The sequence below is a fragment of the Sporofaciens musculi genome (assembly GCF_009830285.1).
Lineage (GTDB): Bacteria > Bacillota > Clostridia > Lachnospirales > Lachnospiraceae > Sporofaciens > Sporofaciens musculi.
Genome location: NZ_WUQX01000001.1, coordinates 545359 through 603029 on the forward strand (window position 1 = coordinate 545359; position 57671 = coordinate 603029).

Genomic DNA, 57671 nt, shown 5'->3' on the forward strand with positions numbered 1-57671 from the left:
CAACAGGTACACGATTGCCTTTGCCACGTCAGCGGCGCTTCCCATTTTTATATCGTCCTGCCCGACGGAATGATTATACACCCGTTGTCCCGGCGTGTCTACGATTCCGGGAGACACAGCGTTTACCTGGATGCCATATTCCTGTGTCTGGATAGCGGCAGTCTTGGTCATGGTGATGATGGCCCCTTTAGCTACGGCGTATGCGCCCATCTGGGAGGCAATCCTTCCCATACGTGAGGAAACGCTAACAACCTTTCCGCCCTTCTGCTGAATCATGACCGGAAGAACCTTGTTCATACACAGGAAGGGAATGCGCAGATTTGTCTTGATAATCTGCTCCCATTGTTCTTCGGACCACTCCCAGAGCTTAATCGCCTGATGTTCAATATTTTTATAAATCTCTGACGGGTATCCGCCGGCATTGTTGACAAGAATGTCTATTTTTCCATATTTTTCCATGACTTCATCCACCATTGCCTGTACTTCTGCTCCTACGGTGAGGTCGTGAGAAAGGGAGATGGCGAAGCCGCCCTTGTCTTTAATCATTGTTACGGTTTCGTCCAAATCTGACAGGGTTCTGGCGACGGCCACAACGACTGCGCCTTCGGCTGCGATTGCTAATGCCGCCTCGCGCCCAATTCCTTTTCCGGCGCCGGTTATAATTGCGATTTTTCCTTCTAATCTCATGATAAATACCTCCTGATTCATAGCCAAACTGGTATAGGGACTAGATGATATAGTTACTTTCTCGGCTAAAAAATGCTGATGTCGTTGGATGGATATAGCTGGAGCCAATGTTATGCAGCAGAATCACATTCAGTCTATTATTCAGATTCTTCTTATCAACTGCGATTGCATGAAGCAATTCTTGAATTGGAAGTCCACATTCATATGGAAGACCGTAAGCCTCTAATAGTTTTCGGATACGTAGGGAGGTCTTGCCGGCGGTTATTCCAAGGTCCTCCGAAAGCCTTGTAATCTGATACATGCCAATAGCAACGGCTTCTCCGTGGCTTTCCCGTTCGTAATGGTAATATTGCTCAATCGTATGTCCAAGGGTATGCCCGAAATTCAAAAGCATCCTTTCTCCTGTGTCGAACTGGTCATGCTCCACCACAACCCGCTTAATATCAACACACCTATGGATGATGGAGGGGAGTTCTTCTTTTAGCTCTGTGAATGAGCTGTGGGCTTCCAGTGTGCAAAACAGTTCAGAGTCCTTGATACAGCCATACTTGATTACTTCTCCCATGCCGTCATTGATAAATCGGGGATTCAGCGTGTCCAGAACCAAGGGGTCAATGAGCACCAGTTTGGGCTGGTAAAATGCACCTACCAGATTTTTCCCTTCCGGCAGGTCTACCGCCACCTTGCCGCCTACAGATGAGTCTACCTGGGCGAGAAGGGAGGTGGGGATCTGGACAAATTTTACGCCTCTTAAGAAGCTTGACGCTGCAAACCCTGCCAAATCTCCGATTACCCCTCCGCCAAGGGCAATAATCAAGTCGCTTCTGGAAATCCTTGCTTTAAGTAATGCGCCATAAATGACAGGAAGTGTCTGGAAGCTTTTGGTTCCTTCCCCGTGGGGTAGTACAAGATGGCTTAAGTCATAGTCTGCGGATAATTGTTCTGTAAGCATTTGTCCGTAAAGGGGATAAACATTATCGTCCGAAATAATCATAATCCGTCTGCCGGAAAATATTTCCCCGATTAAGGAATTGGCATGTTTTAACAGATTATTTTCAATATAAATGGGATAGCTGTCTTTTCCTAAATTTACCGTTAATTTCATAGGCTTCTCCTAGAGAGTTTTTCCGATTACTTTTGCAATCTGGGTAATTTCCTGAATCATAGAGCCGTATTTATCCGGTTTGAGGGATTGGGCGCCGTCGCATAGGGCGCACTCAGGATTATTGTGTACTTCTATCATAAGTCCGTCTGCGCCGGCAGCGATGGAGGCCTTTGCCATGGACTCTACCAGCCACCATTTGCCTCCTGCGTGACTTGGATCCACGATAATCGGCAGGTGGGTGAGCTTGCGCACAACAGGGATGCTTTGAAGATCCAGGGTATTCCGTGTGTAGGACTCAAAGGTACGTACTCCGCGTTCGCAAAGGATGACATTCTCATTGCCGGAGGCCATGATGTATTCTGCGGACATGACCCATTCCTCATAAGTTGCGTTCAGCCCTCTTTTTAGCAGGATGGGGCGGTCTAACTGCCCTAACTGCTTCAATAGGTCAAAATTCTGCATGTTGCGCGCGCCAATTTGAATCAGGTCAACCTTTTCATTGAAGACATCCAGATAGTCGGGAGACATTAGCTCTGTCACAATAGGAAGACCGGTTTCTTTTTTCACCGCACATAAGATATCAAGCCCTTCTAAACCCAGGCCCTGGAACGAATAGGGGCTGGTCCGCGGCTTGAATGCACCGCCTCTTAGCATATTGGCGCCGCTTGCCTTGACTGATTCTGCAATCTCAAGCACCTGTTCAAAAGATTCTACAGAGCAGGGGCCGGCAATCATAGCAAGGCTGTTGCCTCCCACCTTCACGCCGGAGACGTTGACGATGGAATCTTCAGGGTGAAATGCTCGATTCACCAGTTTGTAAGGCTCCTGGACATGCATGACTTTTTCAACGGCAGAGTCCACCTCAAAAAGTTTAGAGTCAATCCGTGTGGTGTCTCCGATACATCCGATAATCGTCATGTCAGAGCCTTCTACGATGTGGGTGTCCAGTCCCCTTCTTTTTACCATCTGCTCTACACGAATGAGGTCGTCGTGGGTAGAACGGGGTTTTAGCACAATAATCATAATCAGTAATCCTCCATATGTAGAATAATAAATAAAATATTTATACTGTAAAATTTTAGCTGTTTAAAGTGTGAAACTAGAATTTATACTACCGCATTGAAATGTGGTTGTCAACACTTTTTCGATATTTTTATGGGATTCTATGTTATAATAAATAAATAGAGAGGATGGATGTACAATGGTAAAAGTATGGCTTGCGGATATTACGCCTTTATTGGAGGAGAGCGTATATCGGCAGTATTATCAGGAATTACCTGACTGGCGCAGGAAAAAGGCAGACAAGTATTGCTTTGCGAAGGGCAAAGCGGAGAGCGCGGGGGTATGGAGTCTCTGGAGAAGGGTGAGAGCACAGTATGCATTAGGGGAAGACGCTGTGTTTAATCTATCTCATTCAGGAGGCTATGCGCTCTGTGCGTTTAGCGACCAGCCTGGGGTTAAGGTGGGGTGTGACCTGGAAGAGATTAAGGAATTCCGGCAGCCAGTGGCGAAGAGATTCTTCTGCCAGAGTGAGTATGAACATATTATGAGGAAGGAGGGAGAGGAACGGGTACGAATGTTCTATCGGTACTGGGTTTTGAAGGAGAGCTTTATGAAGGCGACGCGGCAGGGGATGGCGATGGATATGCGTTCGTTTGAGATTGGATGGAACGAGGCGGATACGCCAGTCCTTTTGCGAAAGCCTAAGGAGTATCCTGAGGAGTATGTTTACCAGGAGTATGGGGAGAAGGCGGTCAATGCCCGAATTGCGGTCTGTACGACAGACCATGAGATTGACGGGCAGCTTCATGTACTGCGGTTGTAGATTGGAGGCACTATATGAGAGCAAGGCAGTTAAAAACAAAGTGGGCGGAGAGGATTGACAGCGAGCATGTTCTTGCGGAATATCCACGCCCTCTCCTTCAAAGAGAGAGTTATGTGAATCTGAACGGTTATTGGGATTATGGGATTACAAGGGAAGGGGAGAAGCTTAAATCCTATGACGGGCGAATTCTGGTGCCGTTTTCGCCGGAGGCTTGGCTTTCTGGAGTAAGAAGGCAGTTAAAGCCTCGTGAAAGCCTATGGTATCACAGGACATTGCCTGAGGAGATATTTGCCGTGACAGAAGGAAGGTGGCTTTTACATTTTGGGGCGGTGGATCAATATGCCGTCGTGTCTGTCAATGGAAAAGTGGTAAAGCGCCATCTTGGCGGTTATCTGCCCTTTTCTGTGGATGTAACGGATTTCTTGCAGGTGGGGAAGAACGAACTTACAGTGCAGGTACGAGATTACAGTGATACGTTCTACTATAGCAGGGGGAAGCAGAAGCTGAAACGGGGCGGTATGTTCTATACGGCACAGAGCGGTATCTGGCAGACGGTATGGATGGAGAAGGTGCCGGATACATATATTAAGGAGCTTACGGTGACGCCGCTGTATGATGAGTCGGCGTTTCTTGTGAAAGTGAAGATGGTCGAAACCCGTCTGCCTTCTGGCTCTTTGGTGAACCAGGGGGCTTGGGAGTCTGGGAGTAAAGTTGCAGTTACGATATCCTCCAAAGATACACAGCCATTCCAGATAGAAGGGCATGCTGGCCAGGATATTCGGATTCCAATTTCGGATATGCGCAGTTGGAGTCCGGAAAACCCATTTCTATATGATATTGAGGTTACGGCAGGCAGGGACCACGCCAAAAGTTATGCTGCTATGCGCAAGATCAGCGTGGAGAAGGATGGAGGAGGTATTCCAAGAATATTTCTAAATAACCAGCCATATTTTCAGTGTGGAGTGCTGGATCAGGGATACTGGCCGGAGGGACTGTATACGCCGCCCTGTGATGAGGCGATGGTTTATGATATCCGAGCTATGAAGGAGCTTGGCTTCAATATGATAAGGAAGCATGTCAAGCTTGAGCCCCAGCGGTGGTATTATCACTGTGACCGAATCGGAATGTTGGTGTGGCAGGATATGGTGAATGGCGGCAGGAGATATCAGTCCTGGTATGTGACGTATCTGGCAACAGCCATGGAGTATTTTCACCTTCGGATGCAGGATTCCATGCTTGGGCTTCTTGGGAGGAGGGATGAGAGAGGAAGGCGCCAGTTTGTTTCAGAGCTGCGTGAGACGATACACATCCTTTATAACCATCCGTCCGTGGTGACATGGGTAATTTTTAATGAAGGATGGGGACAGTTTCATGGAGAAGCCGTGACGCAGATTGCCAGGGAGGCGGACAAAAGCAGGCTGATTGACCAGGCAAGCGGCTGGTTTGACCAGGGCGGCGGAGATGTGAGAAGTATCCATGATTATTTCTTTCCGCTGCATATAAAGGCGGAGAAGCGAGTAACGGCGCTAACCGAGTTCGGGGGATATTCCCTAAGTATACAGGGGCATCATATGTACAGGAAGGTTTATGGATACCGGATTTATCGGAAGAAATCGGAGTTGACCAGGGGATATCGACAGTGGATTGAGAGGGAGATACTTCCGAATATCGAAAAAGGGTTATCAGCGATTGTGTATACGCAGTTGTCGGATGTAGAGGAGGAAACCAACGGAATCTTAACGTATGACCGAGAGGTGCTTAAGCTTAAGGCGGGGACAGTGCGGGGATTGAATGAGAAGATGAAACAACGGATGCTTTTTTAGAGAGGGTGTAAAGTTATGAAAAGGGCAAGGTTTGAGGCTGTCTATAAAGACGTTTTTCCTTTTTGGGGCAGTATTTTGGAGGCAGACAGAGAATATTTATGTCAGAATTCCGATATTTTTACTTACCCCAAGGGGAAAAATATACATGACGGCAGTGAATGCTCTGGTGTAATTCTGGTTCATTCAGGAAGCCTTCGACTATATATGTTGTCGGATGAGGGAAAGGATATTACGCTTTACCGTCTGCACAAAGGGGATATGTGTATGCTGTCTGCCTCCTGTGTGCTTGATGCTATTACCTTTGATGTGTTTGTAGATGCGGAAGAAGACAGTAAGTGCTGCGTTATCAGCGGGCCGGCCTTTGCGCTGGTGGCAGAGCGTAATCCGGCAGTTAAAATATTTGCCCTTGAGACTGCGGTTGGCCGATTTTCAGATGTTATGTGGGTGATGCAGCAGATTTTATTTATGAGCATGGATAAACGACTTGCTATTTTTCTTTCAGACGAATCGGCAAGAACCGGTTCAGATATTATTACATTGACCCACGGGCAGATTGCCAGATATATGGGCTCTGCCCGTGAGGTTGTATCAAGAATGTTGAAATATTTTGCCAGCGAAGGTATTGTGGAGGTATTAAGGGGAGGCGTTAAAATCCTGGATAAGAAACGCCTCCGTAAATTAACCCTCTAGTTTTTTACTTTGCATATAAGCTGCGTCATTGTTCCCATGGGGCAGTATACACACCAGGAACGGGGCTTGAATAAGAGCATGGTAAGGAATCCAAGCACGGTGGAGGTAAGCATCACGCTATAGAAACCGAAGGCAAACTGTGCGGCGCCGTCAGAAAACAGAGTGCCATGATAAGCCCAGTGCCATGGGAGCTTGAAGGTCCACAGAAGGGTTACCACAGTTTTTAAATCTTTGGTTCCTGCAAATACCAGCCAGGTGTTCCATAACATAAGAAAGAACATGGCAAAGAAGAAAATTAAAAATCCGTACCTGAAATATTTTGACTTCATCCACTTGGGAATATCTTTCTTTCGGGATAATCCGAAGCTGCCTCCTATAAGGGAGAATAACTGTCCTCTGCCGCAGTATTTATTACAGTAGGCTTTATTGCCTTTTACAATCGCTATGATAAGCGGGATAAAAAAGCAGAGAAGTCCCAGCCATGCAAAAAGGATATTGAAAAATCCCAGAATCAGATAGGTAAGGGAAACGAGCCAGAGATAATCATACCATTTCTTCTTTTTCTTCATTACTCCATCACCTCCAATGTAATAATGCTTGCGGGACATTCCTTCGCACATTTTCCGCATCCAACACATAACTCGCTGTCGATTTCGGCGCAGATGCCTTTTGGAATAGAAATAGCGTTTCTTGGACAAATCTTCATGCAGCATCCACAGGCGACACAGTCTTGAAGGCTCACAACTGCCTTTCTTTTTGCCATGACAAATCTCCTTTTTCTTTTTATTCAGTGTTATTCAGTATACAGATAGATCATTATTTATTCAGTGACAAAGTCACAGCGTCTTTAGTTATTGAACATACAAAAACATCCCTGGCCATGAGTTGCAGCCCACAGCTAAGGATGTTCTAATCTGGATAAATTGTCAGTTATACAAACCGTCTGTATTATCATTTTCCTCAGAATTCTCTACAGGCGTTTCCTCATTATTCTCATCTATATCCTCCGCAATATCCACCGTCCGTGAACCGATATCGGATGCAAGCTCTGCGGACTTCTTTTTGAGTTCAGACAGTTCTTCCTTTTTGAAATCTGCCGCTCCCTGTCGTTCGTTGTCAAGGGATATCTCGGATTCAAGAATCTTGATTCTGTTGTCTACTTTGGTCTTAACAGAGTCAAGCATATTGATATTACGTACATCGCCAGAAAGAGTCACAATGTCGGTCATATGTTCATTCTGAAGTTCTTCCCGCGTCTTGGGCTCTTTATCTGAATTCTCTTTTTCCTCCTTCTTCTCAAGCTCTCTTGTCATTGCCTGGGATATCTGCACATCAATATTCTCAAGCTGTTCGTCATAGGCCTCTAATTGAGACTTGATGGTTTCCATTGAAGAACCCTTCTCTATAGTTGAGGCAATCAGAGAATTCTTACGGTCAGTAATGTCCATTTTCTGTTTCATAAGGCTGTTAATCAAATCCATGGTTTTGCCTCTGGCAGAAAGGGTAAAAGTGTCCCTCCGCGCTTCTTCGGAGGATTCGGTAGTGCTTACACCGGCTTTGTTGGCTGCGCTTCGGTTAATTTGATATGATTGAAAAAGATTGTTAATCTGTAATGATGGTGAAAAATTTAATCTCATGTGATATTCCTCCTTACTATATTAATATATCGGAAGAAATGGCAGAAACTTTAAGAGTGTTGGGAAGTTTAGTTGACTGGATTTTAACTATTTGTTAGAATAAGCAAAGGGAAAAGTTTTGGTTTACCTAGAAACAAAAGAGTTTACAATAGATTGGAAAAGTCTGATTCAGTTAAGGAGGACGAGGGATGCAGGATTTAACGTTTGGAGAGCAGGTCAAGATTATCTTAAGCCGTAAGGATATGACGATTAAAGAGCTTGCGAAGAAGGTTGAGGCACGTACAGGGAGGAAGATGTCCCGCCAGAATCTGACGCAGAGGCTTGGACGGGATAATTTCCAGGAGAGGGATATGCGGATGATTGCAGAGATTCTGGGGTGTCCTTTTCAGTTGAATATTCTGGATGAAAGAGTGATAACCGAGAATGAGCTGCAAGGAGAGCAGAAGTCCCAGGAGGCTCTGGCAAAGGCAGAGCAAGCTGTGGAAAAAGAGACTGCAAAAGTCGTTGAAGAAGTGGCGGCAGGACAAGAGGAGACACAAAAAGAACCTGTGGCAATTACGCCGGAAGAATCAGCAGAGAAAGAGAAAGCTGAAGGTAATGTCAAGGTGCATGAGCGGGATATTACCATTGGAGAGCTGGTGGACATCCATGAGGAGTTGGATGCACTGATGGAGAAAACAACAGGGAAACCTCCGATGGGAAAGACGCCGGAGGAAAAATTAAAAGAGAATCAAAAAGACGATACGAAGGCTCAGTTCGAGGAGATTCATAAGGCTTCTTCTGATACCAGTGACGGTAAAGAGATGACAAGTGTAGAGGCTGTCAGGAAGGATGCTAAGGAAGAATATCCACAGGAGAAGCTGTTAGATCACTCCAGAGGAGGTACACAGGGGAATGTGGGAGAGCCTATACAAAAAGGCGCAAAAGAATATCCGGAAGAATATCCACAAGGGACTTTGACGGGATATAAAGAAGACTATGTCAGAGAGAATATGCCAAGTCATTCAGAAGAATATGAAGAAGCAAGGTGGACAGGCTATCCAAAGGACCATGAGACGCAAGATTTGACAGAGGGCTCGGACAAGGAAGGGATAGAAGGACTGTTACAGGAGACAGAGTCTCTGGAAAAGGCAGAGAAGAAGGAAAATGTACAGGAGGAAAAGCCCCATGGCTGGAGGGCATATCTAAAACAAAGGCTTAAGAAGCTTGGCAGAGAACAGGTACGGATAGAGAAAGAAGCCACCGATACAGGAAAAGAGCATAGTGCGGCGGTACAAGGGCCAAGGGCGGCTGAGAGTGCAAGGCCAAAGGATAATTATCAGGAAAGTGTTTATCAGGAAGATGGCTATATAATAGATGAATATGCAGGAGATATCTATACTGGAGAGGAGCATGGGAAAGATGAGTATCTGGCAGGGGAATACAGAGATTACCATTCAGAAGGAGAATATCCGGTGGAGACTTATGGAGAAGATGGACGGGAAGGAGATTATTCAGCCAGAGCCTATGTAGGAGGCTACTCGGAGATGGAGTATTCTGACGGGACATACGAAGATAGGTATCTTGCTGCCGGTTATTCTGAGGAGGCATATCAGGAGGAGATACCCAAGGAGGATGAGGAGGACAAAGGAGAGGTTAATCCATATACTGGAAAGGAATACGAGTCTAACAGTGTCCGTATGCATCCTTCACGGATTGGATATGTACAGGTATACGACAGGGCGAACCACGAGTGGACAGATATGACGGAGTGGGCATTTTTAGGATATCAGGAGCGCAAAAAGCAGCTTCTAGGAAAGGATTATGATCCGCCCATCTATCTGGATTAGGAGAGATACTGTGAATTGGGAACAATTATTGTCAACAAAGAGAAACCGTAAAAACCGCAGGCACAGAGATGGCCAAAATGTGGATTTGCGCAGTGAATTTGAGAAGGATTATCATCGCATCATAGGAAGTGCATCATTTCGGCGTTTGCAGGATAAGACGCAGGTGTTTCCTCTGGATAGGAGTGACTTTGTCCGAACAAGGCTTACCCATTCCATGGAGGTGTCCTCCTTTGCAAAGTCTCTGGGACAGAATATAGGAGAAAATATTTTAGTACATAAGAAAGATAATAGTTTCACCCCACAGATGAAGGAGGATATCTGCAATATATTACAGTGTGCGGGACTGATTCACGATATCGGGAATCCGCCTTTTGGTCATTTTGGTGAGGACGCCATCAGGGACTGGTTTCGGAGAAAACTTCCTGTTATGGAGTACCACGGGGAAACCATTGACCGAGTGCTGACTATGCAGATGAGAGAGGACTTCTATCATTTTGAAGGAAATGCCCAGGCATTGCGTCTGGTGAGCAAATTGCATTTTTTGGTGGATGAAAACGGTATGAATCTTACCTATGCACTCCTTAGTACAATCATAAAATATCCAGTGGCGTCCATTGGTATTAATGAACATTCTGAGGATATTAAGGATAAGAAGATGGGGTACTATTACGCTGACAGAGATATTTTCGAGGAGATCTCAAGGGAGACAGGAACTAACGGAAAACGACATCCTTTGACGTTTATTCTGGAGGCGGCGGACGATATTGCTTACAAGACGGCAGATATTGAGGATGCATATGTGAAGGGGTTTTTAAGCTACCATAAACTTCTTGACGAGCTGACAAGGCTTGAGGAGGCGCACCCTGATAAGGATATGGAAGGATTTTATCCAGCAAGGAGACTTCAGGATTTGTTCTTGAGCGGGAAGGAGAAGCAGGTGGAGGAGCCAGAGGAGTATGCAGTCAAGAACTGGATTGTGAGAGTTCAGGGATTTTTGATTGGCTGTGCAACTCATGGGTTTACAGAGAACTATCCTTCAATCATGGAGGGAAGTTATGGTAAGGATTTGTTTTATGGAACATCAGCAGAACCATTGATGGATTTATTAGGAAATCTGGCGTTTCGGGAGGTGTTTACCTCGGATGCCATTTACCGGATGGAGGTGGCAGAGGGGGCCATGATTGATTTCCTGATGGACATGTTCATGAATGCGGTTGTAAAATATGACGATGAGTCCCTGGAGATGGATTCTGTCAGTGAGCGTATGGTTTCATTTATTTCCAGTAATTATAAGAGGGCGTACCATTATCATGCAAGGGGGAGGTCAAAGGCCGAGAGACTGTATCTGCGGCTGCTTCTGGCAACGGATTATATTTGCGGAATGACAGACAGTTATGCGAAACGTTTATATCAGGAATTGAAGGCAATTTTATAAGGACATGGTATTTTTTCCGGTTCTGGGGAATAGATTGTGATAAAAAGACCAGGATTGGAAGTGGAGGATTGAAGCGTTTTATTCGTTATCTGTATGAATATGAACAGGGAAAAAGACTGCGTAATGTGGGATTTGTTAAAGTAGAACAGAAGGATGAGGACTGCACGCTGAATATTCATGGCAAAGGGCTGCATATGAAGGGAGAGCGTAAGCTTGAGCTGTATTTGTTCTTTGACGAAGGCGATGGATGCGTCGGAATCTGGCAGGGAACTGTGGACAATGTAAACCCAGCCATTAATTACAGGCTTTTTTATACCAAGGAGGATGTGATTGCGCCAGAGAATTTTCAGAGGATTAACGGGATTATTCTTGAGAGTGAGACGGGGCGTAAGTATGCCGCAGTCTGGAATGACGGCGTCATTGATGTGGGGCGTATGCGGGTGCTTAAGCCGGATGCCGAGGGAAAGGAAGATGTGACGGGTGAGGCTTCGGGGCAGAGGGAAGAGATACCGAGCATGGAGGTTGAAGCTAGAGAGGATTCTGTAGGTGAGGAGTTGCTGCGGCAGCAGGAGCCCGAACGGGATGAAGAAGTTCCCATGCAGGAGGAGCCGGTACAGCCTGAGATGTCCGATTTGCCAAGCCATTCGATGCAGGCGGGAATACCTGTAGGCGAGGAGTCCATAAGAGATGAACCCGTTGAGGATGAACCCGCTGAGGATGAGCCTGTCAGAGAAGAAGCTGTTGGAGAAGGAATTGTTGAAGAAATATCTAACAAAGAGAATAGGGCAGCAGAAAATATAGATGCGTTTCCAAAGTCCGGCGGCGAGATGGAATTTAGTCAGGAGTTGACGGCAGAACCCATTGGGAACATATGCGGGGACACAAGGGAACGGATGCCCAAGGAGCATCTCCGGTGTACGAAGATTCAGCGGAATGATATGGCAAGACTGCCAAGATGCGAGTGGAAATGGGCGAATAATAGTTTTCTGTTACATGGATATTATAATTACCATCATCTTGCCATTATTGATGACGGAGAGAGATACAGGCTTGGAGTGCCGGGAATCTATCATCCCCAGGAGGCGAAGGCGGCAAGCACCTTTGGGTTTACTGAATTTATTCCTCACAAGGATATGGATATGGATTTGACGGACGAAGAGAAAAGCAGTCAGGAGCAGTTTGGATATTGGTGCAGACCGATTAAGAGGATGCTGAAGACACAATGAAAAAATGCTCAATGAGACAAGACGTCGGTATGGATGGAGAGCAACATGCAGAATTTAAGTATAGACGAGAAATACATGAAAGAAGCGATTCGACAGGCAAAGAAAGCGTATGCAATCAAAGAGGTGCCCATTGGCTGCGTGATTGTGTTTGAGGATAAGATTGTAGGCAGGGGGTATAACAGGCGGACAACGGATAAGAATACATTGGCCCACGCTGAATTAATTGCGATTCGTAAAGCGAGTAAGAAGCTGGGGGACTGGCGGCTGGAGGGCTGTACAATGTATGTGACGCTGGAGCCCTGTCAGATGTGCTCAGGCGCCATTGTCCAGTCCAGAATGTCAAGGGTGGTTGTGGGCTGTATGAATCCCAAGGCGGGATGTGCGGGTTCAATACTGAATCTGCTTCAGATGGAGGAATTTAACCATCAGGTGGACCTTGAGACGGGGGTGTTGGCAGAAGACTGCAGCCAGATGATGAAAACATTTTTTTAAGGAATTAAGAGCAGCCAAAAAACAGGCAGATGACTAACGCACATCTGCCTGTTATTATTCTGTTATTTTTTTGTGCATTGCGCTTCCGAACGCAGATTCCCAGACGTTACCTTGACAGTAAACTCAGCCCAGGCACCCTCACGGCACCCGAAAGGTTCTGCTTAGTGCTGCTTCGTTCCCGACCTGACACGATTCACAGATTTCCGTCGCGTAAGACCCAAGCCTCATCGCCACTTATCAAGGGCAGCTCTACAAACCTGTGCCCTCTGCGCAATATCACCCCTGCTATAGCGGATTGCAGGTACAAGGTACCGCTAGCACCCCGGCTGCACAATAATTAATTTTACTGTATATTGTGGAAAATGTCAACGGGGTGGGAAGTGATTTTTATATTTCTGCTGGTTTTTGTTTTACTTTACGAATACTGACAATGGTGTTGATGATACACAATATGATAAACAGGCTCGTAAAGTTAATCCAGATATCCCTATATGCTGTTTTGGCTAATGGTTCCCGTAGTCCGGTGAACCAGACATATGTAAATGCCAATAATTGAGACGGCACATATGCAATGACATATCTAAGAAGCAAAGGCTTAACAGGCAAATTCGTACACAGCTCAAATGCCGCAATACCAATCAAAAGAATCATAGCCCTGTCTAATTCATGCCAATTACCGCTTGGGTCTTCATAAATGCCGTTGCCGAGATATAAAACGCTGTTCAGCAATGTTATTAACGTATATATAATTGAATAAATTGCTGCCATGTTCATCCATTTTTTCTTACTCATAATTATCTCCGATCCCATTTTCCTGTATAATTTCCTTCAATACGCCCTTAAATACCTGCGAAATCATCTTGTTGATTTCTTCTGGGGTAAATATACACATATTTGTTGCGCAAAGCACCGCTATGCCATGTGTGTAAATCCACAAGTGGCGGTATAGCTGCTCCGCCGTACTCTTGGACAAATGATATCCGTTTTGAACAGATAACAAAATGTCTTCGTAATTGTCGTCTATAATAGGCATTACATTGACGACTTTGGGGGGCTGCTCTTGCTCTGACATAAAAAGCAGTTGAAATAATTTCGGCTCTTGCATCGCAAAAACGATATATTGAGTGCCTACGCCTTTAAAGGCCAGTTCTTGTTCTAAACCTTTTCTGACATATTCGTCATAAATTGATTTTGCTGACTCTTTAACCTCTGCCTGCACCTCGTCCATACTTTGAAATACTGTGAAAATTGGTCTTGCGGAGCTCCCTAATTTTGCGCCTAATGCCCTTGCGGTCAGAGCCTCTATTCCATTCTCTCTTACAATGCTTAGGCCGGCCTGTATAATGATGTCCCGTGTAAATTTTGCTTTTGGCGGCATATAACGTTCTCCTTAATATAAAACTATTGTTTTGAAACTGATGTATTAAAACATCTGTTTTAATTATATGTGAAGTTGCTGCCTTTGTCAATAGTTTTATCTTGTGATTTGTGATTCTGTTTATTATAATCGGATTAGATAGAGTGACAAAGAGGAGGAACAGGATGAAAATTCTACTGGCGGCGATAAACGCCAAATACATACATTCCAATCTTGCCATATATAGCCTGAAAGTCTACGCGGATGCATATTTAGAGAAAGCTCTCGATTATGTAAGTCAGCAGGATATGGAGATAAATCTGGCAGAATATACAATTAACCAACCGTTTTCACATATTCTTACGGATATTTACAAGAGAAGTCCTGACATACTCTGTTTTTCCTGCTATATCTGGAGTATGGAGTATATAGAAGCTCTTGTCAGAGAACTGGCAAAATTACTGCCGTCCATGTCTATTTGGCTGGGCGGTCCGGAGGTATCTTATGATGCGGCTAAGGTTCTTGCACGTCTGCCGCAGGTAAAGGGCGTGATGAAGGGCGAGGGGGAGGAAACATTTTTACAGTTATGCCGAATATATGGCGGGCAATTTCACATCCATGGCTTGCGGGAGCTTGAGGGCATTACATATCGGGACGCTGACGGTGAAATATATGATAATCCGTGGCGTCAGGCTATCGAGCTTAGCGAGCTTCCGTTTGTATACCAGCATGTCGAGGAGTTCCAGAACAGAATCATCTATTATGAGAGTAGCAGAGGATGTCCGTTTTCCTGTAGCTATTGTTTATCCTCCATAGATAAGCGGCTTAGATTCCGCGACCTTGAGCTTGTAAAAAAAGAATTGCAGTTTTTTATTGACAGTAAAGTTTTGCAGGTGAAATTCGTGGACAGGACCTTCAACTGTAAGCACGAGCATGCAACAGCAATTTGGCGGTATATTGCAGAGCATGACAGGGGGATTACAAATTTTCACTTCGAGGTAGCGGCCGACCTTCTGAACGACGAAGAACTGAAGCTTTTGGAGGGGATGCGTCCAGGGTTAGTCCAACTGGAAATTGGGGTTCAATCCACGAATCCGGATACGATTCGGGAAATCCGAAGGACTATGGACTTTGACAGAGTCAGGAACGCTGTATCCAGAATCAAGAGGAAAGGGAATATCCATCAGCATTTGGATTTGATTGCAGGACTGCCCTTTGAGGATATCAACAGTTTTGCCAGGTCGTTTGACGATGTATATAATCTGAAGCCTGAACAGCTTCAATTAGGTTTTCTGAAGGTTCTGAAAGGCTCTTATATGGAGGAGCAGAAGGAAAACTACGGTTTGGCGTATCTGAGCCGTCCGGCTTATGAGGTGCTGTTTACAAGGTGGCTTTCTTACCAGGATGTGATACGACTGAAGGGAATCGAGGAGATGGTGGAGATCTATTATAACAGCAGGCAGTTTACCCATACTCTGGAGGAGCTGGAGAAGAAGTATCCGTCTCCTTTCATAATGTATGATAAGCTGTATGAGTTCTATGACGAGCATGATTATGGCGGGCTTTTGCACAAACGCAGTACGAGGTATGAGATTTTGCTGGAATATATAGGTGAAGCTTATCCAAAGGAGAGAGAATATTTTCGGGAGCTTTTAACCTATGATTATTATTTGCGTGAAAATGCAAAGACTCGGCCAAAGTTTGCGGGAGAGTATCGTATTGCTAAGGAGGAGGTGAGAACATTTTATGATAGAGAGGAAAGGGAACGGAATTATCTGCCCGCGTATGGGGCGTACGACAGGAATCAAATGCGTAAAATGACACATTTGGAGTATTTTGTGCAATTAGGGAAATGTGTGTTGTTTGATTATAAAGAACGGGATGCTTTGAGCCAGGATGCCAGGACTTGCGAGGTAGAGCTTTGAATGCAGTTACAGGCAGGAAACGGGTAGGGGACGCTTTCTGTATGAACTAAAAATCATTCGGGTCTTTGTGCCAAATTTAACGCATTATTATAATAATTACTGTTCGCCCATGCATGTACAGCAGCAACGCTTTGGGTGGAATAAAATAACTTGCAAAAGTGCCCCGAAGAGTATAGAATATATACCCAAAGGCATGCCCTGACGGGCTTTTGGACTGCGTCCGGCAAGGTTTGAAATACCGAAAAATTAGAAAAGAAGGTAAGCATATGAATTTTAATGATAAAAAAACAAAAAGAATTATAGCCATTGTAATTATGGTGGTCATTGTAGCCATGGTTGCTACCACAATTATCCCTTACCTGATGGGATAAGGCTAGATGAGCTGACAGGAGAATAGTATGGAGATAAAGACAGAAGCAGGTCGAGCCTTGAGTAAGAACAGTTTTGCCTGTGGTTGGTCAAAGCATATCTGTACGTATGCATTGGCTGCTGCTGTCAATGCACTGGCAGCAAAAGAAGCAGAGTGCATTGCGGCAGAGGCACAGATTTTGTTTCCGACTGGTACAGATTCTTCAGGGGCATACGCCTTGGAGAAGGCGTTTTGTAAGGTTTGCCAAGAGAGAGGGATTGAGAAGCAGGAGGTCGTAATCCGCCGTAATCCGTTATTCGGGCTGCCGGTTGTGCAGATAACCGCTATGGGGCTTGACACCGGAAACACAGTAATGCAAGAGGAAGCGCTAAGAGGCGGTCCGGGGGATGAGCTTGTCCTTGTAAAATGGATTGGTATGGAAGGTATGCTGCGCATTGCCGACGAGAAGGGGAATGAGCTTAGACAACGGTTTGCACCGGTGTTTATCAGACAGATACAATCCTGGAGGAAGGAATTATTTGCCGGAAGGGAATTGGAGATTGCGAGAAGCATGGGCGTCGTATCCATTCGCCAGATTACCGAAGGAGGAATTCTTGGTGCGCTGTGGGATTTGGCAAAGGAGACTGGCTGCGGGCTTGATCTGGACATGAAACGGATGTCCGTCCTGCAGGAGACCATAGAAGTCTGCGAGCAGTACAGGCTGAACCCTTATCAGCTAACGTCGGCAGGCAGTTTTTTAATGGCGGCTGCCGATGGGAAGGCATTGGCGGACGCGCTGTGCGAGAACCAGCTTCAGGCGTCGGTCATTGGGCGTTTGACTGCGGGAAATGACAAAATCATCCATAATGGCGAAGACGTGCGGTATCTTGACCGCCCCGCGCCAGATGAGATATATAAAATATTTTTGTAGAAAATGGAGGTAAGCAAAAATGGAAGACATGAGAAAGCAGATATTAAAATATCTGGAGAAAAACAGCAGAGCCAACCTTGGGGAATTAGCGGTTCTTCTGGATTCCAACGAGGCGGCGATTGCTAATGAGATAGCGCAGATGGAGAAGGAAAAGATTATCTGCGGGTATCATACACTGATTGATTGGGATAAGGCAGGGGAAGAACGGGTGAATGCACTGATTGAGGTCAGCGTAAAGCCCCAGAGAGACAAAGGCTTTGATAAGACAGCAGAGAGAATCTGTAACTATCCAGAGGTAACGGCAGTATACCTTACATCTGGAGGCTATGACCTAATCGTGACGGTGGAGGGCAAGACGCTGATGGAGGTTTCGCGGTTCGTGTCAGGTAAGCTGTCTCCCATCGAGGACGTAATCAGCACCACCACACATTTTATATTGAAGAAATACAAAGACCATGGAACGCTGATGTTCCACAAGAATAAATCAGAAAGGATGCCAGTGACGCCATAATGAGAGAGCCATTATCTAAAAAAATTGTAGAAATAGAACCGTCAGGAATCCGCAAATTCTTCGACATGGTGAGTGAGATGCCGGACGCGATCTCCCTTGGCGTCGGTGAACCGGATTTCGATACGCCCTGGAGAATTCGGGAGGAAGGAATCTATTCCCTTGAACGGGGAAGGACTTTCTATACGTCCAATGCGGGACTTAAGGAGTTAAAGGAAGAAATCAGCAAATATTTACAGCGGAAGATTCAAGTCAGCTATGATCCGGCAAGCGAGATTATTGTGACGGTAGGGGGAAGCGAAGGAATCGACATAGCATTTAGGGCCATGCTGGACCCAGGGGACGAGGTGCTGATTCCGCAGCCCTGTTATGTTTCCTATCTCCCATGTGCTGTGTTGGCAAATGGAGTACCGGTGGTGATTCCGCTTAAGCAGGAAAATGAGTTCAAGCTGACGGCAGAGGAGTTGGAGGCGGCAATTACGCCGAAAACCAAACTCCTTGTACTGCCGTTTCCCAACAATCCGACTGGCGCAATTATGACGAAGGAGGATTTAGAGCCGATTGCAGAGGTGGTGAAGAAGCACGACCTGTATGTACTGTCGGATGAGATTTATTCAGAACTTACTTATAAGTATGATCATGTGTCTATCGCATCTCTGCCGGAGATGAGAGACCGCACTCTGGTAATCAATGGGTTCTCCAAAGCATTTGCCATGACAGGATGGAGGCTGGGATATATTTGCGGGCAGAAGAAGATTGCGGAACAGATGCTTAAAATCCATCAGTTTGCGATTATGTGCGCTCCGACAAACAGCCAGTATGCGGCAATCGAGGGGCTTAGGAATTGTGAGGACGAGGTTCAGGAGATGCGCAGCGCATACAATCAGAGAAGGCGGTTTCTGCTTCATGAATTTAAGAAGATGAAGCTGGACTGCTTCGAGCCGTTTGGGGCGTTTTATGTATTCCCATGTATTAAAGAATTTGGTATGACGTCGGAAGAATTTGCCACAAGGCTTCTGGATGAGGAGAAGGTAGCCGCTGTGCCGGGAACTGCGTTTGGGGCGTGTGGGGAAGGGTTCCTTAGGGTGTCCTATGCCTATTCCCTGGATGACCTGCGGGAAGCAATTAACCGGCTGGGCAGGTTTGTTGAACGGCTGAGGGCACAGAGATAGCGCTTTTTGACGTCTGAGGATTGAGAGGTAGATATGCTGAATATCGTATTGCATGAGCCGGAGATTCCGGCAAATACAGGAAATATCGGGCGAACTTGTGTAGCTGTGGGGGCACGGCTGCACTTAATTGAGCCCTTGGGGTTTAAGCTTAATGAGAAGAACCTGAAGCGTGCCGGAATGGATTACTGGGATAAACTGGATGTAACTACATATATTAATTATGAAGACTTTCTTGAGCAAAACTCTGGGGCAAAGATTTACATGGCTACCACAAAAGCTCCTAAGGTCTATACAGAGGTCCGGTATGAGCCGGGCTGTTATATTATGTTTGGAAAGGAAAGCGCAGGAATACCAGAAAAGATTTTAGTGAATCATAAAGAGGAGTGTGTGCGCATACCCATGTTAGGGGACATTCGCTCACTAAACCTTGGTAATTCCGTAGCAGTCATATTGTACGAGGCGCTTAGGCAGAATGGGTTTGCTGGGATGGGGCTTGCCGGACAACTTCATGAGATGTCATGGGCTTGATATCAAAAAAGGTACAGTTGTTAGAAAATAGATAAAAATTTTTTCTTCTATGGGTTATATATGGAAAAATGGCCAGAAAAAGCCATAATATTGTGGACTTTTGGGAAATATTATATTATAATTTTTTATGATAGTAATATTTTAACTAGTGATAGTATGACTAGTAAGGATTTAGGGAGAGGTGGTGAACAGATGGTAGAAGAAACCATTAGGACCATCAAGGAGACGGAGAATGAGGCAGAAGGAATTATAAAAAAAGCAGATGCGGCATGTACCGAGATCCTTGATAATGCTAAAGCCGAAGCTGCCGAGATGGTGGGACGCGCCGAGGCAGAAGCAAAATCCGAAGCGGCAGCGGCTCTTGAAGCGGCGAAAGAAGCCGGAAGAAAGTCAGAGCAGGAGGCAATGGACAGCGTAGAGAAAGAGATTGCGACGTTGAAGAAGGATGCGCTGGCGAAAGAGTCTGAAGTGGTATCAGCAGTCATTGAAGAACTGGTATAGTTTTCGCGATCAGACACACAAGAGAATTACTGTAAAGGAGGGATGTGGCTATGGCTGTATTGCAGATGCAAAGAATTAGTATCTGCGCGCTGAAAAAAGACCGTAAGGCTATCTTAGAGAAGATCCAGTCCATGGGTGTGATTGAGATGAACCAGGTTGCTGAAGATGAAGACGGCTTCGAGAAGATGGACACCTTAGGCGCTAGACAAAGCTTCGAGAAGCAGGCTCAGGTTTCCGAACAGGCTTTAGCAGTACTTGAAGCATATGCGCCGGAGAAACGCTCTATGCTGGCAAGTTTAGAGGGCAAGAAGCTGGTTGATAAGAGAAAGTTCAACGAAATCGCTGACGGTAAGGGTGAACTAATCTCAAAGGCAAACAGGCTGGTGTCTTTGAACAAGGAGATAGCTGAAAACAAGGCAAATATTCTTAAACTGGAGAATCAGATTGAGTCGCTTCGTCCATGGCTTGCATTGGATGTGCCGATGAATTTTAAGGGCACGGACAAAGTATCCATGCTGTTAGGGACAATGCCTGGAGAGACAACGCTTGAGTCTGTGTATGGATTGGTTGCAGAGCGGGAGCCTCAGGTAGAAGCTATTGATGTAAAGATCATCAACAGCGATAAGGACGCGGCCTATCTGACCGTTTTTTGTCTTAGGGAAGAAGATACAAAGGTAGAAGATGCCTTAAGGTCCGGAGGTTTTGCCAGACCTTCGCAAGTGACAGGTAAGGTTCCTTCTGTAAAGAAAGGGAATCTGGAGGCAAAGATTAACGAACTGAATAATGAGATTACAAAGCTTGAAGAAGAAATCAAGGGCTATTCGACCGCAAGGGAAGACTTAAAGATCATCGGAGATTATTTCCGCATGAGGGCAGACAAGTACGAAGTCCTTGGAACGCTTCCTCAGTCACAGAGGACATTCGTGATTAGCGGATATGCGGCAGTGAAGGCTGTGCCGGCAGTACAGAAAGCAATAGGAGAGTCTTTTGACTGTGTGATCGATGTGGAAGAACTGAAGGAGGATGAGGAGCCGCCGGTAATCCTTGAGAACAATGGATTTTCATCAAGCGTGGAAGGCGTGCTTGGCTCATATGGATTGCCTCATAAGGGAGAATTTGACCCAACGACGATTATGTCGTTCTTCTATGTGTTCTTCTTTGGTATGATGTTATCAGATGCCGCATACGGTGCAATCATAGCGATTGCATGTTTTGTGGTGTTGAAAAAGTTCCCGCGTATGGAGGCGGGGCTTAGAAAGTCGATGAAGATGTTTATGTACTGTGGTGTATCTACACTGGTATGGGGTATCTTATTCGGCGGGTACTTTGGAAACGTTGTAGATATCGTGTCAGGAGTATTCTTTGGCAAGACGGTTACAGTGCCGGCGCTGTGGTTTATTCCGTTGAATGACCCGATGCGTCTTCTTGTATATTCTTTGGCATTCGGAGTTGTCCACCTGTTTGTGGGACTTGGGATTAAGGGATATATGGAGCTTAAGGACGGCAAGGTATTGGATTTCTTCTGCGACGTTGTGCTGTGGTTTGCGTTTTTGATTGGACTGCTCTTACTGCTGATTCCATCAGATATCTTTGCATCCATTGCACAGGCGAAGATCGTATTCCCGCCGTTTTTGAATATGCTGGCCAAAGTATTGGCAATCGGCGGTGCAGTAGGACTTCTATTGATGTCCGGACGTGAGAGTAAGAATCCGGCGCTTCGGATCGCTCTTGGCGCATATGATATTTATAATATTACAGGATGGCTAAGCGACGTGCTTTCTTACTCACGTCTGCTGGCGCTTGGGCTTGCTACGGGAGTTATCGCATCCGTAGTAAACCAGATGGGAAGTATGTTTGGTAAAGGAATCGTAGGTGTGATCGGGTTTATAGCAGTATTTATTGTGGGACACGTGCTGAACCTGGCAATCAACCTGCTTGGTGCGTATGTACACACGAACCGTCTGCAGTTCGTAGAGTTCTTCGGTAAATTCTATGAAGGCGGCGGAAAACCATTTGAACCATTCAAATCAGATACAAAATATGTAGATATTAAGGAGGAAACTTTATCATGAGTATTTGGAGTAATTTAGGACTTGTTTATGCGTTACTTGGCGCAGCAGTAGCAGTATTTCTCGCAGGAGCAGGCTCAGCAATCGGAGTAGGTGTCGCAGGTCAGGCAGCGGCAGGAGTTGTAACAGAGGACCCAAGCAAATTCGCAAAGGTTCTGATTATGCAGCTTCTTCCAGGTACACAGGGTATCTATGGTCTGCTGGTTGGATTCATTACATTGTCTAAGGTAGGACTTCTTGGCGGCGGCGCTGCTGCATTATCTCCTGAGACGGGACTTCTGATTCTTGCAGCTTGTATGCCAATCGGTATCGTAGGTCTGATTTCAGGTAAGTATCAGGGAATGACATCCGCTGCATCTATCGGTATCGTAGCTAAGAAACCAGATCAGTTCGGTAAAGCTATGCTGTTTCCGGCGATGGTTGAGACATACGCGATCCTTGCACTTCTGATCTCTATCCTGGCTGTAAATGCAGTACAGATTTAATTATTATAATAGGAAGATAGAATTACAGAAATGAAATAAGAAAAGGAGAGCTTAAAGCTATGGCTGGATTAGATAAGATGAAAAGTCAGATCCTGAATGAAGCGAGGGCATCCGCTGACGCAAAGACAGCGAAGGCTAATGCCGAGGCAGAAGATATTCTAAGTACAGCGAAGGCCGAGGCAGAGCAGAGACGAAGCAGCATCTCCCAGAAATCAGCAGCAGAAGTGGCTAATTATAAGGAACGTGTTGTATCTTCTATTGACCTGCAGCACAGAACGAAGATTCTTGGAGCAAAGCAGGAGCTGATCGCCACGGTTCTTGATAAGGCGTATGAGACGGTTACCAACCTGGACGATAAGGAATATTTCGAGCTGATCCTTAAGCTGGTGGGCAAGTATGCATTGCCTCAGGAGGGAGAGATCTTCTTTGGGGCGGCTGATCTTAAGAGGATGCCGACAGGATTTGAGCAGGATGCCCAGGAGAAGGCAGTGGCAAACGGCGGCAGTCTCAAGGTATCCAGAAATGGAAAGAATATTGAGAATGGTTTCGTCCTTGTATATGGCGGTGTTGAAGAAAACTGCACATTGAGGGCAATATTTGATGCAAAGAGAGATGAATTGTCAGATAAGGTTCATCGCATGTTATTTTCGTAGGAGGCGCTGATGAGTGAACAATATACCTACGCGGTTGCGCGCATACGTGCTTTAGAGGTGTCTCTGTTCTCGAATGCTGTTATAGACCAGTTGATTGCGTGCCAGGACTACGGGCAGTGTCTTCAGTTTTTGGAGGAACGCGGATGGGGTGACAGCGAGACATCGGGAAATGCGGAGGCGATACTGACAAGGGAAGAGGAAAAGATCTGGGAGGTTGTAAAGGAGTTGTCCATTGATATGGAAAATTTTGCAGTCCTTTCTTATCCAAAGCTTTTCCATAACCTGAAAGCCGCAATCAAGGAAGTGTGCACCAGTGAAAATGGACGCCATATCTTCTATGATGATGTAGAGATTTCCGGAAAAGAGATGGTAGAGATCATCGAGGAAAAGAACTTCGGGAAGCTTCCTGCTAGTATGCAGCATGCGGCGGAAGAAGCGTACGAGGCGCTTCTTCACACCAGGGATGGGCAGTTGTGCGATGTGATCATCGATAAGGCAGCGCTTGATGCGGTCTATGCGGCCGGAAAAGCAGCAAAAGCGCCGATTATCCGCGATTATGCGGAGTCCACGGTAGCAGTTGCCAACATCAAGATTGCCGTTCGTTCACAGAAAACCGCGAAATCAATAGAATTCATGAAACGGGCGATGGCTGAATGCAGCAGTATCAGCGTGGATCAGTTATCCAAGGCGGCGCTTAGCGGTCAGGATGCGATCAGGGAGTATCTGAACGGAACCGCTTATGCGGAAGGGGCAGAGGCCCTTGCCGATTCTCCGTCAGCATTTGAGCGTTGGTGCGACAACCGCATTATCCAGACAATCAGTCCGCAGAAATATAATGCATTTACCATAGGGCCAGTGGTGGCATATGTAATTGCAAGACAGAATGAGATTAAAACGGTACGAATCATACTTTCCGGCAAATTAAATGATTTGCCTGATGATTCAATCCGAGAAAGGGTAAGGGAGATGTATGTATAGGATTGCAGTATTGGGCGACTATGATAGTATCTATGGCTTCGCGACGCTGGGTCTTGACACATTCCCAGTAAGTACCCGTGAAGAAGCGGCAGAGAAGCTTTCACGGCTTGCCTCCGGTAAATATGGAGTGATCTATATTACGGAGAAATGGGCTGCAGAGCTGAAACATGAGATTTCAAGATATCAGGAGCAGATTACTCCGGCGATTATCCAGATTCCAGGTATTGCAGGCAATACCGGCGCTGGAGTGGCAGGAGTCAAGAAGTCGGTGGAGATTGCCGTTGGCTCGGATATCGTATTTTCACAACAGTAAACTAAGAAAGAGGTGATTCGTTCCAATGAGTAGTACAGGTACGATTAAAAAAGTAGCAGGACCGCTTGTCATCGCATCCGGTATGCGTGATGCGAACATGTCTGACGTTGTACGTGTCAGCGAGCGGCGTCTGATTGGAGAGATCATCGAGATGCATGGAGATGAGGCATCCATCCAGGTATACGAGGAGACATCAGGTCTTGGACCTGGCGAGCCGGTAGAATCTACGGGCGCGCCTATGTCCGTTGAACTGGGACCTGGCCTTATCACAAGTATTTATGACGGAATTCAGCGTCCTCTTGATGATATTATGAAGATTTCAGGAAATAACCTTCAGCGTGGTGTTGAGGTTGCTTCCCTGAAAAGAGATAAAAAATGGGCATTTGTTCCGGTGGCAAAAGTCGGAGACGAAGTGGAAGCCGGTGACGTACTGGGTACAGTACAGGAGACTCAGGTAGTAGAGCAGAAGATTATGGTTCCCTACGGAGTAACCGGTAAGGTAAAAGAGATTAAGTCCGGAGAATTCACAGTCGAGGAGGTTGTAGCTGTAGTTGCCACAAAGGATGGCGACAAAGAGCTTACCATGATGCAGAGATGGCCGGTTCGTAAAGGACGTCCCTATGTAAAGAAGCTTCCTCTGGATGCACCATTGGTTACTGGACAGAGAGTTGTAGATATGTTCTTCCCAATCGCAAAGGGTGGTGTTGCAGCCGTTCCGGGGCCATTCGGAAGTGGTAAGACAGTTATCCAGCATCAGCTTGCGAAGTGGGCTGAGGCTGACATCGTAGTATATATTGGCTGCGGCGAGCGTGGAAATGAGATGACGGACGTTTTGAACGAGTTCCCTGAGCTGAAAGACCCGAAGACGGGCCGTTCCCTGATGGAGAGAACTGTTCTGATTGCAAATACATCCGATATGCCTTTCGCAGCTCGTGAGGCATCTATCTATACAGGTATCACGATTGCAGAGTATTTCCGTGACATGGGATATTCCGTAGCGTTAATGGCTGACTCCACGTCACGTTGGGCAGAGGCTCTCCGTGAGATGTCCGGACGTCTGGAGGAGATGCCTGGTGAGGAAGGTTATCCTGCATACCTTGGTTCACGTCTTGCTGAGTTCTACGAGAGAGCCGGACGTGTAGTATCCCTTGGTAAAGATGCAAGAGAAGGCGCGCTGTCTGTAATCGGCGCCGTATCCCCTCCGGGTGGTGATACCTCTGAGCCTGTATCCCAGGCAACCCTTCGTATCGTTAAGGTCTTCTGGGGTCTGGATGCTGCACTGGCGTACAAGAGACATTTCCCAGCAATCAACTGGCTGACCAGCTACTCTCTGTATTTGGATAATATGCAGGGATGGTTCAACGGAACGGTATCTGAGGATTGGATGGAAGGACGCCAGAAGATGATGAGCCTTCTGACAGAAGAAGCGGCATTGGAAGAAATCGTACAGATGGTAGGTATGGACGCGCTGTCACCTGGAGATCGTCTGAAGATGGAAGCTGCCCGCTCTATCCGTGAGGACTTCCTGCATCAGAACTCTTTCCATGAGGTAGATACCTATACACCTCTTAGGAAGCAGTATCTGATGATGAAGCTGGTTCTTGCATTCTACGAGCAGGCGACAGAGGCTCTTTCAAAAGGCGCATCCATGAAGGTTCTCCTTGGAATGGACGTTAGAGAGCGTATCGGCCGTTATAAATATACGACGGCAGAGAATATCGAGGCAGAATACGAGAAGATTATGAATGAATTAAGCGCAGAGGTTGCAGGTGCGTTTGGGAAGGAGGACTTCTAATTATGCCAAAAGAGTATAGAACCATACAGGAAGTTGCCGGACCGCTTATGATGGTAAAGGGCGTAGAAGGCGTCGCATTCGACGAGCTTGGAGAGATTGAGCTTGCCAGCGGCGAGAAGCGTCGTTGTAAGGTACTGGAAGTAGATGGAAGTGAAGTTGTCGTACAGCTCTATGAGAATGCTGCTGGTATCAACTTAAGTAACAGTAAAGTACGTTTCCTTGGACGAAGCATGGAGTTGGGCGTATCTGGCGATATGCTTGGGCGTGTATTCGACGGACTTGGACGTCCGATTGACGACGGACCGGAGATTTTGCCTGAGGAGAGACGGGATATTAACGGTCTGCCTATGAATCCGGCGGCTCGTGTATACCCTGAGGAGTTTATCCAGACAGGTGTTTCTGCTATTGATGGACTGAATACTTTGGTACGTGGACAGAAGCTGCCTATTTTCTCCTGTTCAGGTCTGCCGCACTCACAGCTTGCGGCTCAGATTGCAAGACAGGCGAAGGTTCGCGGAACAGACGAGAATTTCGCCGTTGTATTCGCTGCCATGGGTATTACCTTCGAGGAGTCCAACTACTTTATCGAGTCCTTTAAGGAGACAGGCGCTATTGACAGAACTGTTCTGTTCATCAATCTGGCGAATGACCCGGCGGTAGAGCGTATCTCTACTCCTCGTATGGCGCTGACCGCAGCAGAGTACCTTGCTTTCGAGAAGGATATGCATGTACTGGTTATCCTGACTGATATTACAAACTATGCGGACGCTCTCCGTGAGATTTCCGCTGCTAAGAAAGAGGTGCCTGGCCGTCGTGGATATCCTGGATATATGTACACCGACCTTGCAACCATGTATGAGAGAGCCGGACGTCAGAGAGGAAAGAACGGTAGTATCACCATGATTCCGATTCTGACCATGCCGGAGGATGATAAGACACATCCAATTCCTGACCTTACAGGCTACATCACAGAGGGACAGGTAATCTTAAGCCGTGAGCTGTATCGTAAGGGCTTACAGCCGCCAATCGACGTACTGCCTTCACTTTCACGTCTGAAAGATAAAGGTATCGGCGAGGGCAAGACAAGGGCAGACCATGCCAATACTATGAACCAGTTGTTTGCAGCTTACTCTCGTGGTAAGGATGCGAAAGAGCTTATGACCATCCTTGGTGAAGCGGCTCTGACGGAGATTGACCTTAAGTATGCGGAATTCGCTGAAGCGTTTGAGAAAGAGTATGTATCTCAGGGATATACCAATGACAGGTCTATTGAAGAAACTCTGACGATTGGCTGGAAGCTTTTGTCCATGCTGCCAAGGGCAGAGCTGAAACGTATCGACGACAAGTTCTTAGATGAGTATTATGGTAAGCAGTAAGCCATGCGCATCTGTGTAAAAACATACATGTATGCTTGCATACAAATGGCTGTTTTTATGCAGATGCATAGGGCAAGGCCCGCAGCGAGAAGAAGCGAAGCAAAATCGAGCTGCAAAGGCTTTTAGCTGCAAATATAAGGAGGCATATAAATGGCATCTAAACAGATAACTCCTACCCGTATGGAGTTGACGAAGACCAAGAGGAAGCTCGTCACAGCCAGAAGGGGCCACAAACTCCTGAAGGATAAACGTGATGAGCTGATGCGTCAATTCCTGGATCTGGTTAAGGAGAACATGGCGCTTCGCCAGAAAGTAGAAGCCGGAATCCTCTCTGCGAATAAGAACTTTGTCATTGCCAAAGCCGGTATGGACGAGGCGACACTGAATACAGCACTTATGACACCGAAGCAGGAAGTCAATCTTGAGGTGGGACAGAAAAACGTCATGAGCGTTAATATTCCTGTCTTTGAGACAAAGACAAGGACTGCGGATGCGAACGATATTTATTCTTATGGTTTCGCATTTACATCCAGTGATTTGGATGGTGCCGTAAAATCTCTGGCAGATATCCTGCCGGATATGCTGAAACTTGCGGAGACAGAGAAAGCGTGTCAGCTTATGGCGGCTGAGATTGAGAAGACCAGACGCCGTGTAAATGCGTTAGAGCACGTAACAATTCCGGATGCTCAGGCAACAATCAAGTATATCACAATGAAGTTGGATGAGAATGAGAGAAGCTCACAGATTCGTCTGATGAAAGTGAAAGATATGATGCTGGAGGAAGCGCATCATTATAGTGAGAAAGAATAGTCTGAAATGCTCTGGTCCTGTATGGGATCGGGGCATTTTCTGTTCTATTTATAACGTGATTAATACTGTATCTTTTGTACTTTTATTATTTTATCATACCTTGCTGGACGAAGTCCACCCACCCGAAGGGTATGCTTTACGGTGTGCCCTTGGGTATACATTAATGGACGAAGTCCACCAGCCCAAAGGGCATGAATTACGGTGTGCCCTTGGGTATACTTTGTTCTTCAAGGGGCGATTAGCTTAAGACCTTTCTGACGATATCTTCTGTAATATTGTATTTGCTTACGATTTCGGCGGGAGAAATGCCATTCTGGGATAGTTTCAGCACTGTTTTGGTAAGTTCGATTCCCTGGTCAAGACCTTTCTTTTCACCAATAATTATACCCTTTTTTTCACCGGCGATTTTGCCACGTTCCTCCAAACGCTTTAATTCGTCGGCAAATATTTCTTCTAAAACTGGCAGCATAGTTTGATCCTCCTTTAATAGATGTTCATTTGCACGTAGGATTAGAGTGACGACTGCTTGATAATAAGGAGAGCTCCTCTTTATCTCATAATGTTCTAATAAATCTCGGACTTCTCCCTTGGGTTTCAGATTATTCCGGAGATGTGACAGCCAGTAGTTTTGTTCGGGGGATAATCTGCTTGTAACCAATAATTGCATTTTGAAAAATGTTCCTTCTAAATAATAGATACCAGATTCTTTCTTTGTGATGATTATATCCTTGGCTGTTGTCAGATGTTTTAACAATTTTCTCGGATAATGATAGCATACGTATGTAATGGTTATTTCATCTGGATTAATCTCATACTCCCTTTCTGTATCGGACTGAAAGAAGCAGGCATATCCATAAGCCTTATAAAAATGATTGATGCTCAAAGAAACACCGGGAGGTTTATATTCTATGATGTTATAGGTTCGGAAGATCTGTCCGATATTTTTTCGGAGCTGTATATCAGGCTTCTTTTTAATGATGAGAATGTCCATTCGCATAGGTTGTTTTCCAAGGGGAAATTCATCATGAAAGTGAAGGTGCTCCAGTTCATCCTCAAATTCAATGTGCAGTACGGCGCTAAATGCAGGGTGCCACTGTAAGCTCCCATCCTGCGTATTCATAGACTGTCTGTTCCTCCTTTCAGTATAATATAAGAGACATTATTGTTGCAATAAAAAACAGGTAAAATGTCAGAAAATTGACACATAAGGAATTATCCAAGGATAATCTATACTTAGATATATTTCTGGATTTCTAAAAGGTATGCCTGACGAAACAGGCAAAGATATTAAATTAACTATACAAAAAGAACCATTTAAAATCAATCTTTTTCCTTCGACAAGAATTGACAAAATGTAGTTATAAAAGCTAGTAGAGGCTTAAAATAGCACATATCTCCATTTTACGCATATGATAGAATATATACTTATCTTAGGAGTGGAGATTCCATGGACAATCGATTACCTTTTTATATGACACATCCAATGCCGTTACTGTATGATGATGAAAGAGTTATGAGAAGGGACTTAGACTACATGAAAAGCATTTACCCCAATGCCGCAAAACGTCTGCTTCCATACGTGGAGGAAGAATGTGACCGTATGGAATATGATGGTAGCATGATGTATGATGAATATCCAGATCAGCTTCAACTTCGGATGATGTGCAGGAGAATCTATGACCGTATGGCAGAAGAAGAAGGAGAGACAGGAGACTGGCTGATGGAGTTGATTCAGGTAATGACTTACCATGAGCTGTGCCAGAGAAGATGCGAGTATAGAAATTGTAGGAGAAGATTTTACTAAATTATCTTCTGGGCATTTGCTGAAAATATACAAGGGGTGGACGAAATGAAGAAGATATGTTAGAATATTGACCGTGTATATGAAGATACATTAGAAAAGGGAGGACGGCGGATGGATAATCTTATATTCATTGGCATGCCTGCGGTTGGAAAAAGTACAGTAGGGGTTATTGTAGCAAAACAACTGGGATATGATTTTATAGATACAGACCTGTTAATACAAGAGGAAGAAGGCAAATTATTAAAAGATATCATTAAAGAAAGAGGCATTGAGGGGTTTCTGGATGTGGAGGACCGTGTGAACGCGAAGATAGCCGCGAGAAGGACGGTAATCTCGCCGGGAGGAAGCGTGGTCTATTGTGAAAATGCCATGAAACATTACAAAGAGATTGGGAAAGTAGTATATTTACAGGCTTCCTTTGAAACAATAAATAAGAGATTAAGCGATGCCAAAAACAGAGGCGTTGTGTTAAAGCCGAATCAGACTCTGCGAGCTCTTTATGACGAGAGAGTCCGGCTATTTGAAAAATATGCAGATATTACCATCTGTGAAGACGGGCAGTCTCTGGAGGATACGGTGGATTCTGTTCTTGGCTCTGTAGCCATTTCGTTATAAATATTACGAATAAGTTACATGTTTATTAAAAAATATTTTACAAATCCGAAATCTGTGGTATAATAAGCACGCAGGCTATATGTACTTAAGGATAAATCAGAGAGAAAAACCAGAGTTTTCCGAGTTTAATATATGTAAGAATACGGATAATAAAGTATAGATGAAAGATGAGAGTAATAAATTTTAGACATTGAGGTGCAGCACATGGAACAATATATCATAAAAGGAGGCCATCCCCTTGTAGGAGAAGTGGAGATTGGGGGAGCAAAGAATGCCGCACTTGCGATTCTTGCCGCGTCAATTATGACAGATGATACGGTGTTAGTTGATAATCTTCCGGATGTGAATGATATCAATGTATTATTGGATGCAATTACAGGAATCGGTGCGAGTGTCCGCAGGGTTGACCGTCATACGGTGAAGATCAACGGGAAGAATATTAACAGTGTTGACATAGAGTACGATTATATTAAGAAGATACGTGCGTCATATTACCTGCTGGGCGCACTCCTTGGTAAGTATAAACATGCGGAGGTGGCCCTTCCGGGTGGATGCAATATCGGAAGCAGACCGATTGACCAGCATCTCAAGGGCTTTCGCGCTCTGGGTGCGGATGTAGAGATTGAGCACGGGAAGATTATTGCGGAAGCAGACCGCCTGGTGGGAAAACATATTTATTTTGACGTAGTCAGTGTCGGTGCCACAATCAATGTCATGATGGCGGCGACCATGGCGGAAGGTCTAACGATTATGGAGAATGTGGCGAAGGAGCCCCATGTAGTTGACGTTGCGAACTTCCTGAACAGTATGGGGGCTAATATTCGAGGCGCGGGAACAGATGTGATTAAAATACGGGGCGTTCAGCATTTGCATCGTACAGAATATTCTGTAATTCCGGATCAGATTGAAGCAGGGACATTTATGTTTGCGGCGGCGGCGACCAGAGGGGACGTCACAGTCTTGAATGTGATTCCGAAGCATCTGGAGGCGACGATTGCGAAGCTTCTGGAGATTGGGTGCGAGGTGGAGGAGTTTGACGACGCAGTACGTGTGGTTTCCAAGGGAGATCTGACCAGTACACATGTTAAAACACTTCCATATCCAGGATTTCCGACGGATATGCAGCCTCAGATCGGAGTTACTTTGGCTCTGTGCAGAGGGACAAGTACGATTACAGAGAGTATTTTTGAGAATCGTTTTAAATATTTGGATGAGCTGGCAAGAATGGGAGCGTGTATTAAAGTAGAGGGTAACTCTGCAACGATTGAAGGGATTAAGCGCTTCTCCGGAGCCAGAGTGAGTGCACCAGATCTTCGGGCGGGCGCGGCTCTTTGTATTGCCGGTCTTGCAACAGATGGGATTACGATTGTAGATGATATTGTGTATATCCAGAGGGGATATGAGAGATTTGATGAGAAGCTTCGGGGAATTGGAGCGATTATTGAGAAGGTTGGCTCAGAGAAAGAGGCTCAGAAATTTCGATTAAAAATAGGATAGAGACAGAGAAGAAAACGATACATTTTGAGAGAGGTGTATCGTTTTTTGATTGCTTTCTGATATAAAGAAAGATAAAATAAAGGATGTGATAAGCGGTTAGTGAGTTTGAAGATTTGGGGAAAAGGAGTGGAGAAATGAAGCTTGTTAAGTCTGTAATATGGATATTGGCGGCCACAGCTTTATGCATGGGCTGTGGTAAAGAGAATGTGGTCAAGTCTGTTGAGGATAAGAAAGAAGTTCAAAAGGAAGCAAAGCAGGAGGAAGAAGTGGCTTGGGAAGACGGAGATAAGGAGGAGGCACAGAACGGCGAGGGCGATGTGTTGGGGGAAAAGGACGAGGCGGAAGGGCAGTTGGAGGGGGAAATAACTTCCGAAGGCGAGGCAGCCGAAGAAGAACAGGAAAAGGATAAAAACGGATATCTGATTGCCATTGATGCGGGACACCAGATTCGGGGGAACAGCGGGCAAGAACCAATCGGTCCAGGTGCGGCAGAGACCAAGCCTAAGGTTGCAGGAGGAACCAGCGGTGTTGCAACAGGGCTTCCTGAGTATGAGCTGACTTTACAGGTTTCGTTGAAATTGCGTGATGAGCTTATAAAAAGGGGATATGAAGTTCTGATGATTCGTGAGACGAATGAGGTGGATATCTCCAATGCAGAACGGGCGCAGATAGCCAATAATGCAGGGGCGGATGCATTTGTCCGTATTCATGCCAACGGGGCAGAGGACGGAAGCGCAAATGGGATGATGACTATCTGTCAGACGTCAGGAAATCCGTATAACGGGGGAATTTACGCCCAGAGCAGGGCCTTAGCGGACTGTGTGTTAAATTGTACGGTTGCGGCCACAGGGGCGCGCTATGAGCGTGTGTGGGAGACAGATACCATGAGTGGGATTAACTGGGCGCAGATTCCGACCACGATTCTGGAGATGGGGTATATGACGAATCCTCAGGAGGATCAGTTGATGGCGTCGGAGGAGTATCAGGTTAAGCTTGTGTCGGGGATTGCGGATGGGATTGAGCAGTATTTGATGTGGTGATAAATATATGATGAAGGATAAAGGCAGTTGTCACAGTTTTTGGTGGTAGCTGTCTTTTATGTTTTAAATTATTTATTGCAAATGAATACGATATAACGTATAATAAAAACGTTAATAAAAACTAAATGTGAGATTAAAAAAGGAGTGTGTCACGAATGAAAAGGAGATTAGCAGCCGCATTTTTAGCAATGGCGTTCGTATTTTCGGGCAGTACAATGGCATGGGCGGTTGAGGGGGAAGAAAATGCTGCGGCGGATACATTAGATAATGTATCCAGAGGAGACGACAATGTACTGCCGGAACCTATTGTGCCGGTAGAAACAACGCAGAAGGGTACTGTACCTGCCGCAGCTACTGAGAGTAAAAAGACACAAAATGGTGAGGGTGTTACAGAAGAAGCAGACACAGATGAGAATACGATTAATGAGGGAGAGAAAGCGGTAGATTCAGAGACGGTTTCAGGAACGCTTAACAGTGGGGGAACATGGGCGTTGAAGGATGGAGTGCTGACCATTTCTGGTGATGGGGCAATAAGCTGGGGTTATGGAGAAGGATGGTATAATAAAGATATAATGAAGATCATTGTTGGAGAAGGAGTAACAGAGATAGGCCCCTATGCGTTTACGGGATGTTCAGGAATGACAGAGATTTCATTGCCAGAGGGTATAACAGAGATAGGGGAGCATGCTTTTTTTGGATGTTCAGGAATGACAGAGATTTCATTGCCAGAGGGTATAACAGAGATAGGTCCCTATGCGTTTGAGAATTGTACAAGTTTAACAGAAATTTCTATTCCAAGGCAAGTAAAACGCATAAGCGCATATTCATTCTGCTCCTGCGAAGCACTTACAAGTGTGGATATTCCCGATGGCGTGGGAGCGATTGAATATGGAGCATTTAAAAAATGTAAAAGCCTGTCGGAAATAACGATTCCCAAAAGTGTAAATGAATTAGGTCACGGTGTATTTGCGGAGTGTAAGGGTCTTGATAAGGTTACCTTTGAGGGGGATGCGCCTTATTTTACGTATGATCCCCTTGTAAAAGAAGCACCTTTCCATAATGTAAGAGCATCCGCATATCGTCCGGAAGGGAACAAAACCTGGACAAACGAGATTATGCGTTCAATGGGAACAGGTCTTGTGTGGGTGTCAGAGAAAACCACACCCCTTAAAATTGTACCGGAAGCAACCGACTTTACTTACGTAATTGGCAGTTCCGGCGGCGTGACTATCAAATGTACCGGAGAATTGAAGGATTTTGTAAACGTATATATGGATGGTGTGGAAGTAGATAAGAGTAATTATACATTACGTGAAGGTTCTACAATCTTAACCTTCGCAACAAAATACCTGGATACCCTTTCCGTTGGAAAACATACTGTTACACTAAATTATACATACGGTTCGATTGATACGGAATTGACTGTGCTTGCGTCCGGAGACGGAAACAGCGGGACAGCAGGAACAACCGGCGCAGTAGGAACATCTAGCACTGGAAATACAATCGGCGCATCCAATCTTACGAAGGGTTCGTCTCCGAAGACAGGCGATGAGGCCTCCTTTTTGCTGTGGGTATTAGCGGCAATGTGTTCTTTGGGCATAGGCGCGGCAGTCCTTAGAAGAAAACGTTCTATTTAATGGAATAGGATATGCCATTTGAGCTGTCGCTGTTGGAGAAGGTCTGACAGCGGCAGATTTTATTGTTGCAAATCAATACGATATAACGTATAATAAAAACGTTAATAAAAACTAAAATGGATATAAAAAAGGAGTGTGTCACGAATGAAAAGGAGATTGGCGGCCGCATTTTTAGCAATGACGCTTGTACTTTCGGGCAGTACATTGGCATGGGCGGCTGAGGGGGAAGAAGATACTTCGTCAGATGTTTTAGAGAATGTGTCAGGGGGAGAGGGCGATGTAGTAGCAGATTCTGTAAAGTCCGTGTTACCTGGTGTTGAAGTAGAGGGGATTGAGGATGACAACACAGAGAATAGTGAGGCTGTTTCAGAAGAAACGGATACAGTTGAGAAGACGCTTAAAGAGGGTGAGAAACCGGCAGATTCGGGAACGATTTCAGGGACGCTTGATAATGGAATAACATGGGAATTGACGGATGGAGTGCTGACCATTTCAGGGAATGGAGCAATAACTAACGTTGGATGGAATAATAAAGATATAAGAAAGGTCATTGTTGGAGAAGGAGTAACAGAGATAGGGGCCTTTATATTTTACGATTGCGAAGGACTTACAAGCGTGGATATTTCCGATAGCGTGACAAAGATAGGAGACAGCGCATTTAGTAGTTGTGTGAGTTTAAAAGAGATTGCTATACCAAGCGGAGTGACAGAGATAGGGGATGGTGCATTTTACGGGTGCTTAGGACTTATAAGAGTGGATATTCCTAATAGCGTGACAAAGATAGGAGACAGCGCGTTTCAAGAGTGTATGAGTTTAAAAGAGATTGTTATACCGAGTGGGGTAACAGAGATAGGGTCATCTCTGTTTTTCGCATGTAACGGACTTACAAGAGTGGATATTCCCGATCGTGTGACAAAGATAGGAGAAAGTGCATTTAATAGTTGTGTGAGTTTAAAAGAGATTGTTATACCGAACGGAGTAACAGAGATAGAAGACTATGCATTTAGTGGTTGTATGAGTTTAAAAAAGATTGCTATACCAAGCGGAGTGACAAGTATAGGTCTATATGTATTTCATAAGTGCTTTGAACTCACAAGTGTGGATATTCCCAATAGCGTAACAAAGATTGAATATAGAGCATTTGCAGACTGCACAAGTTTGGCGGAAATAACCCTTCCTAAAAGTGTAAAGAGTATCGGTCACAGTGCATTTGCAGAGTGTAAAGGTCTTAATAAGGTTACTTTTGAAGGGAATGCGCCTGAGATTATAAAAGACAGCTACAAAGGAGATCCTTTCCATAATGTAAGAGCATCCGCATATTGTCCGGAAGGGAACAAAACCTGGACAAACGAGATTATGCGCTCAATGGGAACAGGTCTTGTGTGGGTGTCAGAAAAAACCACACCCCTTAAAATTGTACCGGAAGCAACCGACTTTACTTACGTAATTGGCAGTTCCGGCGGTGTGACTATCAAATGTACCGGAGAATTGAAGGATTTTGTAAATGTCTATATGGATGGCGTGGAAGTAGATCAGAGTAATTATACATTACGCGAAGGGTCTACAATCTTAACATTCGCAACAAAGTACTTGGATACCCTTTCCGTTGGAAAACATACTGTCACACTAAATTATACATACGGTTCGATTGATACGGAATTGACTGTACTTGCGCCCGGAGAGGGAAACGGCGGGGCAGCAGGAACAACCGGCGCAGCGGGAACATCTGGCGCTGGAAATACGTCAGGCGCGTCCAGTCTTACGAAAGGTTCGTCTCCAAAGACGGGCGACGAGACATCCCTTTTGATGTGGGTATTAGCGGCAATGTGTTCTTTAGGCGCTAGCGCGGCAGTCATTAGAAAAAAACGTTCTGCTTAATTGAATAGGATATGCCATTTGAGCTGTCGCTGTTGGAGAATGTCTGACAGCGGCAGATTTTATTTAAGAAAGGAAGGTTGATATGGCAAAAGACAAACAGAACCTTTTATACTATTTTCTGGCTTCAACGCTGATTCTGGCAGGTGTGGGAGGCGGCGGTTATTTTTGTTGTGTATCCATTTTAATGTCAGTCATGTTGATGTCAGTCATTGTTTATATATTGGAAAAATCTGGCTCATTTTTTATTGCCTATGACATAAATCTGGCGGCTGTGGCGAGTTTGGCGGCAGGATACTTCCTGACCAGCCTTTGGGCAGTTGATTCATGGATGGCGCTCACAGGCGGTATCAAATTTCTGCCGGTTTTTTTATTTTTCTTCCTCATATGTCAGTCGTTGGAGAGCAGAGAAAAGCTGATTCGCCTGCTTCCCCTATTGGGAAGCCTTATGACATTGTTTTCTTTTGTAATGATGCAGTTTACTGTATTCCAAATGTATGTGTCTGTTGCAGGAAGGCTGGCGGGGTTTTTCCAATATCCGAATACCTATGCAATATTTATGTTAGTCTGTATGGTTACGGCGGTTTATATGCTTGATTTGAAAAAGATAGATTGGATGTGTGCTGTTCATATATTTGCCGCTTTAGCGGGAATTTATCTGAGCGGCAGCCGTACAGTTTTAGTTTTGGCGGTATTTGCCATCCTTCTGATATTGGGATCAAGAAGGGAGCTTTTAAAATACGGAATAATTGGTTTAGGACTAATCATTGCGCTGGCGGTAATTTTGGCGCTTTGCGGGTATGGAGCAGGCGTATTTTCAAGATTTGTTTCCATGGCAGAGAATTCCAGTACCTTTTGGGGAAGACTTTTGTATGCCAGAGACGCGCTGAAAATGATTGTAAAATATCCTTTGGGAATGGGGTATTATGGCTACTATTTTGTTCAGCAGGAATGGCAGACAGGCGTTTATTCCGTGGTGAACGTTCATAACGAATTAATACAGCTCATACTGGACATTGGAATAGCGCCTGCATTCTTGATGTATGGAGCCATCCTGCGCTCTGTACTGTCCAAAACGATTTCCGAGAGAAATCGGCTGATCTTGCTGCTTATTCTGCTGCACAGTCTGTTTGACTATGATTTTCAGTTTATAGTCATGTATTTTGTGCTGTTACTTTTCTTAGAACTTAGAAATGTTCAGAAGGTTCGGATATCCGTCTTATCAAAGGCGACGGCAGTAGCGGCGCTGCTTGGAGCTGTCTGGGCATTCGCGTCTGTCGGCTTGTCAGATTACTTCTATATAAAAGGCAATCCCCAAAAAGCCGTTCAGTCATATGATGGAAATACCATGGCGAAGATTGAGCTGTTGAAGGAATCCGGAAGTGCAGAGGAAATGGCTGAACTTGCAGATTCCATTCTGGAAGTCAACCGCCATGTGTCTGTCGCATACAGCGCAAAGGCGCGGGCTGCGTTTTCAGAAGGGGATGTGGAAGCCTTTATCAAGTATAAGCTTATTGCAATTCAAATGGCGCCCTATCAATATGAGGAGTATACAGATTATCTGGATTCACTGGTATATTGTACGAAGCTTTATCTCCAGGCAGATGATATGGAAAGCGCAGAATTCTGTGTAGAGCAGGCGGAGAAGATTCCTAAGATGCTAGAGGAAGTAGGAGAAAGAACCAGCAGTCTGGGATGGAGGATTAAGGACAGGCCAAAGGCTGCATTGTCCCAGAAGGACTTAGAAAGGATTGAGGAGATGAGAAGCCGCATTGAGAATGAGTAAGGATGGAGAAAAGAAAATGAAGACGCGTGAGAAAGACAGGTGGAAAAAAGGAAAATGAACATAAAACGAATGGCAGGCATAACAGGAGTGGTTCTGGCCTGTGGAATTCTTGCGGCGGTTGGACGCTCGCTGAGTAAAGAGAAGAAATGTCAAGTTCTTGACGAGGAGGGAACCATAATCGCAGAAATTATATATCAAGATCAAGCGGTTCATTATGACTGCAAGGAAGGATATGAAGCTTATGCTGATCTTGCATACAGAGAAGCGGCTGCAATCATGAAGGAACGGGAAGATGTGGAACTGTCCGAGGCATATGGGAAGCTGGCAGAAGAAGAAATGCGTATTCGGACATCTTTTCGGACAGATACGGCGGAAGGATTATTGCAGGCATGTAAGGAAGATAAGGATTCGGTATTTGGCGGGCAGGCAATGGAAAAGGCCGCTGCTGTCAGTGATACAAATGGGCATTTATTGGCATGTTACAGCCAATCCATGGCGGAGCCGTTTCGCAATTACGTTATGTATCCTACCTATGCAGGTTCTACCATAAAACCCGTTAGCGTTTATGGACCGGCAATAGAGGACCATAAAATCTGTTGGTCGTCTCTGTATCTGGATAATGCCTATTATCAGATTACAGGCGAGGACAAAGAGAAAACGGACTGGCCGGTAAATTCGTATCCATATTCCAATACCCTGTGGACGGTTCAGGAAGCATTGCAGAAATCGAATAATGCAATTGCCGTCAAGGTATTGAAGGATTATGGTGTGGAAAAGTCTTGTAAGTTTCTTCAAAATGAGTTTGAAATCGGTACAGAGGAAGAACAGAAAAGGATTCTTGAGAAGGGGGAGGACAGCGTACTTTCCAATCTTGCATTGGGATACCTGGAGGAAGGAGTTACCATGCAGGAAATGATGGGGGCATATCAGACATTCGCCAACGGAGGTCTTTACACGAAAATACATACGGTTACGGACATGGAGACAGGCGCAGGTGAAAGTTATTATCACGAAGAATCAGAAGCAAGGCAGGTGTTTGGGGCGGACACAGCTTATATTATGAATCGAATGTTGAAAACAGTTGTTGAGGAAGGCGGAACAGGAAGATCTGCAGCAGTGGAAGGGCTGGATATATGCGGGAAAACAGGAACCAGTGATGATTTTAAGGATAATTGGTTTATCGGCATGACGCCGGAATATGTCTGTGCCGTATGGTATGAGTTTCGGGGCGGGATGGCAGGAAACGAGTCGGCGTCAGTATTCCGAAAGATTATGGAGAATCTGAAGCATGATAAGGAGGCTGCGTATCCGGCGTCGGAAAATGTGGAGAAAGGGGGCTATTGTCTGAAAACAGGACTTTTGGCAAATGAATATTGTAAAGAACAAAAACAGGGATATTATAGAAAGAATAATAATTTGAATAAATGTGAATGTAATATTGCAAGATGATGTTTAATAACGTATAATAAATACGATAATACGAAATGTATCAAGTGTAAAGGAGGAAGATATGGTTACAAAATTTGAGAAGCGGGCGGTTGCCTGGCTGCTTACTGCCATGATGTGTCTGTCTGTAATATTTTCCGGCAGCACAGTTGCGTATGCGGAGGATAACGGTCCTGTGGAGACGGCAAAAGGCGAGGCTGTAAAAAAAAATACGGACGCAGAAGGCGGCGAGATCCAGACAGGAACAGAGGATGAGACGAAAATTTCCGATGCAGAGCCGCCGGAAGTGACAGAAGGAAGTCAAGAGAAGAAGGAAGATGATGAGGAAAAGACAGAGACAGAAAAAGATGCAAAAGCCGTAGAACAAGCGGAGGGTACTTTCGGGGATTACGAGTATCAGGTTTTGGACGGCGGTACTGTAGAAATCACCAAATACAGCGGAGCAGGAGGCCAAGTAGAAATTCCGGATACAATAGACGGCAAAAGTATAAGCAGTATTGGCCAGTCTGCATTTGGCAGCAATCAAGATGTGACCCAGGTGGAGCTTCCCGCTACGGTTACGGAGCTGCAGTATATGTCGTTTTATAAATGTAACAATCTGGAAAAAGTAATTATTCCGGCTGACAGCCAGTTAAAAAAGATTGGCGGCAGCGCCTTTTTTGGATGTGCTCTTACAGAGATAGATTGTTCGTCTGTACAGGAAATAGGAAACAGCGCTTTTAGAGGATGTGACGAATTAACATCTGTGACCTTGGGAGATAAGCTGACTTCTTTGGAAGGATGGGCGTTTGAAAGAACAGGTCTTCTAACGATTCAGATACCGCAGAGCCTTTCTGTCATTGAGAGCGGGGTGTTCAGAAACTGCGGGAATTTAAAAGAAGTGATATTGCCTGACAGTACCGTCAGCATTGGCGACTATGCTTTTGAATATTGCAGGAGCCTGAAAGGAATCACGTTACCAAGCAGTCTTGTAAGTATCGGAGAGGGAGCTTTTTACTTCAGCGGTCTTGAAAAAATTGAGATACCGGAGTCGGTCACGAGCATTGGAGATTACGGATTCTGGGGCTGCCAGAATCTAAGTTCTGTGACAGTTGGAAATAAACTGGCATATATATCGGATTTTGCATTTGGATATTGTAATCTGACGGCGGTGACCTTTGGAGATAATATTAAAAAAATCGGTGAGAGCGCCTATGCTTTAAATGTGAATTTAAGTGAGATCGATATCCCTAAAAACATAACAGAAATGGAATATGGCGCCTTTAGAAACTGTACTGCGCTGAGTAAAGTGAATATTCCCGATACTCTTGATAAGATAGGCGGATTTGCATTGTATGAAACAGCATGGTACAACAGCCAGGCGGACGGTATTGTATACGCCGGAAACGTACTCTACGACTATAAAGGAGATATGCCCTCTGATACAGTGATAGAAGCGAAAAACGGAACTCTTGGAATCGCTGGATATGCATTTTACGGCGATAAGAATCTAAAGGAAATCAAAATACCGGAAACAGTAACCAATATCGGAGACTTTGCCTTCCACGACTGTGTGTCCATGACTTCCATCGTGATTCCGGACAGCGTGACAGAAATCGGGGAAAAAGCGTTAGGCTATAAGACAAAGGAAGCGGCGCAGGCAGTAAGAAATGCCCGTGTGGCAGGCGATAGTAGTGAAAAGATGTCAGATTTTACGATTTACGGAGCGTCAGGTTCTGCAGCGCAGACTTATGCCAGGGAGAACAGCTTTTCATTTGTTGCGCAGGAAACAGACAATCCTGCGCCAGAGGGACTTAGAATCGTGCCGGAGGTAACGGACAATACATACATCATCGGCAGCGGCGATGGAGTAACGATTACCTGTACAGGAGATTTGAAGGATTTCGTTAATGTAATGATGGACGGCCAAGTAGTGGATAAAAGTAATTATACGCTGAGAGAAGGTTCAACCATTCTGACCTTTACCACAAAATATCTGGATACGCTTTCTGTGGGAAAGCATAGAGTCACGCTGAATTATACCTATGCTTCTGTTGATACAGAGCTGACCGTATTGGCGAAAGGCTCAAACACAGGAACAAATGGTACAGCAGGAAGCAACACGACAGGAAAAGGGACTGCTAACGGAACAGCGAATGGAACAAATGGTTCAAAGGCTTTGGTTTCTCCAAAGACAGGAGATCAGGCGTCCATCATATTGTGGGTACTGGCGGCTATGTTTGCGGCAGGTATTGGAGTAACGGTCATTTTAAGAAAGCGTTCTGCACAATAAAAAAATATTAGAAAAACTGTCGTTGTAAAAGAGCGTTAGTTCTTTACAACGGCAGTTTTAATTTAGAAGAAAAGATTGCGAAATTTGAAATAATATCGTATAATATTAACGATAATAAATAGTAATAAGCAGAAAAGGATTTGATATAAACTATGAGCTGGCTGACAAATGAAGTCTTATTTTACGGAGGAATCGTTATTGCCGCATGTTCAGTGATAGCAGGAGCCATATATTTTACGGTTTCTCACATCAAATGGATTCACATGAATGTGCAAATGGACGAAGAATACGGAAAAAGAGAAAAATAGCAGGAGACAGGTAATATGTCACAGATGGATTCAACATACAAGATTATAAGAAAACTTGGCTCAGGAAGCGGAGGCAATGTCTACCTTGCCGAGCATCTCCGGCTAAATAAAAAGGTGGTATTAAAGGCATACAAAAGCAGGATTACTGCCAGTCAGGAGTTGGTGCGCCGAGAGGTTGATATCCTGAAGGAATTAAGCCATCCCCACATTCCAAGAGTCTATGATTTTTTCATAGAAGATGGAAATATTTATACTGCTATGGATTTTATAGAGGGGGAGAGTCTTGATAAAGCATTAAAAAGAGGAGAAGTATTTTCCCAGGCACAGATTATCCGATGGGCGATTCAGCTTTTAGATGCGCTTGCTTATTTACATACTCCCATACACGGCGAGCCGCCCAAAGGATATGTTCACAGCGATATCAAGCCGGCGAATCTTATGCGAACTCCCAATGGTGATATTTGTCTGATTGATTTTAATATTTCCGGAGCATTAGGAGAAAAAAACGTGATTGGCTTCAGCGCCGGATATGCATCCCCAGAGCATTATGGACAAGATTTTTCTTCGGCGTATGCAGGAGATGACCTGACACAGACCATGCCTGCAGAAGAAGAAACTGATTTGACGCAGACTATGCTTTCAGAAGAAGAAACTGACCTGACGCAGACCATGCTTTCAGAAGGAGGTTTGACAGCGACTGAGGATACCGAGGCATTGACGATGGCAGGAGAATTCGATGGGAGTTTATCAGGTGCTCCATCAGGCACGCCAGGATATTATCATTCTGCGGGTATATCCGAAAGGCGGCTCATAACTCCGGATGTCCGTTCAGATATCTATAGCGTTGGTGCAACATTATACCATCTGCTCAGCGGGAAACGTCCAAAGAAAAATGCAACAGAAGTTGAACGGCTATCCGAAGAACACTTTAACCCTCAGATTGTGAGAATCATCTCAAAGGCGATGAATCCCAACCGTGACCTGCGTTATCAGACAGCCCAGGAAATGAAACGGGATTTCCTGAATCTTCGGGAAAATGACCCGCGTATTCGTCGGTGGAAAAGACGGCGACGTGCAGCCGCGATTCTGTTTCCCACGTTTTTTGTAATAGGCGGGCTTTTGGCTTTTATAGGATTAAAGCGAATACAGATGATGGAGAACTGGCTGAAACGTACAGAATATTCACAGGCGGCGTTAGAAAGAGGAGATGTGGAGGAAGCGTTGGAGGACGCCCTCCAAGTAATATCTGAATCCTCGGAGCAATGGCTGCCACAGTATGTCCCTGGGATACAGAAGGTTCTCACAGAGTCATTAGGGGTATACGATCTGTCAGACAGTTATAAAATATATAGAACCATAGAACTGCCTTCCTCCCCAATCTATATGGAGATATCTCCGACTGGAAAAACAGGAGCCGCGTTATGCGGACAGACGGTCGTAGTCTTTGATACAGAAAATACAGAGATACTTGCAGAACTTCCCACGGATTCCTCACCCATATCACAGATAAAATACTTGAATAACGATACTTTGATATATGCGGGGAATAGCGGTATGACAGCCTATGATATCAAGGCGGGCCGCGACTTGTGGAAGGGAGATAAGGCCACGGCGATAAGTGTTTCCGCAGACGGGAAATGTGTTGCCGGAATTTTCGACGGAGATTCGTCTGCCACAGTATATGACGCTGAGACGGGAGAGGTGAAGCAGAGAATTGATTTTGGAGGGAGATGCCAGAATATTGGTATCAAAGACAATCTTTTTGCCCTGAATCACGATGGAGCTTTGCTGGGTGTAAGCTTTGAGGACGGTTCACTTCAGATATTTAGTCTGAAAGGGCCTGAGAATGACCTGGTTATCTACGGGAAAGATTCTGGGTACACACACTTTGAGGGTGGATTTTCAGAAAAATATTTTGCATTTCTGGCAGCAGGCAAGGAGAAATCCGTGTTTGCTGTAATTGATACTGAGAAAGGGGAAGAAGCAGGAGGATTCCGTTCGGAAAATGCCTTTGGCTTACAGGCAGATGGAAGCGGCGTCTATGTTCAGTCAGAAAATATTTTGGTAAAAATTAATCCAGTTACAGGAGAGCAGATTCCAGTAGTGACTATGGGTGAAGATATTCTGCGTTTTGTCGTAAGTGGGGAGGATACGGTTGTAACATCAGATAAGGAGATAACTTTTTTTGATAAAAATGCCCGTCAGACCTCCTGTTACAAGAAAGAATATCAAAGCGATTTAGTGTGTATGGCTAATGGAACAGCAGTAATTGGAAGCATGGACAGACCCATACTTCGTATCATGCAGTATGAAGAAAATCCAAAAGCAGAGAGGTTTACTTATGACCCAGAGTATGACCACAGGGAGGCTAGAGTAAGTTCGGATGGTGAGACGGTTATGTTGTTTTCTTACCAGAATTTCCGTATCTATGACCGCGAGGGAACGGTGCTCAAGGAGGTAATGCTCCCAGATTCCAAGCATGTTCTGGATCAGCAATTTATCAGAGAGGATGGAATGTCTTATTTGGAAGTCACATATGATAATGGTAAGGCAGACATCTATTCGGCTAAGGATGGCGCTTTGCTTCGGGAGGAATCCGCAGAAATGTCGGCAGAGAATTTGGATGAGGAGTTCCTGGTGGATAATTTGCGGATTGAGTCGCCTCTGCATGGAACGCCGACGGTATATGATGTGAAAACGGGAAAGGAACTTGCCCGTTTAAAAAAAGACACCTATCTTACCTATGTGGAAAAAGCAGGGGATTATATCGTAGCACAGTATATCACGGCGGACGGATATCGGTCAGGCCAACTGCTTAATAAGAAATGTGAAGTGCTGGCAGAGCTGCCCCATCTGTGCGACGTAATAGGAGATAAGTTAATTTTTGATTATCCGTCAGGAAGTGTACGGGAATCGGGGATTTATAATGTGGATGAGCTGATTCGTATGGCAAATGAGTTTCGTTAGAGAATAACCAGGCAGGACAGCACGTTTTTGAGGCTGTCGCCGCCTGGCTTTACAGAAACTAAGAATCAAAAACATGGGAGTCCTTAGCATTTAGAGTTTATATCAGTTTCAGAAAATGCAGTAACGCTTCATATTGCTGCGGACTCAGCTTTGCGGCGTGATGCAGCAGTTGCCGCTGCTGCTCACTAATAAGAATCACATTATCACCATCTTCGAGGAAAAATTGAGATAATGTGATTCCAAACGCATCGCATATTTTCATGAGAGAAGGAATAGTGGGAAGCATATGTTTACGGTACCATGAAGAAATTGTTGACTGTGTCAGTCCGGATTTTTCAGCCAATTGATATTCTGTCCAATTGCGTTCCATGCGGAACTGAGTAATTTTATCTAATATATCCATAGTTAGCCATCACCTCCAGAAATGAATATATATATTTGAATTATACGGGAATTAATATTGCAACTTACTACGATAAAGCGTATAATAATAACGATGATAACTGAGAGAGGGGAAATCTAATGAGAATCAAAGCAGCAATTTTAGCTTCTAATATAGAGTTTATGAGCCGTCTCTCCAAAATATTCCAACAAAAATATCCGGAAAAGATTGAGTTGGCAATGTTTACAAATGAAGATACCCTGTATCAGAATTTGAAAACGGCGCATATGGATGTGATTTTATTTGACCAAAGTATAAAAATTAAGAAGGAGATGATACCTGACAAAGTGATTGCCGGATATCTAAGCGACATATCGGATGTGGAAGAAATCGAAGGATTGCCGGCTGTTTGTAAGTACCAGAGAGTTGAAGCAATCTATAAGAGGATTGCCGGATTATATGCAGAGGGAACGTCGGACGTAAAACTGAAAAAGAGCGAGGGAGACATTAAGACTGTATTGTTTACATCTGTACAGGGAGGCAGCGGAACCTCCACGGTAGCGGCGGCATATGCGTTAAGGAGGGCGGAGGAAAAAAATAGGGTTTTCTATCTGAACCTTGAGAAATTCGGGGACTGTGGACTTTATTTCAGCGGAGAAGGGAAATTGAGTTTTTCGGACATAATCTTTGCATTGAAAAGCAGAAAAGGCAATCTTTTGATGAAAATAGAGAGTGTGGCAGAATGTGACCCGTCGGGAGTGGAGTTTTTCCATTCATGCAGAAATGCATATGATATGTTTGAATTAACAGACGAGGAGATAAGGCTTCTGATACAGGGAATTTCACAGACTGGCAAATATGAAGAATTAGTGATTGACATTTCCGGCGAGTTGACAGAGCGGATGGTTATGCTGATGAAGGATTATGCGCAGAAGATTATCTATGTGGCGGACGGAGGCGATACAGCTGCCGGAAACGGAAAATTTGAACGCTTCTGCGAAGCTGCCCGTGTGTTAGAGCAGAGACAGGGAGGGGATATTCTTGGTAAAACCCGCCTTCTTTATAATCGATACAGTGCAAAGCTTAGCGAGCCGATTAAGACATCCGCCGTCTTGGTTCTGGGCGGGATAAATCGGTTTCAGGGAGTAGACGGGAAAGGGGTGGTCAGGGAAGTTGCAGGAACGGAGCTTCTAGGGGCAATCTGATGTTTAAGCGAAATGTCAGGAGAAGGAAATGACAGAGGAGAAAAATTACAAGTCATAAAAAAAATAAAAAAGGACATTTTTGAGAAATATAATCTGAATACCATGGATGACGATGGGCTGGATGAATTAATTGTCCGTCTGACGATGGAGGCGATTCATGACGAATACATGACCATTGCAGAACGGGCAGATATCAGAAAGAGTGTTTTCAATTCGATCCGCGGGTTGGGGCCGCTGGATTCCATTATAGAAGATGAGAAGATTACAGAGATTATGATTAACGGGCCAAAGAATATATTTGTGGAAAAAGCAGGAGAACTGTCAAAGATTGAGCAGACCTTCGAGGATGAGGAACAGTTGGAAAATATTATCCAGAAAATAGTCGGTCAGGCGGGACGGGAAGTGAACCAGGCGAATCCGATTGTGGATACAAGGCTGCCGAACGGTTCCCGTGTCAATGTGGTTCTTCCGCCGATTGCTCTTAATGGCGCTACGGTCACCATCCGTAAATTTTCAAAAGATCCGATGACCATTGAACAGTTATTAAAATATGGCTCTATAACAAAGGAGGTCGCCCATGTGCTGGGACTGCTCGTGAAGGCAAAGTATAATATCTTCATTTCCGGCGGTACAGGTTCCGGAAAGACCACGTTTTTGAATGCGGTTTCTCATTTTATCCCCCGCGACGAACGTGTGATTACCATCGAAGACTCTGCGGAACTTCAGATAGAGGGGATTGATAACCTGGTCAGAATGGAAACGAGAAACGCCAACACATCAGGAAGCGGCGCGGTTACCATCCGCGAACTTATCAAATCCTCTCTTAGAATGAGGCCGGAGAGGATTATCGTAGGCGAGGTGCGGGGCGGCGAGGCGTTGGACATGCTTCAGGCTATGAATACAGGACATGACGGCTCCCTAAGTACCGGCCATGCCAACAGTACAAAGGATATGTTAAGCCGTCTGGAAACCATGGTACTGCAAGGCGCCGAAGGGCTTCCGTTAGAAGCCATCCGTCAGCAGATTGCCTCCGCAGTGGATATTATCATCCATCTGTCGCGTCTTCGGGATAAGACCAGGAAGACCATGGAGATTAGTGAGATTACAGGATATAAGGAGGGGAAGATTCAGGTGAATTCCATTTACCGGTTTGTGGAAGATGAACATTCTACTCTGGAAAAAGTGTCCGGCAGGCTGGTGCGGACAGAGAATCCTTTTAAAAATGATAACAAATTGAGATTAGCAGGTATAAATGAGGTTATATAGTTATGGGGCGGAAGAAAAAACAGGCGGAAGAATATGTAGAACTGCGCGGTTTAATGGGAAACGGGAAAGATTACCATGTCTATCATATGACAAAGACGGATGTTCTGATTGCATGGGCGCTTGGATTTGCCGTGGGATTTGTTGTGCTGTTTGCTTTTTTTAACAGTACGATTGTGGCGTTTGCCGGAGGAATGATAGGCGCGAGACTAATGCCAAAGCATTATTGCGAGTATAAGAAAAAGAAGCAGCTTGGTGAACTGCGTTCACAGTTTAGGGATTTACTTGAATCGCTGACGTCTGCATATTCCGCGGGAAAGAACACAGTAGGAGCATTTGAGGAGTCGGTAAATGATATGGTTTCTATCTATGGGGAGGATGCGGATATTGTCCATGAGGTAGAGATAATATGTACCGGTTTAAAGAACAACATTACGATAGAAAAACTTCTTCTGGATTTTGCAGATCGGAGTATGTTGGAGGATGTTATGAGTTTTGCAAATGTGTTCGAGAGCTGCAGCCGAGGTGGAAGTGATATGAAACAGATTGTGTCAGATACCAGAGAGATTATCAATGACAAGATTGAGGTGGAGATGGAGATTGAGACAATGATATCTGGTTCTAAGAACGAGTTGAATATTATGATGGTGATGCCGGTAATCGTGGTGTTGATGCTTAGAGGAATGGGGAGTGGAATGGCGGGTGCTAATACGGTTTCAGCGGTTATGGTCAAGATTGTCTGTATAGGGATATTTGGTCTGGCATATGCAATGGGAAGAAAGATTATGGATATTAAGATATAAGGCAGGTGGGATATGGAGATAGGCAGAATAGTAATATTGGTTCTTGCAACGGTTTTGGTCTTTGTATGGATGGTTCTGGCAGTAAAATATGAGAGCGTGTTTCAGCCCCTGGTACAGACCATTGATAAAAATCAGTATAAATATCCGGAATTGTTCTGTATTGGACTGGCGTTGATGAAGATTTTGAAGATTGACAGTAAAAGTAAGAAGGCGAGGAAACGAATTAAGGAAATTGCACAGGTTCAGGGAAAGATGTATGCGGAGTATTATTTCTACGTAATGAATGGCGCGAAGTGGACGTACGGTTTTACGGTATTGGTATTCCTGGTATTAATCGGCGCATTGGGGAATTCTCCTATGGCGGCGTTTCTAGGGGTAGTTCTTGCGGGCCTGGTAATGTGGTATGTGGAAGAACTGCTGAATGACAAGCTTAATGCACGTCGGGATGAATTATTGGCGGATCTGCCCCAGATGCTTTCTAAGCTGACGCTGCTCGTCAATGCCGGAATGACTACACTCAATGCATGGAAGAAGGTAGCGGAAACAAGCGAACGGGTACTTTACAGGGAGATGAGGGAGGTGGTAGCAGAGACGCAGAATGGGAAAGATGAGCTTGAAGCGTATATGAATTTTGCCGACAGGTGTTCAATTAAGGAAGTCCGGAGATTTACTTCTACAATCATTCAGAACAAACTGAGAGGAAATCGGGAGGAGGCATATTTTTTGAAAGAGCTGTCGGATGAGATGTGGGAAGAAAAGAAGCACCTGGTAAGACGAAAGGGCGAGGCTGCAAAATCAAAGCTTTTGATTCCTACGACCATGATTTTTATCGGGATTCTGATTATGGTTATGGTGCCTGCATTTATGGGAATGAATCTGTAAGCAAATGGGAGATCAGTTGACTTTAAAGAAAAAAGGAGAAGATACGATGAGAGAAAAATTAGAGGATGCATATTTGGCATGGGAAATGAATGTAGCAGACAGGATGGGAAGCGCATACTGTACATGGAAGAACCGGTTTATAGAGAAGTTTGTGGAGGACGAAGAAGGGGACTCCAATATGGTGGCTGTGGTTGTGTTGATTGTGATTGTAATCATAATAGGTGGAGTATTTCAGGAGCAGTTACGAACAGCGGTCGAATCGGTGTTTGCAAAACTGACCAATTTTATTAATACAGCGCCTTAAATTAAAAAAATGAAAAAAATAAAAAATGAAAACGGCGCCATCATGGTTGAAGCGTCCATCTACATGCCGCTTGTACTCTGTACCGTGATGGCTTTATTATATCTTGCATTATTCAATATGCAGGAATATTTGTTAATGTATGAGGCTCAGAGAGCAGCGGCAGTCGTCTCCCGCGAAGAAGCATATCTGGGATATGAAAAATTCGGTATGGGCAGCGATAATGAGATTGATTTTTCTTGGGGAGAAGATAACATTCCGTCTTCAGATACGGTTAATTCCTATTATGAAGCCTATCACAGTAATTTGAGAAGTTTATACAGAGGGATTGGCAGGCTTTTTTCAGACGGCCCAAGATTAGATTATGAGTCTCGGTTCTCGGATGGGGTGAGGGAATCAACGCTTATTGTGCTTGGAAATATCAGCAATCCCCAGATACAGGTGGACAGAGGCTTTCTTGGAACAGATGTAGAGGTAACGATTACACATTCCCTTCCGGTGCCAGGGGTTTTAAAGTATCTGGGCTATCATCAGGGAATGACCCTGCGTGTTGCCGCTTATAATTATTCGGTAAATCCAAGTGAATTTGTCAGGAGCGTAGACCTGGCGGCTGACTTTGTCTCCTATATTATGAAGAAATTTGGACTTGCAGACAATTATGATAAATTTTGGGAAAAAACAAATAAAGTTCTTGATCTGATACTTTAGCGGGAGGAAGTGCATTGAAGTTTTTTTATAAGAGCAGAGGGACAATATCTGTATTTTTAACAATTATACTTGTTCCCGTGCTGATATTCGGGGGAATGACCACAGACGCGGCGCGTATCAGCATGTCGAAGGTGGTAATCTCCGATGCCGGAGAGATGGCGATGAATGCAGGTCTGGCACAGTATAATGAGGAACTGCATGACGAATATGGATTGTTGGTAATGAAGCAATCGCCGGAAAGTATGAAGGATGAGCTTAAAAAGTATTTTGACGGATCGCTCAACGGCACAGGACTTGACGGAACGGACGGCTATAAGAAGATTCTGGATTTATTAACAGAAAATTTTAAAACCATTAATGTCCAAGGCTCTGAAATCTATCAGACGGAAGTAGAGAAGCAGCAGATTCTTGAGTACATGAAGTACAGAGCGCCTGTATGTCTGACGGAATTGGTGGTAGATAAATTAAAAGAACTAAAAAATACGAAAAAAATGGCGGAAGCTATGAAAAAGCAGATGGAATTCGGAAAAGCCATGGAGGACTGCCAGGATAAGTTTCAAAAAGCAAAAGAAGCGTTAGATACGTTAGATGGGGTAATCAATAGTCTTGAATCCCAGAAAATAGAAAAAGAATTGGCACAGACAGAGGAGGACTATAAGTATGTTGCCGCGCTGGCGTTACTGTTGAGGGAAGGAGCGCTTAAATATGATGAGAGGCTTTCGCAGTTGGAGACAGGCGATATGAAAGCTTCGACAGAGGTGTTCCTTTTGAATGTAAAGTATGTAGATTTGGCGAATCCTCTGGATGAAGGGACTTATAACGCCTATCTTACCTGTATGAAGTACAAGAATACGATTGATGATATGGGTGGAATCGGGAAATTGCTGGAAAGCAATAATCAGGCAGACCAAGGGGAAGATACGGATAACACAGGAACAGATTCGGGAAGCCTTGAGAAATTAAAAACCGATTATGAGAGGGAACTGAAAAGAATCAAAGATTATCCGAGCTTACTGCTTACTCATGCCAATGCTTGTATAGACTCGCATTATCAGGCGTTGAATGTATATTGGAACAGCGCGAAGGGCGCCGAACAAGCGGCAAAGACAGCATACGACAGATTAAAGGATGTAAAGAAGGAATTAGAAAAAGCGAAAACGAAATTTGCAGAATGGGATAGGGCAAACCGTGAATTAAAAAATGCCGGAAGTAATACAGAGAGTATGGACGCAGAGGTAGAGAAATACAGGAAATTTTTTGACGATGGAAATGGGGCAGCCGATTCTAGCCAGTTAGAGAGCCTGATGGAAGATGTGCGGACAAATCAGGAGTATTTTAAGAAATTAAAGGGCGTGCTTGAAGAAGAAAAATTCTGTGACAAATCTATCGCCACAACATCTGCCCCAGAGCAAAGCGAATGTTATAAGAGGGCTGCAGGCACATGTCTTTCGGGAATGAAAACAAGCGGTTATGAAACGTTTTATGCGATAAAAAAGATATGGTCAGAGAAGTATATTGTAAAATACGAGCATGCAGATATAAACAGCGCGGGGAGTTCCAAATCAATCAGCGAGCATCCTTTTTACAAAAGGCTTCAGGAATACTGCAAAGAATCGAATTCCGGAGACTCAAAGGAAAAGCAGGAGGCAAACAGCCGTTTAGAGCAAAGTAAGACGGCCGGCGAAGATGCGAAAAAGGCGGACGAATATCCGGATTTTAGCTGGAGTACCGTAAACGTGCGGCCCTCCTCCCAGGTGGAAAATGCAGCTTCCCAGGCCAATGACAAAGCGGCGGATTTAGACGCGGCAGGAGACGTAGGTAATTCTTCAGCCAGACGTAATTCAATAGATAAATTCGGAGAATCTATTGATGCCGCCACATCTTTTCTGGATAAAGTAGATGAAATTGTGACAAAAGGCTTAGAGAATCTATATATTGCCGAATATGCCATGCAGATGTTCTCTTATTATACGGTAAATAAGGAGGACGGACAAGAAAGGGCACAGGAAGACATTATCGGAATCAGCGGCTATAAGCTGTCCAATCATGCCGCCTATCAGGCGGAGGGCGAGTATATTCTGTGGGGGAAGGATACGTCTAAGGAAAACATAAAAAATACAGTTATGATGATTTTTTGGAATCCGGCTGCTTTTTAATTCTTTTTTTCGCTTTTACAGATACGACGATTGGAAATATAGCGGGCAGCGCAGCGAGTATTATTACCAGTGCGGCTCCCTATCTGGAGCCGATTGTGAAGGTTGTGATTTTACTTGGTTTTGCAGGGGTAGAGACCGCGGACGATATCAACAAGATAAAGCAAGGATATGGCGTTGCCGTTGTGAAAAATAAAAATACGTGGGCTACCCTTCCCCATGGAGGCAGCAGTACGGATAAAGGGCTAACGTTAGATTATTCTGAGTATTTGAGAGTTTTCCTCAATATATCCATACTTACAGGGAATAAAGCCGGTATCCTTGGAAGAATTGCAGATTGTATCCAGGCCAATCAGCCTGATGCTAATTTGCTGGAAGGGTATACCATGATTGCGGTGCAGGCGAAGGTCAGCTCCAGGACAACGTTCATGCGCAAGATATCAGATTGGGGAGAGAACAGTACATGGGGATTTCCAGACGATACCTATACGATTTCTTATCAGAGTATACTGGGCTATTGACCTGCATATCTGCTTGCGAAACATATAAAATATGAGGTATATAGAAAAATGACAGAAGATGGCTACAAAGATAAAGGCTCCTTAACTGTAGAAGCGCTGCTGTTTCTGATTCCGTTTCTCATGGCATTCTGCACGTTGATTAATGCGGCAAGGTTCGTACAGGCAGAAATGTTAATCCACCACGCAGTAACTCAGACTGCCAAACAGATATCCACATACAGTTACGTGCTGACAAAAGCAGAGATTAGCGACAGAATCCAGGAAACCAACAGGAAAAGTGAGGAGCTTAAGGTAACGGTAGAGAAGGCGACAAGCTCGGTAGATGGTTTTGTAAATGAGGTCAGCAATATCAATATGGACGGGCTTGTGGACAGTGTGTTCAGCCTGGTGAAGAATAAAGGCCAGCAGATGGCAATAACAACAGGCGTCGGTATGCTGACGAGGAATAATATTAAGAATGAGCTTTCCCTTATGACGGATAATCCGGACGAATTTCTAAAAAATATTGGTATTATAGACGGATTGTCCGGACTAAAGTTCTCTCATACAAAGTGTCTTGATCATACGGAGGGAAAAGGAACAGTTAAGATTGTGGTTAATTATACTATGAAAAACATCCTTTTTCCGGAGTTTGATTTTGGACAACATGAATTCTGCCAGTGTGCTTATACGCTGATATGGTAAGGGGATGTGAGATATGGAGAAGGGAAAGGCATGGTTTATCGAGCAATGGGAAAATAAGCGGTTTAAGGTAGGTACGCTCTTTATTCTGGCGGCAGGCGTTGGTCTAACGGTAGAATGGTTTGCCTTTTCCTATAGCGTCTGGAAGATATTGCGTTATCTAATCCTGTTTGCCGCGCTGTTTCTCATTGCATGGATTGACCATGACAGTAAGCGCATCCCAAACAAGATATTGAAGGCGCTGATGGTAATAAGAGGAATCCTGTTTATTCCGGAATGGCTGACGTATCCGGGGCTTGGGACTGCCATGCTGCTTTCCATCGGAATGGGGGCGCTGCTTGGCGGAGGCATGTTTCTGCTGGCTCATTTTATTTCCAAAGGCGGCGTAGGGATGGGAGATGTAAAGCTTTTTGCGGTAATCGGGTGCTATGTGGGAAGCGGCAGTATCATGTCAGTCGCTTTTCTGTCAGCGTTGTCCGGCGCGGTCTACAGTATTTCGATGCTGCTGCTCAAGAAAATAAAACTGAAGGAGGAGATACCGTTTGCCCCGTTTATATTTGTCGGAACAATGCTGACAATGGTGCTCGGTATGTAGCGTACAGATGAAGAAATATATCATACTTATGTTTGCGGTTTTATTGGGGCTGTCATGGTATACGGCGATTTCAGATATGGTGAACCGCCCTAAAAATGCGAAAGCACATATTCAAAAGGCTGCCGAGCTGGAAGAAAAGGAAATCTATGTTGACGCAGTAACAGAGTATGAGCAGGCATTGGAATATGATCCTGATAATATAGATACCCGTATAAAGCTGGCAAAGGCATATCTAAACAGCGGAAACAGTAACAAGTTTACCTCCATCTGTGAAAAGACTGCAGAAGCTTATCCGGAGTATGCAGAGGCGTTGAATATTCTGATAGAGTATTATCTGGAAAATGGTTATGAAGAACAGGCGGTAAAATATCTGGAAGCGTTTGTGAAGAATCATCCAGAGCATAAAAAAGCGAAGGAATGGTTTGCAAACTTAAAAGGAAGCTATACAGAATTATATTGCCATTATGAAGAAATGGGAGATATTGTCAATGGTTCCATGGTGGTTATGAAGGACGGACTCTACGGGCTTGCGGATGCCAGGGGACAGGAAATGATTGCATGCGAGTATAAGGAAATATATCCATTCTCGGAGGATGGCTTTGCCTTGGCAAGAAAAGAAGATGGCGCCTATATTTATATAGACAAGGCTGGACAGACGCGAAAGGCGCCGGATGGAGCCTTTCGTGAGCTTGGAATGATTAGTTCTGACCGTGCTGTGGCATGTAAAGAGGGAAAATATGGTTACCTTGACGAGAATATGGAGCCGACGGGTAAATTTTCATGGGACGCGCTGACCGGAATGGAGGGAAGCACAGGTTTTGGAAAGAAGGATGAAAAATGGATTCTGGTAAATCAGGATGGAAAAGCTAAGGGTGAGAAAAAATACAATGATATAATTGTAGATGAAAACGGATTTTGTGCAAGCCAGAAGTGTATCTTTGTAAAGGAAAAGAAGGAATACTATCTGATGAATCCCAAGGAGAAAAAGATAGGCAGGCAGACGTTTGACGATGCAAAAGCATTTACCGAGAATGGGTATGCGGCCGTCTGCCGTGACGGAAAATGGGGATTTGTAGATACGGAAGGGAAACTGGTCATTGATTGCGCCTACGAGGACGCCGAATCGTTTTGTAATGGTTTTGCGGCGGTATATATAGACGGAAAGTGGGGATATATTGACACAGAAGGGAATGTGATTATAACGCCGCGGTTTGAAACAGCAACGCATTTTACAAAAGAGGGAACAGCGGCAGTAAAGATTGACGAGGGCGGAAATGAAGTGTGGAAGCTGATTCAGCTGGATTTGAAAAGGTAGGGAGGAATCGGAGGAAGATGTGTTCATTTACATATGAAGAACAGGGGAATAAGAGATACCTGGTATATGAAAAGAAGCCTGATGACAGTATGGACATTTTGACATTGGAAATGATGTCCAATAACAGAATAGACGGGCTTGTTCCCGTAAGCCATACGCAGATTGACGACTGTTTTTATATGAAGTATGATATTACAGGGCTTCAAAGTCTTCGGGAATACTTTCAGATACCGGTAAACCGAAAGAAATTTTTTTCTATTCTGGAATCAATCCTTAGTGCGGTTATGATGGCAGAGGAGTATATGCTGACGTTGACGTCTTATGTATTGAATCTTGACTATATGTACGTGGATTCGGCTGCATTTAAGGTCTTTATGGTGGTACTGCCGATTGTGCGAAGTGAACTTTCTCTTGAAATGTTTTTGAAGCAGCTTCTGATTGATGTGAAGTACGACCAGACAGAGGATTGCAGTTACGTTGCAATGTTTTCTAATTTGTTGGGTAATCTAAAGCCATTTTCGGCAAGCGCGTTGAAAGAGCAGATTACCAGGCAGTCATTTTCGGCGAAATCTGGGCAGAAGCCAGTTTTGGAATCACAGCGGCGTGAGAAAAACATTTTGCCTAAAGTGCAGGTTCAAGAAAAGCCTAAGACGGATATCAAGGAACGGGGCAGCTCATTAGACGCGGATAAGCAGCGTTGTTTTGATATTCTGTTTTCAAATGAGGAAACTCCGAAGAAGGAGAAAAAAGGATTGTTTTTTAAAAAGGACAAATCTGATAAAAGCGGTAAGACGGAAAAAAAGAGCTTTTGGAAAAAAAGGAAAGAAGATGCAGGAAAAATACCAGAGATGGAGGCAATATTGGGCGGGTTTCAGATACCTGGGAGGAATCAGCCGGTTTGCGGGCAGGATGAAATTTACTCAGAAGGCGGTGGAGCCAATCATAAGGCAGACAAGTTTCCAAAGCAAGATGTGTCAATTCCGGTTCAGAAGGTTGGGATGAATCGAGTTCCGGTAGAGATGCAATACGTGGAAGAAGCAACATATTTTGAAGCCGAAGATGAGGAAGCAACGGTTTTGATGGAAGACTATTCTATGCCGGAATTAATCTTGATTC

General features: G+C 44.7%; 53 protein-coding genes, 1 other RNA gene and 1 pseudogene (2 of these 55 only partly in view). 44 read left to right on the forward strand and 11 right to left on the reverse strand.

Annotation, left to right across the window (positions count from 1 at the left end):
* The 3 genes in view from GN277_RS02740 to aroF are tightly spaced (at most 40 nt apart) and all read right to left on the reverse strand, a layout consistent with a single transcriptional unit that may run on beyond the window.
* Positions 1 to 687 carry the 5' portion of an SDR family NAD(P)-dependent oxidoreductase gene (locus tag GN277_RS02740; RefSeq protein ID WP_159749625.1) on the reverse strand. Its footprint begins 57 nt before the window's first position, so 687 of the gene's 744 nt are visible here — the first part of the coding sequence; the start codon lies at positions 685 to 687; its stop codon lies beyond the left edge, outside the window.
* A gap of 40 nt (positions 688 to 727) precedes the next feature.
* Positions 728 to 1792: a 3-dehydroquinate synthase gene (aroB, locus tag GN277_RS02745; RefSeq protein WP_159749627.1), complete on the reverse strand. Its 1065-nt coding sequence runs from the start codon at positions 1790 to 1792 to the stop codon at positions 728 to 730.
* Positions 1793 to 1801: 9 nt separating this feature from the next.
* Positions 1802 to 2815 (reverse strand): 3-deoxy-7-phosphoheptulonate synthase, encoded by a 1014-nt coding sequence (gene aroF, locus GN277_RS02750; protein ID WP_159749629.1) that lies wholly within the window; start codon positions 2813 to 2815, stop codon positions 1802 to 1804.
* Positions 2816 to 2993: 178 nt separating this feature from the next.
* On the opposite strand from aroF, the gene GN277_RS02755 reads away from it, so the two are divergent.
* Genes GN277_RS02755 through GN277_RS02765 form a run of 3 tightly spaced genes read left to right on the forward strand, consistent with a single transcriptional unit; the run spans position 2994 to position 6130 of the window.
* On the forward strand, positions 2994 to 3617 hold the full coding sequence (locus GN277_RS02755) for a 4'-phosphopantetheinyl transferase family protein (protein ID WP_159749631.1): 624 nt from the start codon (positions 2994 to 2996) through the stop codon (positions 3615 to 3617).
* 14 nt (positions 3618 to 3631) lie between these two features.
* The gene (locus GN277_RS02760) at positions 3632 to 5440 is read left to right on the forward strand and encodes a glycoside hydrolase family 2 protein (protein ID WP_159749633.1); all 1809 of its coding nucleotides are present in this window, start codon (positions 3632 to 3634) and stop codon (positions 5438 to 5440) included.
* 15 nt (positions 5441 to 5455) lie between these two features.
* Positions 5456 to 6130: a Crp/Fnr family transcriptional regulator gene (locus tag GN277_RS02765; RefSeq protein ID WP_159749635.1), complete on the forward strand. Its 675-nt coding sequence runs from the start codon at positions 5456 to 5458 to the stop codon at positions 6128 to 6130.
* Here the strand turns inward: GN277_RS02765 and GN277_RS02770 are convergent.
* From GN277_RS02770 to GN277_RS02780, 3 genes are all read right to left on the reverse strand, one after another.
* Entirely contained in the window at positions 6127 to 6699 is a 573-nt protein-coding gene (locus tag GN277_RS02770) for a 4Fe-4S binding protein (RefSeq protein WP_159749637.1), read from the reverse strand. The genes GN277_RS02765 and GN277_RS02770 overlap by 4 nt on opposite strands.
* Entirely contained in the window at positions 6699 to 6893 is a 195-nt protein-coding gene (locus tag GN277_RS02775; protein ID WP_159749639.1) for a 4Fe-4S binding protein, read from the reverse strand. The genes GN277_RS02770 and GN277_RS02775 overlap by 1 nt, the downstream gene beginning before the upstream one ends.
* 163 nt (positions 6894 to 7056) lie before the next feature.
* On the reverse strand, positions 7057 to 7767 hold the full coding sequence (locus GN277_RS02780; RefSeq protein ID WP_159749641.1) for a hypothetical protein: 711 nt from the start codon (positions 7765 to 7767) through the stop codon (positions 7057 to 7059).
* 188 nt (positions 7768 to 7955) lie between these two features.
* On the opposite strand from GN277_RS02780, the gene GN277_RS29740 reads away from it, so the two are divergent.
* The 4 genes and pseudogenes from GN277_RS29740 to tadA all read left to right on the forward strand — a co-directional run bounded on the left by GN277_RS29740 (position 7956) and on the right by tadA (position 12786).
* Positions 7956 to 9596, forward strand: coding sequence for a hypothetical protein (locus tag GN277_RS29740; RefSeq protein WP_244324567.1), 1641 nt, complete (start codon positions 7956 to 7958; stop codon positions 9594 to 9596).
* A gap of 10 nt (positions 9597 to 9606) precedes the next feature.
* Positions 9607 to 11031, forward strand: a complete 1425-nt coding sequence (locus GN277_RS02795; RefSeq protein WP_159749643.1) for a deoxyguanosinetriphosphate triphosphohydrolase — start codon at positions 9607 to 9609, stop codon at positions 11029 to 11031.
* Positions 11032 to 11099: 68 nt separating this feature from the next.
* A complete protein-coding gene (locus GN277_RS02800; RefSeq protein ID WP_159749645.1) occupies positions 11100 to 12257 on the forward strand; it encodes a DUF6128 domain-containing protein in 1158 nt (385 codons plus the stop codon).
* Positions 12258 to 12302: 45 nt separating this feature from the next.
* Positions 12303 to 12786 (forward strand): annotated as a pseudogene (gene tadA / locus GN277_RS02805) (tRNA adenosine(34) deaminase TadA).
* 33 nt (positions 12787 to 12819) lie between these two features.
* Here the strand turns inward: tadA and ffs are convergent.
* The 3 genes from ffs to GN277_RS02820 all read right to left on the reverse strand — a co-directional run bounded on the left by ffs (position 12820) and on the right by GN277_RS02820 (position 14127).
* Positions 12820 to 13083, reverse strand: an RNA gene (gene ffs, locus GN277_RS02810) — signal recognition particle sRNA large type.
* Positions 13084 to 13136: 53 nt separating this feature from the next.
* A complete protein-coding gene (locus tag GN277_RS02815) occupies positions 13137 to 13541 on the reverse strand; it encodes a DUF6608 family protein (protein WP_159749649.1) in 405 nt (134 codons plus the stop codon).
* Positions 13534 to 14127, reverse strand: a complete 594-nt coding sequence (locus GN277_RS02820) for a TetR/AcrR family transcriptional regulator (RefSeq protein ID WP_159749651.1) — start codon at positions 14125 to 14127, stop codon at positions 13534 to 13536. The genes GN277_RS02815 and GN277_RS02820 overlap by 8 nt, the downstream gene beginning before the upstream one ends.
* Before the next feature lie 164 nt (positions 14128 to 14291).
* Here GN277_RS02820 and GN277_RS02825 point away from each other — a divergent pair, with 164 nt between their 5' ends.
* The 14 genes from GN277_RS02825 to GN277_RS02890 all read left to right on the forward strand — a co-directional run bounded on the left by GN277_RS02825 (position 14292) and on the right by GN277_RS02890 (position 28499).
* Positions 14292 to 16031, forward strand: a complete 1740-nt coding sequence (locus tag GN277_RS02825; protein WP_159749653.1) for a B12-binding domain-containing radical SAM protein — start codon at positions 14292 to 14294, stop codon at positions 16029 to 16031.
* A gap of 398 nt (positions 16032 to 16429) precedes the next feature.
* On the forward strand, positions 16430 to 17311 hold the full coding sequence (locus GN277_RS02830) for an AIR synthase-related protein (RefSeq protein ID WP_159749655.1): 882 nt from the start codon (positions 16430 to 16432) through the stop codon (positions 17309 to 17311).
* A 28-nt stretch (positions 17312 to 17339) separates the two neighbouring features.
* Positions 17340 to 17822 (forward strand): Lrp/AsnC family transcriptional regulator, encoded by a 483-nt coding sequence (locus GN277_RS02835; protein WP_159756309.1) that lies wholly within the window; start codon positions 17340 to 17342, stop codon positions 17820 to 17822.
* Positions 17822 to 18991 carry an aminotransferase class I/II-fold pyridoxal phosphate-dependent enzyme gene (locus tag GN277_RS02840; RefSeq protein WP_159749657.1) on the forward strand — a complete coding sequence of 390 codons (1170 nt, stop codon included), beginning with the start codon at positions 17822 to 17824 and terminating at the stop codon, positions 18989 to 18991. The genes GN277_RS02835 and GN277_RS02840 overlap by 1 nt, the downstream gene beginning before the upstream one ends.
* A 33-nt stretch (positions 18992 to 19024) precedes the next feature.
* The gene (locus tag GN277_RS02845; RefSeq protein ID WP_159749659.1) at positions 19025 to 19519 is read left to right on the forward strand and encodes a tRNA (cytidine(34)-2'-O)-methyltransferase; all 495 of its coding nucleotides are present in this window, start codon (positions 19025 to 19027) and stop codon (positions 19517 to 19519) included.
* A 192-nt stretch (positions 19520 to 19711) separates the two neighbouring features.
* Positions 19712 to 20020, forward strand: a complete 309-nt coding sequence (locus GN277_RS02850; RefSeq protein ID WP_159749661.1) for a hypothetical protein — start codon at positions 19712 to 19714, stop codon at positions 20018 to 20020.
* A 50-nt stretch (positions 20021 to 20070) separates the two neighbouring features.
* A complete protein-coding gene (locus tag GN277_RS02855; RefSeq protein WP_159749663.1) occupies positions 20071 to 22092 on the forward strand; it encodes a V-type ATP synthase subunit I in 2022 nt (673 codons plus the stop codon).
* Positions 22089 to 22574 (forward strand): V-type ATP synthase subunit K, encoded by a 486-nt coding sequence (locus GN277_RS02860; protein WP_159749665.1) that lies wholly within the window; start codon positions 22089 to 22091, stop codon positions 22572 to 22574. Before GN277_RS02855 ends, GN277_RS02860 begins: the two co-directional genes overlap by 4 nt.
* 59 nt (positions 22575 to 22633) lie before the next feature.
* Positions 22634 to 23227 carry a V-type ATP synthase subunit E gene (locus tag GN277_RS02865; RefSeq protein WP_159749667.1) on the forward strand — a complete coding sequence of 198 codons (594 nt, stop codon included), beginning with the start codon at positions 22634 to 22636 and terminating at the stop codon, positions 23225 to 23227.
* Positions 23228 to 23236: 9 nt separating this feature from the next.
* Positions 23237 to 24205: a V0D/AC39 family V-type ATPase subunit gene (locus GN277_RS02870; RefSeq protein WP_159749669.1), complete on the forward strand. Its 969-nt coding sequence runs from the start codon at positions 23237 to 23239 to the stop codon at positions 24203 to 24205.
* Positions 24198 to 24518, forward strand: coding sequence for a V-type ATP synthase subunit F (locus tag GN277_RS02875; protein WP_159749671.1), 321 nt, complete (start codon positions 24198 to 24200; stop codon positions 24516 to 24518). Before GN277_RS02870 ends, GN277_RS02875 begins: the two co-directional genes overlap by 8 nt.
* A 25-nt stretch (positions 24519 to 24543) precedes the next feature.
* A complete protein-coding gene (locus tag GN277_RS02880; RefSeq protein ID WP_159749673.1) occupies positions 24544 to 26313 on the forward strand; it encodes a V-type ATP synthase subunit A in 1770 nt (589 codons plus the stop codon).
* A gap of 2 nt (positions 26314 to 26315) precedes the next feature.
* Positions 26316 to 27689, forward strand: coding sequence for a V-type ATP synthase subunit B (locus GN277_RS02885; RefSeq protein WP_159749675.1), 1374 nt, complete (start codon positions 26316 to 26318; stop codon positions 27687 to 27689).
* A gap of 150 nt (positions 27690 to 27839) precedes the next feature.
* Positions 27840 to 28499 carry a V-type ATP synthase subunit D gene (locus tag GN277_RS02890; protein ID WP_159749677.1) on the forward strand — a complete coding sequence of 220 codons (660 nt, stop codon included), beginning with the start codon at positions 27840 to 27842 and terminating at the stop codon, positions 28497 to 28499.
* Positions 28500 to 28737: 238 nt separating this feature from the next.
* Here the strand turns inward: GN277_RS02890 and GN277_RS02895 are convergent, their stop codons facing one another.
* Positions 28738 to 29619 (reverse strand): 3-isopropylmalate dehydrogenase, encoded by an 882-nt coding sequence (locus GN277_RS02895; RefSeq protein ID WP_159749679.1) that lies wholly within the window; start codon positions 29617 to 29619, stop codon positions 28738 to 28740.
* Positions 29620 to 29946: 327 nt separating this feature from the next.
* Here GN277_RS02895 and GN277_RS02900 point away from each other — a divergent pair, with 327 nt between their 5' ends.
* The 11 genes from GN277_RS02900 (at position 29947) to GN277_RS02950 (ending at position 45746) form a co-directional block, all read left to right on the forward strand.
* The gene (locus tag GN277_RS02900) at positions 29947 to 30303 is read left to right on the forward strand and encodes a hypothetical protein (RefSeq protein ID WP_159749681.1); all 357 of its coding nucleotides are present in this window, start codon (positions 29947 to 29949) and stop codon (positions 30301 to 30303) included.
* A gap of 111 nt (positions 30304 to 30414) precedes the next feature.
* Entirely contained in the window at positions 30415 to 30918 is a 504-nt protein-coding gene (locus tag GN277_RS02905) for a shikimate kinase (RefSeq protein WP_159749683.1), read from the forward strand.
* 204 nt (positions 30919 to 31122) lie between these two features.
* Positions 31123 to 32415 (forward strand): UDP-N-acetylglucosamine 1-carboxyvinyltransferase, encoded by a 1293-nt coding sequence (locus GN277_RS02910; protein ID WP_159749685.1) that lies wholly within the window; start codon positions 31123 to 31125, stop codon positions 32413 to 32415.
* Between the two features lie 134 nt (positions 32416 to 32549).
* On the forward strand, positions 32550 to 33455 hold the full coding sequence (locus GN277_RS02915; RefSeq protein ID WP_244324568.1) for an N-acetylmuramoyl-L-alanine amidase family protein: 906 nt from the start codon (positions 32550 to 32552) through the stop codon (positions 33453 to 33455).
* Between the two features lie 155 nt (positions 33456 to 33610).
* Positions 33611 to 35092 (forward strand): leucine-rich repeat domain-containing protein, encoded by a 1482-nt coding sequence (locus tag GN277_RS02920; protein WP_159749687.1) that lies wholly within the window; start codon positions 33611 to 33613, stop codon positions 35090 to 35092.
* Positions 35093 to 35236: 144 nt separating this feature from the next.
* Positions 35237 to 36970, forward strand: coding sequence for a leucine-rich repeat domain-containing protein (locus GN277_RS02925; protein ID WP_159749689.1), 1734 nt, complete (start codon positions 35237 to 35239; stop codon positions 36968 to 36970).
* Positions 36971 to 37052: 82 nt separating this feature from the next.
* A complete protein-coding gene (locus tag GN277_RS02930; RefSeq protein ID WP_159749691.1) occupies positions 37053 to 38753 on the forward strand; it encodes an O-antigen ligase family protein in 1701 nt (566 codons plus the stop codon).
* Positions 38754 to 38807: 54 nt separating this feature from the next.
* Positions 38808 to 40202: a penicillin-binding transpeptidase domain-containing protein gene (locus tag GN277_RS02935; protein WP_159749693.1), complete on the forward strand. Its 1395-nt coding sequence runs from the start codon at positions 38808 to 38810 to the stop codon at positions 40200 to 40202.
* Positions 40203 to 40263: 61 nt separating this feature from the next.
* Complete coding sequence (locus tag GN277_RS02940) at positions 40264 to 42471, forward strand: leucine-rich repeat domain-containing protein (protein WP_159749695.1); 2208 nt, start codon at positions 40264 to 40266, stop codon at positions 42469 to 42471.
* Positions 42472 to 42623: 152 nt separating this feature from the next.
* The gene (locus GN277_RS02945) at positions 42624 to 42779 is read left to right on the forward strand and encodes a hypothetical protein (protein ID WP_159749697.1); all 156 of its coding nucleotides are present in this window, start codon (positions 42624 to 42626) and stop codon (positions 42777 to 42779) included.
* A 15-nt stretch (positions 42780 to 42794) separates the two neighbouring features.
* Positions 42795 to 45746, forward strand: a complete 2952-nt coding sequence (locus GN277_RS02950) for a WD40 repeat domain-containing serine/threonine protein kinase (RefSeq protein ID WP_159749699.1) — start codon at positions 42795 to 42797, stop codon at positions 45744 to 45746.
* 97 nt (positions 45747 to 45843) lie between these two features.
* On the opposite strand, the gene GN277_RS02955 is transcribed toward GN277_RS02950, so the two are convergent.
* Positions 45844 to 46149: a helix-turn-helix domain-containing protein gene (locus GN277_RS02955; protein ID WP_159749701.1), complete on the reverse strand. Its 306-nt coding sequence runs from the start codon at positions 46147 to 46149 to the stop codon at positions 45844 to 45846.
* 119 nt (positions 46150 to 46268) lie between these two features.
* Between GN277_RS02955 and GN277_RS02960 the strand changes: the two genes are divergently transcribed.
* The 12 genes in view from GN277_RS02960 to GN277_RS03015 are tightly spaced (at most 48 nt apart) and all read left to right on the forward strand, a layout consistent with a single transcriptional unit that may run on beyond the window.
* On the forward strand, positions 46269 to 47333 hold the full coding sequence (locus GN277_RS02960) for a P-loop NTPase family protein (protein WP_159749703.1): 1065 nt from the start codon (positions 46269 to 46271) through the stop codon (positions 47331 to 47333).
* Positions 47334 to 47345: 12 nt separating this feature from the next.
* Positions 47346 to 48599 carry a CpaF family protein gene (locus GN277_RS02965; RefSeq protein WP_159749704.1) on the forward strand — a complete coding sequence of 418 codons (1254 nt, stop codon included), beginning with the start codon at positions 47346 to 47348 and terminating at the stop codon, positions 48597 to 48599.
* A 2-nt stretch (positions 48600 to 48601) separates the two neighbouring features.
* A complete protein-coding gene (locus tag GN277_RS02970; RefSeq protein WP_159749706.1) occupies positions 48602 to 49399 on the forward strand; it encodes a type II secretion system F family protein in 798 nt (265 codons plus the stop codon).
* Between the two features lie 12 nt (positions 49400 to 49411).
* Entirely contained in the window at positions 49412 to 50281 is an 870-nt protein-coding gene (locus GN277_RS02975) for a type II secretion system F family protein (protein WP_159749708.1), read from the forward strand.
* Between the two features lie 46 nt (positions 50282 to 50327).
* Complete coding sequence (locus GN277_RS02980) at positions 50328 to 50585, forward strand: Flp1 family type IVb pilin (RefSeq protein WP_159749710.1); 258 nt, start codon at positions 50328 to 50330, stop codon at positions 50583 to 50585.
* A gap of 9 nt (positions 50586 to 50594) precedes the next feature.
* Positions 50595 to 51290, forward strand: coding sequence for a hypothetical protein (locus GN277_RS02985; RefSeq protein ID WP_159749712.1), 696 nt, complete (start codon positions 50595 to 50597; stop codon positions 51288 to 51290).
* A gap of 14 nt (positions 51291 to 51304) precedes the next feature.
* On the forward strand, positions 51305 to 53446 hold the full coding sequence (locus GN277_RS02990) for a hypothetical protein (protein WP_159749714.1): 2142 nt from the start codon (positions 51305 to 51307) through the stop codon (positions 53444 to 53446).
* Positions 53425 to 53964, forward strand: a complete 540-nt coding sequence (locus tag GN277_RS02995; RefSeq protein ID WP_159749716.1) for a DUF5702 domain-containing protein — start codon at positions 53425 to 53427, stop codon at positions 53962 to 53964. The genes GN277_RS02990 and GN277_RS02995 overlap by 22 nt, the downstream gene beginning before the upstream one ends.
* Positions 53965 to 54012: 48 nt before the next feature.
* Positions 54013 to 54648, forward strand: a complete 636-nt coding sequence (locus GN277_RS03000; protein ID WP_159749718.1) for a hypothetical protein — start codon at positions 54013 to 54015, stop codon at positions 54646 to 54648.
* A 13-nt stretch (positions 54649 to 54661) separates the two neighbouring features.
* Positions 54662 to 55240, forward strand: a complete 579-nt coding sequence (locus GN277_RS03005) for a prepilin peptidase (RefSeq protein ID WP_159749720.1) — start codon at positions 54662 to 54664, stop codon at positions 55238 to 55240.
* A gap of 7 nt (positions 55241 to 55247) precedes the next feature.
* Entirely contained in the window at positions 55248 to 56555 is a 1308-nt protein-coding gene (locus GN277_RS03010) for a WG repeat-containing protein (RefSeq protein WP_159749722.1), read from the forward strand.
* On the forward strand, positions 56522 to 57671 hold the 5' portion of the coding sequence (locus GN277_RS03015) for a DUF6382 domain-containing protein (protein WP_204162693.1). 284 nt of this gene lie beyond the right edge of the window; the window shows 1150 of its 1434 coding nt (coding positions 1–1150); its start codon is at positions 56522 to 56524; its stop codon lies beyond the right edge, outside the window. The genes GN277_RS03010 and GN277_RS03015 overlap by 34 nt, the downstream gene beginning before the upstream one ends.

Bases quoted from the DNA above. Each gene is read 5' to 3' on its own strand.
- aroB (WP_159749627.1), bottom strand. From the start codon at position 1,792: ATGAAATTAACGGTAAATTTAGGAAAAGACAGCTATCCCATTTATATT.
- aroF (WP_159749629.1), bottom strand. From the start codon at position 2,815: ATGATTATTGTGCTAAAACCCCGTTCTACCCACGACGACCTCATTCGT.
- GN277_RS02755 (WP_159749631.1), top strand. From the start codon at position 2,994: ATGGTAAAAGTATGGCTTGCGGATATTACGCCTTTATTGGAGGAGAGC.
- GN277_RS02760 (WP_159749633.1), top strand. From the start codon at position 3,632: ATGAGAGCAAGGCAGTTAAAAACAAAGTGGGCGGAGAGGATTGACAGC.
- GN277_RS02765 (WP_159749635.1), top strand. From the start codon at position 5,456: ATGAAAAGGGCAAGGTTTGAGGCTGTCTATAAAGACGTTTTTCCTTTT.
- GN277_RS02770 (WP_159749637.1), bottom strand. From the start codon at position 6,699: ATGAAGAAAAAGAAGAAATGGTATGATTATCTCTGGCTCGTTTCCCTT.
- GN277_RS02775 (WP_159749639.1), bottom strand. From the start codon at position 6,893: ATGGCAAAAAGAAAGGCAGTTGTGAGCCTTCAAGACTGTGTCGCCTGT.
- GN277_RS02780 (WP_159749641.1), bottom strand. From the start codon at position 7,767: ATGAGATTAAATTTTTCACCATCATTACAGATTAACAATCTTTTTCAA.
- GN277_RS29740 (WP_244324567.1), top strand. From the start codon at position 7,956: ATGCAGGATTTAACGTTTGGAGAGCAGGTCAAGATTATCTTAAGCCGT.
- GN277_RS02815 (WP_159749649.1), bottom strand. From the start codon at position 13,541: ATGAGTAAGAAAAAATGGATGAACATGGCAGCAATTTATTCAATTATA.
- GN277_RS02820 (WP_159749651.1), bottom strand. From the start codon at position 14,127: ATGCCGCCAAAAGCAAAATTTACACGGGACATCATTATACAGGCCGGC.
- GN277_RS02825 (WP_159749653.1), top strand. From the start codon at position 14,292: ATGAAAATTCTACTGGCGGCGATAAACGCCAAATACATACATTCCAAT.
- GN277_RS02830 (WP_159749655.1), top strand. From the start codon at position 16,430: ATGGAGATAAAGACAGAAGCAGGTCGAGCCTTGAGTAAGAACAGTTTT.
- GN277_RS02835 (WP_159756309.1), top strand. From the start codon at position 17,340: ATGAGAAAGCAGATATTAAAATATCTGGAGAAAAACAGCAGAGCCAAC.
- GN277_RS02840 (WP_159749657.1), top strand. From the start codon at position 17,822: ATGAGAGAGCCATTATCTAAAAAAATTGTAGAAATAGAACCGTCAGGA.
- GN277_RS02845 (WP_159749659.1), top strand. From the start codon at position 19,025: ATGCTGAATATCGTATTGCATGAGCCGGAGATTCCGGCAAATACAGGA.
- GN277_RS02850 (WP_159749661.1), top strand. From the start codon at position 19,712: ATGGTAGAAGAAACCATTAGGACCATCAAGGAGACGGAGAATGAGGCA.
- GN277_RS02855 (WP_159749663.1), top strand. From the start codon at position 20,071: ATGGCTGTATTGCAGATGCAAAGAATTAGTATCTGCGCGCTGAAAAAA.
- GN277_RS02860 (WP_159749665.1), top strand. From the start codon at position 22,089: ATGAGTATTTGGAGTAATTTAGGACTTGTTTATGCGTTACTTGGCGCA.
- GN277_RS02865 (WP_159749667.1), top strand. From the start codon at position 22,634: ATGGCTGGATTAGATAAGATGAAAAGTCAGATCCTGAATGAAGCGAGG.
- GN277_RS02870 (WP_159749669.1), top strand. From the start codon at position 23,237: ATGAGTGAACAATATACCTACGCGGTTGCGCGCATACGTGCTTTAGAG.
- GN277_RS02875 (WP_159749671.1), top strand. From the start codon at position 24,198: ATGTATAGGATTGCAGTATTGGGCGACTATGATAGTATCTATGGCTTC.
- GN277_RS02880 (WP_159749673.1), top strand. From the start codon at position 24,544: ATGAGTAGTACAGGTACGATTAAAAAAGTAGCAGGACCGCTTGTCATC.
- GN277_RS02885 (WP_159749675.1), top strand. From the start codon at position 26,316: ATGCCAAAAGAGTATAGAACCATACAGGAAGTTGCCGGACCGCTTATG.
- GN277_RS02890 (WP_159749677.1), top strand. From the start codon at position 27,840: ATGGCATCTAAACAGATAACTCCTACCCGTATGGAGTTGACGAAGACC.
- GN277_RS02895 (WP_159749679.1), bottom strand. From the start codon at position 29,619: ATGAATACGCAGGATGGGAGCTTACAGTGGCACCCTGCATTTAGCGCC.
- GN277_RS02900 (WP_159749681.1), top strand. From the start codon at position 29,947: ATGGACAATCGATTACCTTTTTATATGACACATCCAATGCCGTTACTG.
- GN277_RS02905 (WP_159749683.1), top strand. From the start codon at position 30,415: ATGGATAATCTTATATTCATTGGCATGCCTGCGGTTGGAAAAAGTACA.
- GN277_RS02910 (WP_159749685.1), top strand. From the start codon at position 31,123: ATGGAACAATATATCATAAAAGGAGGCCATCCCCTTGTAGGAGAAGTG.
- GN277_RS02915 (WP_244324568.1), top strand. From the start codon at position 32,550: ATGAAGCTTGTTAAGTCTGTAATATGGATATTGGCGGCCACAGCTTTA.
- GN277_RS02920 (WP_159749687.1), top strand. From the start codon at position 33,611: ATGAAAAGGAGATTAGCAGCCGCATTTTTAGCAATGGCGTTCGTATTT.
- GN277_RS02925 (WP_159749689.1), top strand. From the start codon at position 35,237: ATGAAAAGGAGATTGGCGGCCGCATTTTTAGCAATGACGCTTGTACTT.
- GN277_RS02930 (WP_159749691.1), top strand. From the start codon at position 37,053: ATGGCAAAAGACAAACAGAACCTTTTATACTATTTTCTGGCTTCAACG.
- GN277_RS02935 (WP_159749693.1), top strand. From the start codon at position 38,808: ATGAACATAAAACGAATGGCAGGCATAACAGGAGTGGTTCTGGCCTGT.
- GN277_RS02940 (WP_159749695.1), top strand. From the start codon at position 40,264: ATGGTTACAAAATTTGAGAAGCGGGCGGTTGCCTGGCTGCTTACTGCC.
- GN277_RS02945 (WP_159749697.1), top strand. From the start codon at position 42,624: ATGAGCTGGCTGACAAATGAAGTCTTATTTTACGGAGGAATCGTTATT.
- GN277_RS02950 (WP_159749699.1), top strand. From the start codon at position 42,795: ATGTCACAGATGGATTCAACATACAAGATTATAAGAAAACTTGGCTCA.
- GN277_RS02955 (WP_159749701.1), bottom strand. From the start codon at position 46,149: ATGGATATATTAGATAAAATTACTCAGTTCCGCATGGAACGCAATTGG.
- GN277_RS02960 (WP_159749703.1), top strand. From the start codon at position 46,269: ATGAGAATCAAAGCAGCAATTTTAGCTTCTAATATAGAGTTTATGAGC.
- GN277_RS02965 (WP_159749704.1), top strand. From the start codon at position 47,346: ATGTCAGGAGAAGGAAATGACAGAGGAGAAAAATTACAAGTCATAAAA.
- GN277_RS02970 (WP_159749706.1), top strand. From the start codon at position 48,602: ATGGGGCGGAAGAAAAAACAGGCGGAAGAATATGTAGAACTGCGCGGT.
- GN277_RS02975 (WP_159749708.1), top strand. From the start codon at position 49,412: ATGGAGATAGGCAGAATAGTAATATTGGTTCTTGCAACGGTTTTGGTC.
- GN277_RS02980 (WP_159749710.1), top strand. From the start codon at position 50,328: ATGAGAGAAAAATTAGAGGATGCATATTTGGCATGGGAAATGAATGTA.
- GN277_RS02985 (WP_159749712.1), top strand. From the start codon at position 50,595: ATGAAAAAAATAAAAAATGAAAACGGCGCCATCATGGTTGAAGCGTCC.
- GN277_RS03000 (WP_159749718.1), top strand. From the start codon at position 54,013: ATGACAGAAGATGGCTACAAAGATAAAGGCTCCTTAACTGTAGAAGCG.
- GN277_RS03005 (WP_159749720.1), top strand. From the start codon at position 54,662: ATGGAGAAGGGAAAGGCATGGTTTATCGAGCAATGGGAAAATAAGCGG.
- GN277_RS03010 (WP_159749722.1), top strand. From the start codon at position 55,248: ATGAAGAAATATATCATACTTATGTTTGCGGTTTTATTGGGGCTGTCA.